The 54,017-nt window shown below is 30.9% G+C and carries 73 protein-coding genes (1 of these 73 running past the window's edge); 11 read left to right on the top strand and 62 right to left on the bottom strand.

Features of this window, described 5'->3' with window-relative positions:
- The 4 genes from K4G57_RS07355 to K4G57_RS07340 form a co-directional block, all read right to left on the bottom strand.
- Positions 1 to 724: the 5' portion of a hypothetical protein gene (locus tag K4G57_RS07355; protein WP_221532487.1), read on the bottom strand. The gene continues 113 nt to the left of window position 1, outside the view; the window shows 724 of its 837 coding nt (coding positions 1-724); the start codon lies at positions 722 to 724; its stop codon lies off the left edge, out of view.
- 71 nt (positions 725 to 795) lie between these two features.
- Positions 796 to 1,563, bottom strand: a complete 768-nt coding sequence (locus K4G57_RS07350) for a hypothetical protein (RefSeq protein WP_221532488.1) — start codon at positions 1,561 to 1,563, stop codon at positions 796 to 798.
- Between the two features lie 17 nt (positions 1,564 to 1,580).
- Complete coding sequence (locus K4G57_RS07345) at positions 1,581 to 2,189, bottom strand: hypothetical protein (protein WP_221532489.1); 609 nt, start codon at positions 2,187 to 2,189, stop codon at positions 1,581 to 1,583.
- Between the two features lie 223 nt (positions 2,190 to 2,412).
- Positions 2,413 to 3,192 (bottom strand): hypothetical protein, encoded by a 780-nt coding sequence (locus tag K4G57_RS07340; RefSeq protein WP_221532490.1) that lies wholly within the window; start codon positions 3,190 to 3,192, stop codon positions 2,413 to 2,415.
- Between the two features lie 211 nt (positions 3,193 to 3,403).
- Between K4G57_RS07340 and K4G57_RS07335 the strand changes: the two genes are divergently transcribed.
- The gene (locus K4G57_RS07335; protein ID WP_221532491.1) at positions 3,404 to 4,273 is read left to right on the top strand and encodes a hypothetical protein; all 870 of its coding nucleotides are present in this window, start codon (positions 3,404 to 3,406) and stop codon (positions 4,271 to 4,273) included.
- Positions 4,274 to 4,345: 72 nt separating this feature from the next.
- Here the strand turns inward: K4G57_RS07335 and K4G57_RS07330 are convergent, their stop codons facing one another.
- From K4G57_RS07330 to K4G57_RS09265, 3 genes are all read right to left on the bottom strand, one after another.
- A complete protein-coding gene (locus K4G57_RS07330) occupies positions 4,346 to 4,978 on the bottom strand; it encodes an RloB domain-containing protein (protein ID WP_221532492.1) in 633 nt (210 codons plus the stop codon).
- Complete coding sequence (locus tag K4G57_RS07325) at positions 4,971 to 6,119, bottom strand: AAA family ATPase (RefSeq protein ID WP_221532493.1); 1,149 nt, start codon at positions 6,117 to 6,119, stop codon at positions 4,971 to 4,973. Before K4G57_RS07325 ends, K4G57_RS07330 begins: the two co-directional genes overlap by 8 nt.
- A 141-nt stretch (positions 6,120 to 6,260) precedes the next feature.
- On the bottom strand, positions 6,261 to 6,386 hold the full coding sequence (locus K4G57_RS09265) for a hypothetical protein (RefSeq protein ID WP_283249683.1): 126 nt from the start codon (positions 6,384 to 6,386) through the stop codon (positions 6,261 to 6,263).
- 184 nt (positions 6,387 to 6,570) lie between these two features.
- Between K4G57_RS09265 and K4G57_RS07320 the strand changes: the two genes are divergently transcribed.
- From K4G57_RS07320 to K4G57_RS07300, 5 genes are all read left to right on the top strand, one after another.
- Positions 6,571 to 7,068 carry a Panacea domain-containing protein gene (locus tag K4G57_RS07320; RefSeq protein ID WP_221532494.1) on the top strand — a complete coding sequence of 166 codons (498 nt, stop codon included), beginning with the start codon at positions 6,571 to 6,573 and terminating at the stop codon, positions 7,066 to 7,068.
- The gene (locus K4G57_RS07315; protein WP_221532495.1) at positions 7,065 to 7,394 is read left to right on the top strand and encodes a hypothetical protein; all 330 of its coding nucleotides are present in this window, start codon (positions 7,065 to 7,067) and stop codon (positions 7,392 to 7,394) included. Before K4G57_RS07320 ends, K4G57_RS07315 begins: the two co-directional genes overlap by 4 nt.
- Before the next feature lie 4 nt (positions 7,395 to 7,398).
- Complete coding sequence (locus tag K4G57_RS07310) at positions 7,399 to 7,656, top strand: hypothetical protein (RefSeq protein ID WP_221532496.1); 258 nt, start codon at positions 7,399 to 7,401, stop codon at positions 7,654 to 7,656.
- Between the two features lie 339 nt (positions 7,657 to 7,995).
- Positions 7,996 to 8,526, top strand: coding sequence for a Panacea domain-containing protein (locus K4G57_RS07305; RefSeq protein WP_221532497.1), 531 nt, complete (start codon positions 7,996 to 7,998; stop codon positions 8,524 to 8,526).
- Positions 8,519 to 8,809 carry a hypothetical protein gene (locus K4G57_RS07300; RefSeq protein ID WP_221532498.1) on the top strand — a complete coding sequence of 97 codons (291 nt, stop codon included), beginning with the start codon at positions 8,519 to 8,521 and terminating at the stop codon, positions 8,807 to 8,809. Before K4G57_RS07305 ends, K4G57_RS07300 begins: the two co-directional genes overlap by 8 nt.
- A gap of 140 nt (positions 8,810 to 8,949) precedes the next feature.
- On the opposite strand, the gene K4G57_RS07295 is transcribed toward K4G57_RS07300, so the two are convergent.
- The 21 genes from K4G57_RS07295 to K4G57_RS07195 all read right to left on the bottom strand — a co-directional run bounded on the left by K4G57_RS07295 (position 8,950) and on the right by K4G57_RS07195 (position 24,369).
- A complete protein-coding gene (locus K4G57_RS07295) occupies positions 8,950 to 9,417 on the bottom strand; it encodes a hypothetical protein (RefSeq protein ID WP_221532499.1) in 468 nt (155 codons plus the stop codon).
- Complete coding sequence (locus K4G57_RS07290) at positions 9,410 to 9,640, bottom strand: hypothetical protein (protein WP_221532500.1); 231 nt, start codon at positions 9,638 to 9,640, stop codon at positions 9,410 to 9,412. The genes K4G57_RS07295 and K4G57_RS07290 overlap by 8 nt, the downstream gene beginning before the upstream one ends.
- A gap of 46 nt (positions 9,641 to 9,686) precedes the next feature.
- Positions 9,687 to 9,893: a hypothetical protein gene (locus tag K4G57_RS07285; protein ID WP_221532501.1), complete on the bottom strand. Its 207-nt coding sequence runs from the start codon at positions 9,891 to 9,893 to the stop codon at positions 9,687 to 9,689.
- Between the two features lie 187 nt (positions 9,894 to 10,080).
- On the bottom strand, positions 10,081 to 11,889 hold the full coding sequence (locus K4G57_RS07280) for a type IV secretory system conjugative DNA transfer family protein (protein WP_221532502.1): 1,809 nt from the start codon (positions 11,887 to 11,889) through the stop codon (positions 10,081 to 10,083).
- 18 nt (positions 11,890 to 11,907) lie between these two features.
- The gene (locus K4G57_RS07275; protein ID WP_221532503.1) at positions 11,908 to 13,170 is read right to left on the bottom strand and encodes a HipA domain-containing protein; all 1,263 of its coding nucleotides are present in this window, start codon (positions 13,168 to 13,170) and stop codon (positions 11,908 to 11,910) included.
- Between the two features lie 23 nt (positions 13,171 to 13,193).
- Positions 13,194 to 13,535, bottom strand: coding sequence for a hypothetical protein (locus tag K4G57_RS07270; protein WP_221532504.1), 342 nt, complete (start codon positions 13,533 to 13,535; stop codon positions 13,194 to 13,196).
- Positions 13,532 to 14,908: a type II toxin-antitoxin system HipA family toxin gene (locus tag K4G57_RS07265; protein ID WP_221532505.1), complete on the bottom strand. Its 1,377-nt coding sequence runs from the start codon at positions 14,906 to 14,908 to the stop codon at positions 13,532 to 13,534. The genes K4G57_RS07270 and K4G57_RS07265 overlap by 4 nt, the downstream gene beginning before the upstream one ends.
- Positions 14,908 to 15,804: a HipA domain-containing protein gene (locus tag K4G57_RS07260; RefSeq protein ID WP_221532506.1), complete on the bottom strand. Its 897-nt coding sequence runs from the start codon at positions 15,802 to 15,804 to the stop codon at positions 14,908 to 14,910. Before K4G57_RS07260 ends, K4G57_RS07265 begins: the two co-directional genes overlap by 1 nt.
- The gene (locus K4G57_RS07255; protein ID WP_221532507.1) at positions 15,801 to 16,685 is read right to left on the bottom strand and encodes a nucleotidyl transferase AbiEii/AbiGii toxin family protein; all 885 of its coding nucleotides are present in this window, start codon (positions 16,683 to 16,685) and stop codon (positions 15,801 to 15,803) included. Before K4G57_RS07255 ends, K4G57_RS07260 begins: the two co-directional genes overlap by 4 nt.
- Complete coding sequence (abiEi, locus tag K4G57_RS07250) at positions 16,672 to 17,217, bottom strand: type IV toxin-antitoxin system AbiEi family antitoxin (protein WP_429913087.1); 546 nt, start codon at positions 17,215 to 17,217, stop codon at positions 16,672 to 16,674. The genes K4G57_RS07255 and abiEi overlap by 14 nt, the downstream gene beginning before the upstream one ends.
- Positions 17,218 to 17,574: 357 nt before the next feature.
- Positions 17,575 to 17,829: a hypothetical protein gene (locus K4G57_RS07245; protein ID WP_221532509.1), complete on the bottom strand. Its 255-nt coding sequence runs from the start codon at positions 17,827 to 17,829 to the stop codon at positions 17,575 to 17,577.
- Positions 17,826 to 18,599 carry a Fic family protein gene (locus tag K4G57_RS07240; protein ID WP_221532510.1) on the bottom strand — a complete coding sequence of 258 codons (774 nt, stop codon included), beginning with the start codon at positions 18,597 to 18,599 and terminating at the stop codon, positions 17,826 to 17,828. Before K4G57_RS07240 ends, K4G57_RS07245 begins: the two co-directional genes overlap by 4 nt.
- Positions 18,587 to 18,850, bottom strand: a complete 264-nt coding sequence (locus K4G57_RS07235; RefSeq protein ID WP_221532511.1) for a hypothetical protein — start codon at positions 18,848 to 18,850, stop codon at positions 18,587 to 18,589. Before K4G57_RS07235 ends, K4G57_RS07240 begins: the two co-directional genes overlap by 13 nt.
- 127 nt (positions 18,851 to 18,977) lie before the next feature.
- A complete protein-coding gene (locus K4G57_RS07230) occupies positions 18,978 to 19,943 on the bottom strand; it encodes a hypothetical protein (protein ID WP_221532512.1) in 966 nt (321 codons plus the stop codon).
- A 21-nt stretch (positions 19,944 to 19,964) separates the two neighbouring features.
- A complete protein-coding gene (locus tag K4G57_RS07225; RefSeq protein ID WP_221532513.1) occupies positions 19,965 to 20,597 on the bottom strand; it encodes a hypothetical protein in 633 nt (210 codons plus the stop codon).
- Entirely contained in the window at positions 20,587 to 21,024 is a 438-nt protein-coding gene (locus tag K4G57_RS07220; protein WP_221532514.1) for a hypothetical protein, read from the bottom strand. The genes K4G57_RS07225 and K4G57_RS07220 overlap by 11 nt, the downstream gene beginning before the upstream one ends.
- Positions 21,021 to 21,293, bottom strand: coding sequence for a hypothetical protein (locus K4G57_RS07215; protein ID WP_221532515.1), 273 nt, complete (start codon positions 21,291 to 21,293; stop codon positions 21,021 to 21,023). Before K4G57_RS07215 ends, K4G57_RS07220 begins: the two co-directional genes overlap by 4 nt.
- A 32-nt stretch (positions 21,294 to 21,325) precedes the next feature.
- Positions 21,326 to 22,468 carry a hypothetical protein gene (locus K4G57_RS07210; protein WP_221532516.1) on the bottom strand — a complete coding sequence of 381 codons (1,143 nt, stop codon included), beginning with the start codon at positions 22,466 to 22,468 and terminating at the stop codon, positions 21,326 to 21,328.
- 365 nt (positions 22,469 to 22,833) lie between these two features.
- Complete coding sequence (locus K4G57_RS07205; protein WP_221532517.1) at positions 22,834 to 23,463, bottom strand: hypothetical protein; 630 nt, start codon at positions 23,461 to 23,463, stop codon at positions 22,834 to 22,836.
- 48 nt (positions 23,464 to 23,511) lie between these two features.
- Complete coding sequence (locus K4G57_RS07200; RefSeq protein WP_221532518.1) at positions 23,512 to 23,724, bottom strand: hypothetical protein; 213 nt, start codon at positions 23,722 to 23,724, stop codon at positions 23,512 to 23,514.
- Entirely contained in the window at positions 23,725 to 24,369 is a 645-nt protein-coding gene (locus K4G57_RS07195; protein WP_221532519.1) for a hypothetical protein, read from the bottom strand.
- A gap of 112 nt (positions 24,370 to 24,481) precedes the next feature.
- On the opposite strand from K4G57_RS07195, the gene K4G57_RS07190 reads away from it, so the two are divergent.
- Positions 24,482 to 24,790: a hypothetical protein gene (locus tag K4G57_RS07190; protein WP_221532520.1), complete on the top strand. Its 309-nt coding sequence runs from the start codon at positions 24,482 to 24,484 to the stop codon at positions 24,788 to 24,790.
- 1 nt (position 24,791) lies between these two features.
- On the opposite strand, the gene K4G57_RS07185 is transcribed toward K4G57_RS07190, so the two are convergent.
- The 8 genes from K4G57_RS07185 to K4G57_RS07150 all read right to left on the bottom strand — a co-directional run bounded on the left by K4G57_RS07185 (position 24,792) and on the right by K4G57_RS07150 (position 30,300).
- Positions 24,792 to 25,991, bottom strand: a complete 1,200-nt coding sequence (locus tag K4G57_RS07185; protein ID WP_221532521.1) for a hypothetical protein — start codon at positions 25,989 to 25,991, stop codon at positions 24,792 to 24,794.
- Complete coding sequence (locus K4G57_RS07180; protein ID WP_221532522.1) at positions 25,988 to 26,641, bottom strand: hypothetical protein; 654 nt, start codon at positions 26,639 to 26,641, stop codon at positions 25,988 to 25,990. Before K4G57_RS07180 ends, K4G57_RS07185 begins: the two co-directional genes overlap by 4 nt.
- Before the next feature lie 2 nt (positions 26,642 to 26,643).
- Complete coding sequence (locus tag K4G57_RS07175) at positions 26,644 to 27,393, bottom strand: hypothetical protein (protein WP_221532523.1); 750 nt, start codon at positions 27,391 to 27,393, stop codon at positions 26,644 to 26,646.
- The gene (locus K4G57_RS07170; RefSeq protein WP_221532524.1) at positions 27,390 to 27,611 is read right to left on the bottom strand and encodes a hypothetical protein; all 222 of its coding nucleotides are present in this window, start codon (positions 27,609 to 27,611) and stop codon (positions 27,390 to 27,392) included. Before K4G57_RS07170 ends, K4G57_RS07175 begins: the two co-directional genes overlap by 4 nt.
- A 3-nt stretch (positions 27,612 to 27,614) precedes the next feature.
- Positions 27,615 to 28,334 carry a hypothetical protein gene (locus K4G57_RS07165; protein WP_221532525.1) on the bottom strand — a complete coding sequence of 240 codons (720 nt, stop codon included), beginning with the start codon at positions 28,332 to 28,334 and terminating at the stop codon, positions 27,615 to 27,617.
- Positions 28,335 to 28,402: 68 nt separating this feature from the next.
- Positions 28,403 to 28,648 (bottom strand): hypothetical protein, encoded by a 246-nt coding sequence (locus K4G57_RS07160; protein WP_221532526.1) that lies wholly within the window; start codon positions 28,646 to 28,648, stop codon positions 28,403 to 28,405.
- 9 nt (positions 28,649 to 28,657) lie between these two features.
- Positions 28,658 to 29,173 carry a hypothetical protein gene (locus K4G57_RS07155; protein ID WP_221532527.1) on the bottom strand — a complete coding sequence of 172 codons (516 nt, stop codon included), beginning with the start codon at positions 29,171 to 29,173 and terminating at the stop codon, positions 28,658 to 28,660.
- A complete protein-coding gene (locus K4G57_RS07150; protein WP_221532528.1) occupies positions 29,170 to 30,300 on the bottom strand; it encodes a hypothetical protein in 1,131 nt (376 codons plus the stop codon). Before K4G57_RS07150 ends, K4G57_RS07155 begins: the two co-directional genes overlap by 4 nt.
- Positions 30,301 to 30,460: 160 nt before the next feature.
- On the opposite strand from K4G57_RS07150, the gene K4G57_RS07145 reads away from it, so the two are divergent.
- Positions 30,461 to 30,850, top strand: a complete 390-nt coding sequence (locus tag K4G57_RS07145; protein ID WP_221532529.1) for a hypothetical protein — start codon at positions 30,461 to 30,463, stop codon at positions 30,848 to 30,850.
- On the opposite strand, the gene K4G57_RS07140 is transcribed toward K4G57_RS07145, so the two are convergent.
- From K4G57_RS07140 to K4G57_RS07125, 4 genes are read right to left on the bottom strand one after another with little or no spacing between them, the layout of a single operon-like run.
- The gene (locus K4G57_RS07140) at positions 30,851 to 31,081 is read right to left on the bottom strand and encodes a hypothetical protein (protein WP_221532530.1); all 231 of its coding nucleotides are present in this window, start codon (positions 31,079 to 31,081) and stop codon (positions 30,851 to 30,853) included. It lies immediately after the preceding gene.
- A 2-nt stretch (positions 31,082 to 31,083) separates the two neighbouring features.
- The gene (locus K4G57_RS09130) at positions 31,084 to 31,716 is read right to left on the bottom strand and encodes a hypothetical protein (RefSeq protein WP_236033272.1); all 633 of its coding nucleotides are present in this window, start codon (positions 31,714 to 31,716) and stop codon (positions 31,084 to 31,086) included.
- On the bottom strand, positions 31,713 to 32,129 hold the full coding sequence (locus tag K4G57_RS07130) for a YopX family protein (RefSeq protein WP_221532531.1): 417 nt from the start codon (positions 32,127 to 32,129) through the stop codon (positions 31,713 to 31,715). Before K4G57_RS07130 ends, K4G57_RS09130 begins: the two co-directional genes overlap by 4 nt.
- A gap of 16 nt (positions 32,130 to 32,145) precedes the next feature.
- Complete coding sequence (locus K4G57_RS07125) at positions 32,146 to 33,450, bottom strand: AAA family ATPase (RefSeq protein WP_221532532.1); 1,305 nt, start codon at positions 33,448 to 33,450, stop codon at positions 32,146 to 32,148.
- Between the two features lie 101 nt (positions 33,451 to 33,551).
- Between K4G57_RS07125 and K4G57_RS07120 the strand changes: the two genes are divergently transcribed.
- The gene (locus K4G57_RS07120; RefSeq protein WP_221532533.1) at positions 33,552 to 34,154 is read left to right on the top strand and encodes a recombinase family protein; all 603 of its coding nucleotides are present in this window, start codon (positions 33,552 to 33,554) and stop codon (positions 34,152 to 34,154) included.
- Between the two features lie 227 nt (positions 34,155 to 34,381).
- Here the strand turns inward: K4G57_RS07120 and K4G57_RS07115 are convergent, their stop codons facing one another.
- The 19 genes from K4G57_RS07115 to K4G57_RS07030 all read right to left on the bottom strand — a co-directional run bounded on the left by K4G57_RS07115 (position 34,382) and on the right by K4G57_RS07030 (position 49,435).
- Entirely contained in the window at positions 34,382 to 36,727 is a 2,346-nt protein-coding gene (locus tag K4G57_RS07115; protein WP_221532534.1) for an ATP-binding protein, read from the bottom strand.
- Positions 36,724 to 37,572: a PBECR3 domain-containing polyvalent protein gene (locus K4G57_RS07110; protein ID WP_221532535.1), complete on the bottom strand. Its 849-nt coding sequence runs from the start codon at positions 37,570 to 37,572 to the stop codon at positions 36,724 to 36,726. The genes K4G57_RS07115 and K4G57_RS07110 overlap by 4 nt, the downstream gene beginning before the upstream one ends.
- 50 nt (positions 37,573 to 37,622) lie before the next feature.
- The gene (locus K4G57_RS09260) at positions 37,623 to 37,754 is read right to left on the bottom strand and encodes a hypothetical protein (protein ID WP_283249682.1); all 132 of its coding nucleotides are present in this window, start codon (positions 37,752 to 37,754) and stop codon (positions 37,623 to 37,625) included.
- Positions 37,751 to 38,332 (bottom strand): hypothetical protein, encoded by a 582-nt coding sequence (locus tag K4G57_RS07105; protein ID WP_221532536.1) that lies wholly within the window; start codon positions 38,330 to 38,332, stop codon positions 37,751 to 37,753. The genes K4G57_RS09260 and K4G57_RS07105 overlap by 4 nt, the downstream gene beginning before the upstream one ends.
- Before the next feature lie 90 nt (positions 38,333 to 38,422).
- On the bottom strand, positions 38,423 to 39,004 hold the full coding sequence (locus tag K4G57_RS07100; RefSeq protein ID WP_221532537.1) for a hypothetical protein: 582 nt from the start codon (positions 39,002 to 39,004) through the stop codon (positions 38,423 to 38,425).
- Positions 39,001 to 39,777, bottom strand: coding sequence for a transglycosylase SLT domain-containing protein (locus tag K4G57_RS07095; protein WP_221532538.1), 777 nt, complete (start codon positions 39,775 to 39,777; stop codon positions 39,001 to 39,003). Before K4G57_RS07095 ends, K4G57_RS07100 begins: the two co-directional genes overlap by 4 nt.
- Entirely contained in the window at positions 39,777 to 40,250 is a 474-nt protein-coding gene (locus K4G57_RS07090) for a hypothetical protein (protein ID WP_221532539.1), read from the bottom strand. The genes K4G57_RS07095 and K4G57_RS07090 overlap by 1 nt, the downstream gene beginning before the upstream one ends.
- Before the next feature lies 1 nt (position 40,251).
- Positions 40,252 to 41,106 (bottom strand): hypothetical protein, encoded by an 855-nt coding sequence (locus K4G57_RS07085; protein ID WP_236033273.1) that lies wholly within the window; start codon positions 41,104 to 41,106, stop codon positions 40,252 to 40,254.
- Entirely contained in the window at positions 41,103 to 41,654 is a 552-nt protein-coding gene (locus K4G57_RS07080) for a thermonuclease family protein (RefSeq protein ID WP_221532540.1), read from the bottom strand. The genes K4G57_RS07085 and K4G57_RS07080 overlap by 4 nt, the downstream gene beginning before the upstream one ends.
- 99 nt (positions 41,655 to 41,753) lie before the next feature.
- Entirely contained in the window at positions 41,754 to 44,009 is a 2,256-nt protein-coding gene (locus tag K4G57_RS07075) for a DNA topoisomerase 3 (RefSeq protein WP_221532541.1), read from the bottom strand.
- Positions 44,010 to 45,272 carry a PBECR2 nuclease fold domain-containing protein gene (locus K4G57_RS09125; RefSeq protein WP_236033274.1) on the bottom strand — a complete coding sequence of 421 codons (1,263 nt, stop codon included), beginning with the start codon at positions 45,270 to 45,272 and terminating at the stop codon, positions 44,010 to 44,012.
- 8 nt (positions 45,273 to 45,280) lie between these two features.
- Positions 45,281 to 46,219: a hypothetical protein gene (locus K4G57_RS07065; RefSeq protein WP_221532542.1), complete on the bottom strand. Its 939-nt coding sequence runs from the start codon at positions 46,217 to 46,219 to the stop codon at positions 45,281 to 45,283.
- On the bottom strand, positions 46,216 to 46,821 hold the full coding sequence (locus K4G57_RS07060; protein WP_221532543.1) for a hypothetical protein: 606 nt from the start codon (positions 46,819 to 46,821) through the stop codon (positions 46,216 to 46,218). Before K4G57_RS07060 ends, K4G57_RS07065 begins: the two co-directional genes overlap by 4 nt.
- A 1-nt stretch (position 46,822) precedes the next feature.
- Entirely contained in the window at positions 46,823 to 47,164 is a 342-nt protein-coding gene (locus tag K4G57_RS07055) for a hypothetical protein (RefSeq protein WP_221532544.1), read from the bottom strand.
- Positions 47,154 to 47,480, bottom strand: a complete 327-nt coding sequence (locus K4G57_RS07050; RefSeq protein ID WP_221532545.1) for a hypothetical protein — start codon at positions 47,478 to 47,480, stop codon at positions 47,154 to 47,156. The genes K4G57_RS07055 and K4G57_RS07050 overlap by 11 nt, the downstream gene beginning before the upstream one ends.
- A 16-nt stretch (positions 47,481 to 47,496) precedes the next feature.
- Entirely contained in the window at positions 47,497 to 47,781 is a 285-nt protein-coding gene (locus K4G57_RS07045; protein WP_221532546.1) for a hypothetical protein, read from the bottom strand.
- Positions 47,781 to 48,335, bottom strand: a complete 555-nt coding sequence (locus tag K4G57_RS07040; RefSeq protein ID WP_221532547.1) for a hypothetical protein — start codon at positions 48,333 to 48,335, stop codon at positions 47,781 to 47,783. Before K4G57_RS07040 ends, K4G57_RS07045 begins: the two co-directional genes overlap by 1 nt.
- Before the next feature lie 10 nt (positions 48,336 to 48,345).
- Complete coding sequence (locus K4G57_RS07035) at positions 48,346 to 48,966, bottom strand: hypothetical protein (RefSeq protein ID WP_221532548.1); 621 nt, start codon at positions 48,964 to 48,966, stop codon at positions 48,346 to 48,348.
- Between the two features lies 1 nt (position 48,967).
- Positions 48,968 to 49,435 carry a hypothetical protein gene (locus tag K4G57_RS07030; RefSeq protein ID WP_221532549.1) on the bottom strand — a complete coding sequence of 156 codons (468 nt, stop codon included), beginning with the start codon at positions 49,433 to 49,435 and terminating at the stop codon, positions 48,968 to 48,970.
- 171 nt (positions 49,436 to 49,606) lie between these two features.
- On the opposite strand from K4G57_RS07030, the gene K4G57_RS07025 reads away from it, so the two are divergent.
- Positions 49,607 to 50,119, top strand: coding sequence for a hypothetical protein (locus K4G57_RS07025; RefSeq protein WP_221532550.1), 513 nt, complete (start codon positions 49,607 to 49,609; stop codon positions 50,117 to 50,119).
- Complete coding sequence (locus K4G57_RS07020) at positions 50,120 to 52,528, top strand: hypothetical protein (protein WP_221532551.1); 2,409 nt, start codon at positions 50,120 to 50,122, stop codon at positions 52,526 to 52,528.
- A 26-nt stretch (positions 52,529 to 52,554) separates the two neighbouring features.
- Here K4G57_RS07020 and K4G57_RS07015 read toward each other — a convergent pair whose 3' ends face one another.
- From K4G57_RS07015 to K4G57_RS07005, 3 genes are all read right to left on the bottom strand, one after another.
- Positions 52,555 to 52,809 carry a plasmid mobilization protein gene (locus tag K4G57_RS07015; protein WP_221532552.1) on the bottom strand — a complete coding sequence of 85 codons (255 nt, stop codon included), beginning with the start codon at positions 52,807 to 52,809 and terminating at the stop codon, positions 52,555 to 52,557.
- Positions 52,806 to 53,471: an AAA family ATPase gene (locus tag K4G57_RS07010; protein ID WP_221532553.1), complete on the bottom strand. Its 666-nt coding sequence runs from the start codon at positions 53,469 to 53,471 to the stop codon at positions 52,806 to 52,808. Before K4G57_RS07010 ends, K4G57_RS07015 begins: the two co-directional genes overlap by 4 nt.
- A gap of 125 nt (positions 53,472 to 53,596) precedes the next feature.
- On the bottom strand, positions 53,597 to 53,971 hold the full coding sequence (locus K4G57_RS07005; RefSeq protein WP_221561822.1) for a hypothetical protein: 375 nt from the start codon (positions 53,969 to 53,971) through the stop codon (positions 53,597 to 53,599).
- Between the last annotated feature and the right edge of the window lie 46 nt (positions 53,972 to 54,017).

Genomic DNA, 54,017 nt, shown 5'->3' with positions numbered 1-54,017 from the left:
ATTCTTGGGATTTTGCATTCTGTGCTATTGCATTCTTTAATGCATCAAGTTTTAAAAACGCATCAATGCTTGTGTAATCACTCTCATAATCTGGATTCTCTAAAAGGTAGCATTTTAATTGTTCTTTGGAATAAGGAGATAGAGTTAGGGTATTTAAATCAATAATGTTATTGCTATCCAAAGAATAGCTTAATTCTAAATCAATGGGCAGGGATTCCTTTTGTTCCTCTAGTAATTCTATTAAAAAAGATATTTTTGCATAATCGCTATAATTTTCATTTAATAAATAATCTACATCGCTTTTATAATCTTTTAAAATGTTTGTAATTAGGTTTTGTGCTAGGGCTTCTTTTAGGGATTCTAAATTGCTTAAATCAATTTGGGATTTATCTATTAAATCCTCTGCATAAAGAGAGCAAAGCGCACTATAATCAAGATAGATTCCATTTAAGAGGTCGCATAATGGAAAATCCCCAAAGGGATTATGTGCATTAGGGTTTTGGTTGTATTTCTCTACTTCTAAGGCTAAATCATAGAGATTTTCATTTACATAATTTTCATCTTTAAAGAAATGTTCTACTAAGCCTAATTGCTCTTTTAAATAATTTAGAATCTCTAATTCTTGCTTATCTTTGCCATTGTTCTGCCATTGGCACCTTATGGCTAATTCGTTATTAAAAGAAATGTTGAATCTCTCTTTAAATTCCTCTAATGTGCTTTGCATTGTTTTTTCCTCCTAAAGTCTTTTATCGGCTATGCCTGTGGCTTCGTAAATTTCTATCATTTTCTTATGCTTTATCTGCGATTCTTTCTTGTGTGTGTTTGGGGTTCTGTGTTTTCCGCATTTTCTTGGTTTTTCAGTTTTAATTCTTTAGTCCTATCCGTTAATTCATAGCGTTTGCTTTCATTTAGGTAGTTGATTACTTCTTGTAAGTTTTGTGAATCTGTGGCATAAGTAAAAATGCAATAAGTATCGTATCTATCACTATGTGCTAAATCTTTAAATATTGCTACACAATAGCCTAGAGATTCTAGCTTTTCCTTTGCATTTAGAGCATATTCCTTTAAGAGTGGCTCATCAAAGAGTAGGGCTTTATCGCTAAAGGCTTGTTGAGGGTAAGCACAAGGTATTAAATCCCCATAGACTTCATTTGCGAAGAAGTCCTTAAAGTCCTCATTTAGTTCTGCTATGTCTTGGTTTTTATTTATTAGATGTGGATAGTCTAATAAGATAACTAAATGTTTGTTAATATTATTAATTAACTCTTGTTCGTTCGCATTTTTTGCCTCATGTATTTTAATTGCATCGTTTTCATAGGATTTGTTTTGCTGGGTGCTTAGAGCAAAAGCTAGGTTTTCATCTCTTAGGTTTTTAGGGTTTAAAACATTCCATTCACTCTTATCACTTGCAAAAATTGCATATTCTAATCCCAATCCTTTGGGCTGTAAGATAATGGCATTAAACAAAGCGAAATTCTCATTATTGTATCCACAATAACAATCAAAAAGTGTATATTTTACGCCCCTTTTTTCAAGCACTTCTCTTGCGTTCTGAATAGTCATTTTTTATCCTTATTGCTTTATCTGCGATTCTTTCTTGTGTGTGTTTGGGATTGAGATTCTTCACTGCATTCAGAATGATAAGTGGCGGAATCGCTTTGCTTTAATGCTTTCTCTTTTTCTTGCTCTAAATTAAATTGCGCTTTCTCTAAGAAATTCTTTGCCTCTAGGCTTATAGAATCTAAAAGTGTGTTATCCTTTTGCAGTGCTTCTCTTAGAATCTCTTGGGATTCCTTACTTAAATAACTACTTGTATCAAGAAAGTTTCCATCAACTTCAAAGTCTATTTCCTTATAGATTTCTGCTTCCTCTAAAAGCGCGTTTATTTCATCGCTAACCTCTTCTGCCATTTTGGATTCCACTAGGGCTACTAAATCTATTTGTGAGGAATCCTCAAATTCATTTGCTAAAGAGGCTAAATATTCTCCAGCAGCACAATCTACTTCTAATTTGTATTCGTGGATTCTTTCAAAGGCAGTGGCTATGTCTGCTACACCTCCATATTTCATATTTGAAGTTTCCATAAAGAAGTTTTGGATATTTTTTAAATAAAAATTATCATTTCTTAGTTTTTTAATTGTTTCTTGTAGTTCTTTGTTTTCTAGCTTTAAATCTTGTATTGTTTGCATTTGTTATCCTTTTTGGTTGTGTTTTAGAATTAAATGTCATTGCCATATTTGCTAGTAAGGGCGAATTGCTTATGCAATGCGTGAGCCTTTGGCGAAATATCTATTTTGTATTCTGCATTGCTTAATTTTCTCTAGTTTCTATATTTTTTAGCTTTGCAAGGCAGTAAAAACTGCCTTAATGCTGCTTAATTTTGAAATTAATTAGCATTAAGAATGCTTTAGATTATTGCTTTTTATGGATTTGCCTCTGTTGATTCTCTAGCGCATCACCTACATAATCAGGCTCTGGAGCTTTAGGGGATTCTTGATTAACTCTTGTTTCTTGTTCTGCTATGGCATTATCAATCTTGCTTGTTAAATTGCTTAGATGTTCTTGGTGTTTTTTCGCATCTTCTTGTGTTCCAGCGTGGATTACATTGCCCTCTTTATCTTTTTTGTCATAATAAGAATAATCGCCATTTTCTAGGATTTGATTTACCTTTTGGGCTTGAGAGGCATAGTAGTTCTGCCATTTTTCAAGCTGTTCTTTAGAAGCAAAAGCGATTTCAGGATTTTCTGCCATATGCTTTTTGAAAGATTTTTGTAGGACGCTTAATTGCTTCTCTAAATGCTCCATTTGTTTTTCTAAGATTGCATTGCTTCTATTTTCAAAGACTTCTCCTGTATTAAAGTCCATTTGTCTTTTAAAATAATTGTCTTTGTTAATGACAGAATTTGTCATTAATTCATTTTTTGTCTTTGTAATCCAATTTTGGAATCTTGTAGAAAGCACTACATCTTGTGGAATTGTCTCTTGAATCATCTTATCAAAGGATTCTGCAATGACCTTTGCGTATTTATTCTTTTCTACTAACTTGTAGGGATTCCACGCAACAACTTCTTGCTCACCAATCTCATTTGTTTTATAATGTTGTTTTGCAGATTCTGCTTTTTGCCTAGCTTCTACGAAAGCCTTTCCTAATTCTGTTTGCATTAATTCTGTTGTAGAAACGCCAATTGACATTTTTTCTCCTTGCATTTAATTTAAATTTGCAAGGAAAGTCTAGGATTTTTCAAAAATCCTTGTGTTAAATGGGGCTTAAAGTGTGTAAATTTACATAGATTAAGTTTATTTTTATATTATAATTATAATTTTGCGAAAATTTCACAAAAAAATTTTATATTAGTAATAAATTTTGCTATAATTTTGCGAAAATTTCACAAAAAGGATTTTTATGAATGACAATCAACTAAAAATGCTAAGAAATCAAGACATTACAGGAATTAAAGAGCTAAATTTACAAAACGATACTAGAAAAACATTAATCGCAAAAGAAAAGCAATACATAAATCATCTCACAGGCGAAGTCCTAAGCAGTGAGCAATATTCTGTGCAAGTTAAGACAAAAGATGAATTTGTTAAGTTATTTGTAGAGAACATAGAATATTTGGGCAAAAAATTAGATGGCTTTGAATTTAAGACTTTATTTTTTATTTTGCGCAAAATGGATTATCAAAATTCATTAGTGATTGATTCAACATTTAAAAAAAATCTTAGCATTGCATTTGATAATAAATCACCCTCTGTTATATCAAGGGCAATTAGTGGTTTAATTAGCAAAAATATTCTTTTAAAGATTGATACTATGGAATTGAAACAAAAATTCCAATCTTTTGTTGGTAATTCCTATTATGTCAATCCAAACATAATTGGTAAAGGAAGCTTTAGAGACATTAAAAAACTTCGTCAAACTATCGTTACAGATTTTGATTTTGATAATAATAGCATTACTAAAACAGCCTCTATTGAGACGACTTATAATGAGGGGCAAGATTTGCTAGATAATACCGAAAAATATAAAATTGATAATATCCAATATAGCAATGATAACGAAAAAAGAGAGCAAAGATTAGATGTGCTAGTGCAAAAACAAGAAGATGAAGACCTACATAACGATGATATAATAGAATGTGAAGTAAAAAATGATGAACCGCTAACAAACGCAGATATAGTCTATGAAATAGCTCAAATTGAGCTAAAAGAGGCGCAGTTAAAACTAAGAAAGGCTACATTGTCAAAGCAATATAATATTTCTGATTCTTGATAATTGTATAATATTGCGTTAAAGGAATCCTTTCATCGCTCATACCTTGATAGGTCGTCTTTTTACCCATTTCTAGCAATGAGGATTCTGCTTGAGCGATGATTTAGCAAATATTGATTTTATAATATTTCTAAAATTATATAAATTGCTTTGGATTTTATTTTTATTGTCTTCATTAATTACAAATGCTTCATCGCAAAATAAATCTTGCATTTTAAAATAATCTTCCGCATTGCATATATCGCCACCCTTTGATTTGATTTTTTCGTAAATATTTCTAGCATCACTCTTAAATTCACTAGAGCTTTGTTTGTTAAATTTTCTATACAAATTATCTTTGCTATTTTTTGTGTTATCATTAAAATGAAATCTTAACCAATCTTCAAAATCGTAATATGTTAAGAATAAAAATTTATTTTTAACATCTTTTTTAATTATTGCGATAAGCTTTTTTAGATTCCGCAATTCTTCATTATTATTGTTTGCTCTATCCAAATCAATAATTATCATTACTTTATCAATATAAACTTCTTTTTCAAGAGAAATACTAATATTTTTATATGATTTTTTAGGTAAAGATTTTATTTTAATTTTTATTTTTTTATTTGTTTCTGATTTTAATTCCTCAATCAATCCATCAAAGTAATGCTTTTCGCTTTCTCCCTCACACCATACTTCTAAAGAAATATTATTAGGCTTATTCATCATAATAGCCTTTCAAATAGTCAATATAGGCTCTTTTTTTCTCACTTCTAATGTCATATTCATAATAATTCTTAATGATAGTTTCTAAATTTTCATTTTTTTGAATTAAAAATATTTGTTGAGAATTTAAAAAACTCACATCAAAAAGCAAAACATTGTGAGAAGAAACGATTAATTGCCCATTTTTATTCTCATCACTATTAACTAGCTCATTAAAAATTTTAATCAGAGCCTTTGTGCTAATGGAAGAATCTAGCTCATCGACAATAATAATTTTACCACTTTTCATAATTTCAAGAAGACAATCCATAAGTTGAATGATTTTTTTCAACCCATCTGACTCTTCTTGATAGTTATATTTTTGATTTTTTCGGACAAATACGATTTTATAATTTTTTTCTTCTTTATCCTCATCTGTTTCAATGCTTTCAAAATCAAAATCATTAATGGAATCATCTATGATTTTAAAAATATTTAATGCCTTGCTTTTATTTTTTAAAAAATAATCTTTTTTAAATTCTTGAAAATCAAGCACATAAGATTTAGAGTAAGTGCTACTCATATAAATTAAAATATTATTGATTAAAGCTATGAAATCTTCAACTTCATTAAGTTCTAGATCTTTAATAGTATATAAAATATTATCGCTTAACTTTCTAGAGAAGAAATTAGACAACATCTCGGATTCGGATTTTTTGACACTAAAAGAAGCCTTGCCATCATCAAAGCTAAAAATTGTTTTATTGTTTTTTGTAAAATTTTCTTTTTTAATGCTTTCTTTGTCAAAAACAATACTATATTTAAATGACGCATTATGATTATCTGACAATTCCAGCTCTAATGTTATTTCTTTTGAATTTTTATTAAATGCACTATTTGGAATATCATACCTTTTTGTATAATTAAAGCCATATTTAATAATATTAAGCAAATTTTTTATACCTAAAAATAAATTTGTTTTTCCTGTGGCATTTTGACCGAAAAATATAGCTGATTTCATCGGTTTGCTATTTTGGCTTAAATCAAAATTAAATTCATACTTTGTGTTTTTTAATTTACTTTTGGGTTTAGCGGTGAAATTTATCTCTTGCAAAGTATTGCCAAACGAATACAATCCTGATATTCCAAACTTCTTTAACATAGCTACTCTTTCTTCTAAATTTCAATGGTATTTTATCTTATATAATCAAATAATTTGTTTATATCAATAAATTTTTCAAAACTTTCATAAAGCATTAAATACAGAAATATTTTCAAATTAAGAGGTTTTGCCATAAATTTGCTATCCCATATTCATTAAAGATTCACGAGCTTTCCTAAAAAACTCCCTCTTGCTCACATATTGTGTTAGGGGAATCTTTTCATCACTCATACCTTGATAGGTTGTTTTCTTGCCCATTTCTAGCAATGAGGATTCTGCTTGAGCGATTCGCGATGTAATTATTTTTTCAAATTTGCAACAAATTATATAAATATTTATTTATTAAAAGATTGCAAAAGAAAAATAGAGTATATTTGTATAATTTAAATTTTTGTATTTTATAGAGTTTAATGCAAGGAATAGATGAATAAAGCAGAGGGAGGTGCAATTAATGAAAGCGCGAGACATAGCTAATGCTTTTTTGAATAAAGTGCCAATAGGAGCAGTAGAAAATGGTGAGGGGCTACATAAGGTAAAATTGCAAAAGCTTCTTTTTTTTGCGCAAGAAGAATATTTATTTAGATATGAAAAGCCACTTTTTAGTGATAAAATAGAAGCTTGGCAACATGGACCTGTTGTAAGAGAAGTTTGGAATGAATATGCTAAACATTCAAACCATATAATAACTATTGTTCCAAAAATAGAATCTTTGCCAAAAGAAGCACAGAAGGTTGTTGATTTTATTTGGTCCAAATATGGCGAAAAGGACACTTGGTATCTTAGGGATTTGACTCATTCATATAAAATATGGAGTGATAAGAGGGATAGCAAATATAATGGAAGAGGCGAGATTACAACAGATGAGATTCTACAATACAAAAAAGAATGCGAAAAGAACAAGATAGTAGCTAGGGAATATATTGAGAATTTAGCAAAAGAATTCATATGATAAAAATTCTACAAAAGCACGAGCTAGACGCATTAGAAGAAGCTTTAAGGGTAAGCATAGAAAAAGCATATCAATGCCCAATAAGCAAATGTGAGCGAGTGTGCTTATGCTCTTGTCTTTTGGCAAACTATTTTTCAAATAAATTATCCAAAGCTTTATCTAATAATAAAATTTGTGAGACATTTTGGAATCTTATACAAGTAGAATTTGATTTTAAACACGATGATAATATTTTAGCGGTTATATTAAAAGAACAAAATATCAATAGAGGGGTTTTAGAAAAAATAAAGACAATTTATTGTTTTAATAAAAAATCAAACAATTAATCAAATGCTAAATTCCTCCAATGATGCAGAATCTCAAGCTTTCGCGATTCAATCTATTTCATCTGCTATCGTTGCTATGCTTAAAATCCTTAAAGCCGAGAATGTCAAAATAGAGGAAAGTTTTCACAAAAAAGCTTTAGAAATGGTGCTATCAGAAATCAAAGGAACTAAAACCAAAGATACGCAAGACTCGCAATTTGGTTTAGGAATGAATGGCTTTTATATGATGTTTCGCACTGCTTCAGTATGTGAAAAAATATAAATATTCTCACTAATTTAAAGTGCTACTTATTATAAAGCCTTTAAACTCCCTCTTGCTCACATATTGTGTTAGGGGAATCTTTTCATCACTCATACCTTGATAGGTTGTTTTCTTGCCCATTTCTAGCAATGAGGATTCTGCTTGAGCGATTCGCGATGTAATTATTTTTTCAAATTTGCAACAAATTATATAAATATTTATTTATTAAAAGATTGCAAAAGAAAAATAGGGTATATTACAACCAAAATAGCAAGGGGCTGAAGGGCTAGGGCTGAAACAGAAAGTCAAACGCAACACAAAATACAATCATACATTATGAAATATAGAAAGGTTTAGATAATGGCAATTATGGATAATGCTTCTGAAATCAAACTATCTCAGACAATTAGCTATCTAAGACATAAAAGCAATAATAAATTATGGGCTAGACTTTATCAAAAAATAATCTTTCTTATGGAGCTTGAATTTTATAAAAGACACCAACAATTATCAATAGGTGTTAATTTTCAAAGCTATAAATATGGTCCATTTAGCGTAGAAATAGCTCAAATGTTAGACAATCCAAATATCATTGAAGCTCCACAAAATGTTAAACAAGAAATAAATGAAATTTTAAGAAAATATGAATTAACAAAATTTGACAAAAAAAGCCTAGAAAAGTCATATAATAAGATGATTCATTATATACACTCTTTAAAAATTTATAATATGACACCATTTGGAGCTAATTTTAACTTTAATTCTTACTCTTTTGAAGATATATTTAAAACCATTGATTCTAAGTTAGATGGAACAAAACTAGAACAAGAAAAATATAAAAATATGCAAATTGAAAAAGAAGCAAAAAAATATGAAGCCTTATTTGAATGAAAATATTAATATGAGGATTGTTAGATATTTTGCTGATAAATATCCACATTTAAGCAATTTTATATATAAATGCTTTGCTGAAGAAATCAGAAAGCTTAATTTACAAGATTTTGTTTTTAAACAAGTAATCAATCAAGAAGAGATTAAAAATCGTCTTAAATGTTTTAATTTAGATACATTAAGCAAACTTCATCAATTGAGTAAAAGCGAAAAATCTCAAGCAGATTTTAAAAAAGAAACTTTAGCTATTATTTTTGCTTTTTGCATCAAGCAAGATTTTTAACATATCCATACTCCCTCTTGCTCACATATTGAGTTAGGGGAATCTTCTCATCACTCATACCTTGATAGGTTGTTTTCTTGCCTAAATTTAAGAGTGAGGATTCTGCTTGAGCGATTGTTTTGGGGTATTAAACAAATTCATTAAGCCTGATTAGCTAAAGATAATGCCCTAAATATCATATAAAAACCATTCATTCCGATTCCTAGTTGAGCTTTACCATTTAGTTCAGACTTAATCATTTTAATTGTTTTGATTTGAATTTCTTGATTAACCTTAACACCCTCTTTTTCAAGGAAAAATTCCATAGCTAAAATGGAAGCACTTAAAATTTTCACTGCATAATCTTTATTGTTTTCCCATAATTTTTGACATAAAATATAGCCCGACCAAGCTAAAATTTTATAAGGACACACTCCGCTTACTAAAACACCATACTCCATTGTGTGGTCATAATATTGACTAATAACTTTTTCTAAGACGAACTCTTCAGCCACTTCGCCCATTTCAAGCTCATAAAGACTCAAAAAATCATTTAAAATATTAATTAAATCAGACATTTCATCAAAATTAAACGAGGCTTCAGATATTTTTCTTTGAATATTATGCACGAGAAATATCCTTTAAAAGTTGCTCTGCTTTATCTTTCTTGTCTTTGATTTCTTTTAGGCAAGATTCTTTATTGTCATGATACTTTTTAAGGAAGCTTGAAACATTTTCATTAGTTCCATTATGCAATGCAACATTCTTTTCTTCGCCAATAGAAACTAAATTAATGCTTTCTTTTTCTTGGACAACTTTGTCAAATATTTCCTTAGCTTTATTTGGTGTCATAGCCGCTCCTTAACTATTTTTAATTGCTTTAATGCAATTTTTAGTCTTATTCATTAACAATCTTTATTATATTTGCCTCAATATTATCAATATTTAATGCTTCTAATTTATTAAAAACTTCCGCTTTTCTTTTAAGAGAATCTTCCTTTTCATCATAAAGTCCAGCAAAATATTTCAATGTTTCTTCGGTGCAATGATTGTCGGTTGAACCATCATTTGTCCTATTATTTCCGCTAAACACCTTCAAACGCATTATCCGCTTCTTTTTTTATTGCTTCAATATCCTTCAATGCCATAGTATCCCTCACAATCGCTACATTACCAAATGTTTAATGTTAAAATTGTCTCTATTTTTTGGTAAATTTAAGCTAAAAATTTACAAAATTTAAAGTTACAATAATTTTAATTGTAACTTTTTTTAAACTTTTGCTAACTATTTGCTATCCCATATTCATTAAAGATTCACGAGCTTTCCTAAAAAACTCCCTCTTGCTCACATATTGCGTTAAAGGAATCCTTTCATCGCTCATACCTTGATAGGTTGTTTTCTTGCCCATTTCTAGCAATGAGGATTCTGCTTGAGCGATTGCTCTGTGTAATTTACCATTAGCAAAGATTATCATTTCTCCATTATTCATATTAACCACTTCATTATGTTCTATGGCATCTTTTTCCTCTACCTTGTAAGTATCCTCTACTGCTCCAGCTCCTTTAACAAACTCTCTTCTTTTTACGAAGTCTCTATGCATTACCTTTATCTTTTCAACCATTTTTGCATAAAATTCAGTGGTCTCAGGATGCATATTTTTCATTAAGATATGCACTCCTGTTACATCTATAATCTCTTTTCTTTCATAATCATTTTTAGCTACGACATCAATTTGGGCTGGACTTTGAAAAAATGGAAAAATAGAAATACCAAGACTTCTACTTTTGGATTCTAATCTACCAAATCCCTCTATGACATAACTTCCTAATTCATCTAAGAAGCAAGTAAAAGGAATCTTAGGTTCTTTTGCGAACTTTGCCTTTTGAGCGGCTACTCCTTTAATTAGTCCTAAAATGAGTCTCCCCAATTCTTTAGGTGTAGTATCAGAATCCATTGTAGGCAAAGTAATAAAGATAATCTTATTTCTTTGTGTTGCTTCCCATAAACTAATATCAGGATTAGGCGCATTAAAGATTCTACCATAATCACTTGCTAGATTAGTTAATACATTCCTCCAAGCCCCAACACAGACAGAGACATCATAGATTCCTTGTCCCTCCCCGCTTGTTTTTTTAAACATCTCCTCAACCCATTTTTTATCCTCTTTATTACCATTTAAAAATTCTTGTATATCCACTTCAATCGTAGAGCTTACATACTTTATAAAATCCATAATGCCTACATTGCTTCTTGCTAAATGCTTATAAGCAATTGCCTCTTTTAGCAGTGTGGTTAAACTCATCATATTTGTTAAAGAAGAGAAATCAAAGATAAAATCTTTTTCATTATCTCTCTTATACACCATTAGCTTTAAGACACATTTCATAAACTCTTTTTGTTTTTCTCTCCATTCATTCTCTTCACCAATTAAAAGAGCAATTAAAATCTCATAAATACTCAAAGCTCCACCACTAAGCAAGGGATTAATTGTGTGGGTATTATCCATATCTAAGAAGTTTAGATAGACAAAGTCATCTTCTCTACCTAAACTTGCTACAAGCCCATAGATTTCTTTAGCAAATTCATCTGTTCCCTTGCCATCTACTATTAGCATTCCACCACCTAAAAGCGTGTATTGCTCTATTAATCCTTTCATTAATACCGATTTACCAGCCCCAATGGTTGCCATACAAAGAAAATGTCTTTTCATTGTTTCTGCATTGATTAAAAGAGGGCGGATTTTATTATTTAATGCTTTTGCACTTTTTACCGCATCGCCATAGAATTTCTTAACTTCAGTGCCTAAGCATAGAAGATAGTCTTTATCTCTCTCATTTGGAATTACTGCTTCTTTGGTATCTTTTTGTTCTTCATAGAGATAGAGTGCAAGAGAGACGCTAAAGGCTAGTATTGCGCTTACATAAAGATAGAGGCTAATATTTATCTCATTTACAATAAAGGAGGCAAGAAGTGAAAAAAGGATTCCAACATAACAAATTAAAAGCAGAAATTGCTTTGGAATCTCCTCTTTACTTAGATATTCACTCAAACACTCTTGTTTGGGTTTAAAATGCTTGACATCTGCTTGTATGGTTTGCATTGGGAATCCTTTGTGTGATTATCTGTGCTTTTTATGCTTTTTTATGTTTAAATTTATGGAATCTTGATTTTGTGATTCTTTTGATTTAGTGGAATCTTGGATTAATTGTTCTTGCTTTTCCTCTATAAATCTTAAAGCCATTTTGGCTCTTTGTTGTATATGAGATTCTATTGGAGCTAACCATTCCTCGCTTAAGTTATATTTTTCGTGTCTTTTAAAGTTAAAACTAGAGAGTTTTTGGAGGTTTGGGATATGTCTTTGTTGAGCGAAAAGTTGGAGCTGTTCTTTAAAGCTAAAACCAAAAAAAGATTTTCGTTCAGATATTATCTCTTCAATTTGCGATAATTCTTTGAAGCTTGGAATATTTATGATTCCCATTCCATTATCAAATATCGGTGCAGGGCGCAGAATCTTGCCTGTATCATTATCTACAATCATTCCAAAATTGCCTAAATGTCTGTCTTTATTGCAAATAAGTGCGTCAAAAAGCATAAGGTCAAAAAATTTATGTTCTGGATAAATTTTTATAATATTTTCTATAAGTTCTAACCCTCTTTTATCTCTATTATCCGATGAAATAAAGACGACAATGGGCATATAGCCCTCATTCTCACTTGTGAAAATAGGGCAGACACTTGCAAGTTCATTATGAAAAAGTTTTAAATCATAAGGGACGAAATCAAACTCCATTATTTCTGCAATTTGCGCCATATAATATTCACTATATGCCTCTTTGCCGCCTCTTAAAAATCCGTCTCCATTTCCCTTGTAGAGATAAATTTTATTATCCTCTCTATGCCAACATTTCTTTAACATACCATTAGTTGTGTATTCAGGAGAGCTAGTAAGACCACTAACTTTATGAGATAAACCAGAAAAAGCGACCAATTCTAATGCTTCGCTAAATTCATTCTCATAGAGATTAAAATCTTTCCATTTATAGTCTTTATCGCTTGGAATTATCCAAAAAGAATCATTAAGTGATAGCCCTAAAGAGATGTCAATATAATCCATAAAATCTTCTATTTTGTTTTTATTGAGAGTGGATAATATTTTCTCAATAAATGTTCTATTATTTGGTGCTTTGCGATTCATTATCCAAGAGGTTAGGGAGCTATTTAGATTTTCTTTATTAATTTGCAATGGGATATTATCTTCTCTTTGTATTTGAATAGCATTAATAACTTTTGCTTCTTTGTAGTTATCGCCAACAGAAAATCTCTTTAATATTACTTCAAACTCTAAAACCACTTTATCTTTGTTTTTAAGTAGATATTTCATTCTTTTCCTTTTGTGATTCTGTCCTATTCTCTTATAGCCTTAATGCTATTTATAATGCCTTGAAGTTCTATGTGTGATTTTAAATAGAAATTTAGGCTTTGTTCTTTTAGATTCGTATATTTTTGTAAATGCAACAGAATCTCTTTTTCTTTTAGTGCGGTTTGCTCAACTTTTATGATTTGTGTTTCTAAGATTGCATTTAGGGATTGTATTGCTTTAAAGATTTCAGATTCACCATTATTATAAGAATCCTTGCTAGTATTTGCTAAATTGCTTCCTAAGTAAGAATCCCTACAACCTCCACAAGCAAAAGATTTATTTAATAGCATAAGGGCTAAAAGGCTAAGAAGTAAGATTTGTTTCATTTGTGCTTCCTTTTTTGATTTAGCTTTTTTAAAGAATCTGCGCTTTGGGCGGAATCTCTTTTAGATTCTGCATTTTTCTCTATTTTAGAATCTTGCGTGAGATTCTTTTCTTGCGTTAAGTCTTTTGAACTCTGCATATTTTGAATGCTTTGTTGATTGGATTCTAAGATTTGCATTCTATCCTCTAAAGAATTGCTAGTAAAGTTTTGAATTTTAGGCTGAATGTTTTGTTTTCTAGCTAATTTTAAATTTTTGTCATAGCTTTGCAAAAAAGTATTTTGAAGTTTTTTAAGCCCACACAAATGTGGAATCTCACTTAGTTTTTCAATATATTTTGGATAAACATTTAAATAAGTTTCCAAAGTTTCGTTCAATGAATCTTTTAGCGCATTAAAATCAAACCCTAGAATCTGACTTGATTGCCTGAAATCACCTATTTGAATGCGATTTAATTTCCCATTAATATGTAAAACGCATTGGGTTTTATCAAGCTTTTTTAGAACGTAAATATTGATTACATCATAAGCTGGACTAAGCTTTAGTTCGCCATTATCAAACACAAAACTTATATTTTTTTTGTGTAAATCATTATTAAAAAGTAGAGCATTGGCATAAATGTATTGCAAAAATAGCTTTTTTTGCGCATTGCTTAATTTGTCTTTTAAAAACGAACAAATTTTTTCTATACTCCCCTCATACTTGTCCTTGCTATGCATTAAGGCATTAAGCGAAATTTGAGGCAAAAACATTTCGTCTCTATCAAATCGTTTAATAAGATAATGATATTGTCCTAAAATTTCATCATACACAATGGCATTTAGTGGCACTTCAAAACCAAATTCGCTCATAAAATTTACATTCAGATGCTCATTAATAGCCAAATTGTAAAAATCATCATTTGCAGGTTTTAAAATAAAATCAGCATAATTTTCCTCAATCACATTATCAATAATACTAACTTGAAGTTTATGTTGGTAACCACTTAAGGATAGGCGTTGATTTGGTTTATAAATTAAACTTTCTGGGTTTAAATTTTGTTGGTTAATGTTTAAAAAAGCGTTTAAAATATTTGGAAATTTCTGCTCTAAATTTATATTGGAATTTATGAATTTTTGAAAATTATTATCATCAATATTGCTTGAAAAAGAAAAATCGCCTATGCAGTTTCTTAAATATGGTAACAGCTGAATTGGAGTCTTGCAATTAAAGGCTTTAAGCATAATTTTTAAATCAATGCCCTCGGGCAATACATCAATAATCTCATAAAAAATGGCTTTGCTTGGAATAAAGTCGTTATTTTCTAATATGTAACAATCGTTGTTTTGCAATTTTCCATAAAGCATTCCTTGTTTAAAAATATAAATTTCTTGCATCAATGTTCCTTGTTTTGAGTGCGTCTAATATTCGCAACTCTCTTTAAAATTCTGCTTCTCTCTTGCAATACATTTTTATAAAATTTTTTCCTTAGAATGCTAATGATTTCTATTTCATCTATTAAAGCAAAGATTTTTGTCATATCAATATTGTTATGAACTTTTTGCAAAGCCTTAAACATATCCGAATCTTTATTGTTTTTCAAAAACATTTGAGGATTAATTTTTTTACCATTAAGGGTAATGGCTGAAGTTGTTTGATTTAGCATTAAATCATTAAAGCTACCATTATGCTCCATATAATGCACAATCTCATCATCACTAAGTTTAGGATATAAACTAGAGCCACAATCATAAATTGGTGCAATGCTAATATTTCTATTGTTGTCTGCTAAGAGTCCCCAATTACCATTGTGCCTATCAAAATTTGCTATGAAAGTATCTGCGATAAACATTTCTAAATAGAAATTTTTTAATACATTAGAATCTATGATATTTTGAGCGTTTATTATTTTTAGTGTATCATTAAAATCGGTATCTAAAAAGCCTTTTGTGCTATGATTAAGCGGAGAATTTTTAACTTTCCCAAAATTAATAAGCCTTTTATCAAAGCCCTCAAAATCTTTACACGCAACAACTACATCCTCTTTGTATATTCCTAATAGTGTATCTTGTGTATTAAATCCTAGAATCTTGAAAATGTTTGAAGCGATATATTCATTAATTGTGCTACTTGCATAGCTATCCTCTTTATGAGATTCTTTAGGGAATTTCAGCATATAAAGCTCATTTTCGTAATAAATTGCTAATTTATTGCCATTTAACCCATCATAAAATTTAGTTGGTTCTATCGCGCAATGTGTAAAATCAATCATTTTATTATCAGCTTGTTTCATTTATGCTTTCTTTTGGGTTTAGTTGAATAATACTTTTGCGATTCTAAGTTTTCTTTGTTTTCTAAGACTTTTGTGCTGTTATATAATACTGCTTTAAGTATATCATTTAAAAAATTATTATCCTTTGTTAAGTTAAAAAATTTGGGGTCTAAAAATCTATTCATTTCATTTTCAAAATCATTTGCTAAATTATTCTCTCGTAAAAGATTCATTTTATTTTCAAGCATTTGACTAAAATTTTCTATTTTATAGTCCTTAATTTTAGCCTTTATAAGCTCCATATTTAAAGGGGTGTTAGAATCGTTTAAAAATTTTATATCCCAAAAATCTCTAAATTTTAAATACTTTCTACAAGCTAAAGCAATCATTTTATCGGCAAAAATTTCCTCTTTGCTTTCAACTCTAACGAGGGTATTAACGCTAAATTCGCTAGAATATTGATTGTTAATTATTTTTAAATCATTATCATAACTTGGAATTTGAGCTATTTCTAAATTTATCTTTGTTTTTTGTCTATTTGGCATAGGAAGCAAGATTTTGACACTATATCTTTTTACGATATTATCATCATCTTTTGGCTCATCAAATTCTATTTCTAATCCATATTTTAAAGCTATTCTTTTTTGGAATCTTTCTTTAAAAAATGTCATATCGGATAATTTAAATTCAAATCCGCAATCTATCACAAAATCTAAATCTTCGCTATATCTGTTGTTGTTGTAAAAAAGTCTTAGGGCAGTGCCACCTTGAAATACTAGAAATTTTCCGATTTCATTTTCATAAAGTGTCTCTAAAATATCATAATGCAATATCTCTTTTGCTATGGTAAATTGTAAAGCATTGTTATTTGCATATTTTGCGGCAATTTCAAGCAAATCCATTTTTATCCTTTTTTAGCTGTTCTTCGTATAAATCAATACTTCTATTATGTTTATAAATATCTTTTATAGCCCTATTTTGCGAAGCTATATAAATCTTTCTCTTTTCATCAAAAAAGCAATCTCTTAAAAATTCTTTAGCATCTATTGCAGAATGCACAAACTCTATAATTCCATAAGGCGTATTAAACACTCCGCTTCTGCCTTGAGATATGAAAGTAAGGCGATTAGGAAATTGCGAAATAAGCCCCAATTCACTCAAAAGCGATTCCAGACTTAAATAAAAAGTCGCATTATCCCTTAAGATTCCAGCTAAAGACTCTAAACAAAACAATGGCTTTTTAGCTCTTTTGTTAATATAAACACCACGAGAACATTTTTGAATAATATCATTTTTAATATGGCGATTTAAGGCAACTTGCAGACTTTTTTCGTTTTCGTCTTTAAAATACATTCTAATATTATTTAATCTAAAAGCCCAAATGCCTAAACTATCAAAAAAATCTAACATTCTTAAAATTTCTCCTTGTGTCATTTTTACCTCTACATATAATTAACAATTTTATTAATTATATGTAGATTGTATAAAATCAAACTTAATTTTCTTACAAATAAACAGCAAAACCATTAACACTTCAAGCAATTTTAGCTTCACGCTCTATCCTTATCGCAGTTTTTTGTTTTAGTAAAATATTATGTTGTCATTTTTTAAAATATTCTCTTTTAGCAATGCGTTTATCTTTTGCATTTCTTATCCCTATCTTTACTCTCATTTCTATTAAGTTTGCCTATGATTTCGTATTTCTCACTTATTAGAAATGTAAAAATACATAAAAATTTCAAACCAAGTCATATTGCTAAACATTTGCATTAATTATCCTTTGGTGTGTTTTCAAGTTCTTTTAACTTTAAATCCATTTTTACTTCCCATACATACATCATAAATATTAAAACGCCCAAACAAATAAAGGATAAAATTAGCCTTAGGTTCAGCTTGAAAAGTTGTAAATAAATAACTTGTAACACCTATTGAGGCAGCCATAAGTATATTCTGCGTTCTCCTAATATTCGCAACTTCCTCTTTTAGCCTATCAATTTTCATTTTGCATTCCTCTTTTGAAAAATGCAATATTTTAGCTAAAGTCATTTGAGTTTCCTTTTTTGATTTAGCTTTTTTAAAGAATCTGCGCTTTGGGCGGAATCTCTTTTAGATTCTGCATTTCTTTCCATCTTGGAATCTTGCGTGAGATTCTTTTCTTGCGTTAAGTCTTTTGGAAAATTTATAGTTTCAATGCACTCTTTTTTGCAAAATAATTTTATGTCTCTTGCATCGTTGCTCTCATAAAAATAAATAAGCTTAGTAAAAAAATCATTCATATTTTTTTGGGCTACTGCTAGGATTCCAAGTCCATTTTCAATTAAAATTTTATTAGCAATTAGCATTGCTGTTCGCTTATTACCATCAAAGAAAAGCTGACTTCGCATTAAAAAAAGCATTAAATCAAGTGCTACATCTTGTTTGTTCTCTTTTTGTAAAATCACTTCAATGCTTTCTTTTACTTCGTATTCAATGGGTAATTTGGGCTTATAATCTGTGCCTCCAATTCTTACATCAGCAGTTCTTAAAAAGCCTGATTTATGAACCAAATCCCTGCCTATAAGCCTATTAAAGTCTTGTATAAGACTTAAATTGATTTCATCATTTATACTATCAAATAAAAACTGCCACGCCCTTTTTAGATTTAAAATGATAGTTAAATCCTCAATGCTTCTATTTGCAACACTAAAGCCATCTATTATCATTTGAGTTTCAGGGAAAGTTACACTCACTCCCTCTAAATTAGCCTGTTTCCATATCGTATCTACAAGATTGCGTTTGGCTAAAAAAATATTTTCTTCTAATGTCATCTTTTGCATTTCTTATCCCTATCTTTACTCTCGTTTCTATCAAGTTTGCCTATGATTTCGTATTTCTCACTTATCTTTATGCTTAAAAACCAAGCAGAAAAGATAAAGAATACCAATAAAATGGCGGCACAAATACTTAAAATCTCATCTTGTAATTTATCAACAAAAAGCCAAGAGATAAGCCCAACAACACCTAAAATGCAGTAGTTTTGATACCGCCTTAAATCCGCTAATCTCTCTTTTTCTTCATCTAGCCGCATTAGATTCCTAATAGTATTTTGCTTAAATTCTAAAATTTTATAAGAAAAATAATAAGAAAAAAGAGTGAAATAACAAAAGCTTATAAAAAAGCTAAGAAGCATATATCTTATAATTTCAAATTCTATCTCATGCATTCTTTTCCTCCATTCCTTTATAAGCAGTTCTATCACTATCATTCTCTAGTGCGTATTTTTCATCAAATCCCTCTTCTTTTGGGATAATATCTATGCCTTTGCTTTTGGAATCTTTGGAGGCTTTAGGGCTTTTATTGTCTTTAGAGTCTATGCTTTGAGATTCTGCATTTACTTCTAAAGGCACAAAGTCCTTAATCCTATCCTTAAACTCTATGTATTTATAATACAGCACTGCGCCTTTTCTTTTCACACAATTTAGATTTAATAAATCTAATGCTCCTAGTAGCTCAATCTCTTTTTTATTTGTGGCTAAAACCTCTAAATTTGCTAGAGAGATATTGAATTTATAAGTGTATCTCTCCCATAAGTCCATTAAGAAAAACTCTGCATAATTACCATTTTCTTTTAAGACTTTCTCATAATCCACCCTTGCTTCTAAATCTTTAATAAATCCTTGAATCTTTTTAAAGATTACACTAAAGATTTTAGACTTCTCTAACTCATTTGTGGATTCTATTTTGGTTAGTTCTAAATGCTTTAAATCCATAAAAAAGCTAGGGCGAATAAGCCCATTGATGATTAGCTTTTTGCTTTCTTTATTAACTAAGGCTTCTACTCTATTATTCTTAATATCTTTTCGCACAGAATAGAATCGCACAATATCACTTGCTTTAACTTCATTAAAATATCTTTGCTGATTTGCCTCTATGTTTAGAGGCTTTTGCTTGGTTTTGGATTTGATTAGATAAATGCATAAAGCATACAATGGAATGAGGCTTAAAAAATAAGGATTTACTTCATTTTCAAAGTCTCCCACAAACAAAAAGGCAAAGCATAAAGCAGCAGAGATTCCAACAATATAAGTCGCATTCTCTAATAATTCTTGAGCGTCAAAGAAGTTTTGAGAATTAAGATATAGCACAAAGGCAACAACGATAAAAAATGTGAGAATAAACATAATAATCCTCTGCCTCCTTATTTAAGATGCAATAATAATTTTATATCCCTCTATAATCTTGCTTATAATATCTCCATTTGGGATAAAGAGTGCAAGAGAGGCGATTTTCGCCCATAGATAAAAGATAAAAGCTCCAACAACATTTGCCACAAGCACCCATACAAAAATCTGCATAGTATTGCTCTGCATAACATCTTTTCTCGCTTCTCTTAATCCATAAGCACAAGCTACAACAAACACAGCCCAATACATAAGCAAAAATACCCAATCACACACCATTTGCACTAAATGCAGTTGCAAATACAATCCCTTATCTTCAAATCCTCCACTAGCTCCACTTAAAGAGAATATTTCACTCTCACTTCTAGCCCAAAAGATTCCAAAAACTTTATTTTGTAAATAATTGCTTTCATAAATTGCATTAAGCGCATCTAAGACTTTTATTAAAGTCATAAAGCCAATACAAGAGATAAAATGCACACAAAAAGCCATTGCAAAGACAGAGAGAATAGAGCTAGAATGTGCATTATTTCCGCTATTTGCCTTAAAGATTCCACGCAACAAGACAAACAAAAAGGGCAAAGTCGCAAAGACTAAAGCAGCAGTCCCAAAGGTAAAGGCAGAGGCAATGAGTTGTGAAGCACTAGTTCCCATTTAATGCTCCAATTTTAGATTCTAATAATAAAAGTGCATTGTATTGTTTAAGCAAGAATAGGGTGTTTGTTCTATCTGTAAGTGTATTTGTATAAACTTTTTGAAGTTTATTTAATGTGTTGTTTTGATTTGTGTTTAGGGATTCTAACTTTGTGATTTTATCTTGCATAGAATCTATGGGGTTAGATAAAGCTTGGTTAAATAACAAAAAGATTGAGATGAGAAGCAATTTGGGATATAATTTTATGGGGTGTTTGCCGCAGGTAGCACCCTGTGGCAAGTAATCTATGCCCCAAAAGGAGCTAAGATGAAAGCCTTTCGTTTCATCATAGTCGCAATTATACTTCTTTGTGTAATTGTTGTCAAGGCTTATTGAGCCTTGCCCCATTTGGGGCTTTGTTGAAACGTTATTAATTTTACTCTTCACTTTATCCCCCTTAGAATCCTAATAAATCTGCCCCAATGCTTAAAAAGAAAGATTGTATAAGGATTACTTAGCTTAGTCTCTTTAAAACAAAAACGATAGAGTAAAAAGGCAATGGGTGGATAAAACATTAAAAAGTTCTTTGAATCAAGCAATATAAAGCAAAGCACAATGGCAAATACATTTAATCTTGTAAGTGCAAAATACATGGGCTTTAGCTTTAGTGTGTATTGCTTTTTAGAAATGACTTCATCATTAGAGATTTTTTGCATTGGCGTCCTTTTGCGGTGGTTTTTGTGTTACTCTAATCTTTCCCACTTTCACTTCCTGCATTTGCCACTATCTTTTCTATCTCTGCTTTTGCGCTCTCCCTATCAAATTCTTGAGCCATTATCATTTCTTTATCTGCAATGAGCTTTGCTAATTCATATTTGCGATTCCACTTCTCCTCTATTTCAGCGATGATTGCACTCTCAAATGCTTGTTGCTTTCTAATTTGTGCAATTAGCTTTGGTCTTGTATCTATCCTAAAGGATTCTATGTATTCTTGTGTTGGGATTGGAATCTTTTTGTAATTTGCATTGGCTAATTTATAAGAGATTTCACTATTTTTAGCTAAATCAAACTCTTGTTTTAGTTTTTCAACCACTTCTTTTGCTTCTTTTGTGTTATTGCTTTGATTGAGTTTTGATTTAACTAGAGAGCCTACATTGTTTATATTTGTGCTTTCTATTAGCTTTCTTTGTGTCTCTATATTCTCTTTAATGCCTTTTTTGTATTCCTCAATGCTTTTTGGGGCTTTTAAATCTTCAATCTTAAATGCATTAATATCCTTATCCCCCTTAGCACTTCTAGCATATTCCATAAAGAGTGCCACGACTTCAAGGTCGCCACCTTTTAGATAGTTTCCTACGATATTAGTAGGGCTAGGATCTTTTAGGATAGAACTCACTTCCCAATTCTTATAAAATTCACTAAGGCTTTTGCCATTAGGAAGTTTCGCGCTAAAGGAATCTTTATCTTTACTTGTGTTTAAAATAGAGTTTTCAATCACATCTATTGCTCTTTTTGAGGCATAGTCTTCAAACTCTCTTGCCTTATCAAGACATAGCTTTCTTGCTCCACTTACGCTTATGTTCTTGCTTCCACTGCCTCCTATAATGCTACAAGCATTTATCTTTAGATTATCAAGTTTATCTGCAATGGCACAGAAATCTACATCATTTAGATTAATATCACTGCTTAAATCAAAGCAGGATTGTGTAAGCGATAATCCTTCCTCAAAAATTTTTTTATAATGCGCATCTAGGTTTTCAAAGACTTTATTTTTGATTCCACCTAAAACTTCATCTTTACCTTTATTTAGCATATCATCTAAGGAGATGGCATTTAAATTTAGGCTAAAAAGCATTGTAAGGGCGCAAATTATTGGGATTGTTTTAAACATAGAATCTCCTTGTAGAATAAATGTGATATAATAAATTTATGGATTTAGAAAAAACGAAAATAAAAATAGAATTTTTAAAGACATTTCTACTAGCGTTTTTAACTGCATTATTTGGTATGTTTGCGTATTTGGTTGTAAATTTTAGTCTTTTAGCAATTTGGCAAATATTCTTAACAATAATAGGCATAATAATCACGCTTTTGGTAATTATTGTTTTATTGAAATTCTTAAGCGTAGAATTTAAGACATTAAAGGATTTAAAATGACTTTTGATATAGCCCTTACGATATTTGGTGCTTTGTTGGCTTTGGGTGGCATATATTTTAGTATGCGTTATTTGCTTAAAAGTATGCACTAACTCTCCCTTACCTACATATCTCAAATTGCGCACAGAAGTTCTCTTTTTCTGTGTTTGTAAAGAAAAGCACATTATAAGTTTCTCCCTCATCAGAAAAAACTACATTAGCCCTCTTTAGAATCTCTAAATTCTTTGCACTCTTATTTATCAATAATGTGTGTTTGTTGGTGTTTTCATTTGGGTTTTGCGGGAGAGAGTTAATGTTAGAATCCCTATTTGAGAGATACACGCTATTTTTCTCGTTGAGTGATAATTCTAGCTTATCCTCTAATGTGCTTTGAATGCTTGGAATAGTAGCAAACTTAGCAAATAATTCCTCAACATTTAGTTCGCTTTGTATCTCACTTGGTAGGATTCTAAGTCTAAAGCCCCCTTTGCTATCTTTTTCCTGCCATACTTGTGGATAGGTTAGGTTTTGTGCTTTGATTAGATATTTGCCTATTTCATAAGATTTTAAATAATCATTGTATTTACTTAGCATTGCCTTTGCTTCTTTAAAGGCTTCTTTAACTCCAGCTTCAAATCCAGCATTATATCCACCCTCATAGCCTCTTTTATAGAAAAAGTCTTCAGTAGAATCAGCTAAAGCTAGTGTGTTTAGAGTAATTAGCAATAGAGTGATTTTTAAATATTTCATATTTTCTCCTTATGTTAAGTTTTTAAATTCTTGTATTATCGCTTCCATTTAATCCTCACTTTTTGTCTTTTCAAGCTCTTTTCTTTTTTCTTGCTCTTTTTGTTCTCTTATTTTTATACACCATTTGCTAACAGATTCTTCAAAAAATAAAAAATAAATAAGAGCTAAAAATAATTCTAATAAAATAAAGCACCAGCAAAATAATTGCAAAGAGCTAAGGCTTGAAAGTTCTTGTGTTAATTCTTGTATTATTGTTTCCATTTAATCCTCACTTTTTGCGTTTTCAAGTTCTTTTAATTTGCATTTCATATCAATACTTTTTGTGCTTAACAGAAATATTAAAACTCCGATAGTAAATGCTGATAGCACCATTCTTAAGTCGTGCGGCTCTTTAAATGCTGTAAATAAATAGCCTATTACACCCATTAAGGCGACTGCAATTACATTTTGAGTGCGTCTAATATTCGCCACTTCCTCTTTTAGCCTATCAATTTTCATTTTGCATTCCTCTTTTGAAAAATGCAATATTTTAACTAAACGCAAACTTTTACATAAGCCCTTTAGTATGGAATCGCAATGCAGTTGGTTTTTACGCTTTAAAAAGGAGGAGTGCGATTCCATATTAAAGGGCTTTAGAGTAGATTTAGCAAATTTAAGATAGAATAAAATAATGTGTGGCAAAAAACTAGAAAAATTAATTGACTTGTTTAAAACATTGCTTTTAGCCTTTTTAACGGCGCTGTTTAGTATGTTTGCATATTTGGTGGTTAATATGGAATCTTTAAATATACTACAAGTTACATTAACGATTCTTGGAATCGCCATTGTGTTGTTTGCTACATTGTTTGTTATAAAAAAACTATTCAGATATTTTAATGCATTTGGAGACTCGTAATGGATACTCAAACTTTTGCTTTTATTGGTGCACTTTTTGGGCTTGTATGCTTCGCTATTAGTGTATTTTATACGATTAAAATGCTTGGTTCTATTGAGCGATAGATAATTCAAAGAATTTATTATGCAAACTTCATTGAGATTAAGTAGTAACACCATTGTTTTAATTGATAATTTCATTAATAAGCATTTTAGTAATAAAAGCAATGAGCAAATCCAAGAGTTAAAGAAAGAGGCAATAGAGATTGTAAATTCCATAGCAGAGGAAAGTGCTAAGGATAAGGAATCCTTAAAAGAGCAGTTGGCTACAAAAGAGGATATTATTTTAACAAGAAAAGAGATTTCAGATTCCAAATACGACCTTTTAAAGTGGCTTGTAACCGCACAACTTGCCATTGCTGGATTATTACTAGCCTTAATTAAACTCATATAACTCATCTCACATACACTCCCCTCTTTTCTACTTGTAAATCAATCCATATTTTTGTATTAGGTAAGATTTGATAGAGATAGGGCAAGTCTTTCTTAAACACTTCTGCGGTAGATTTTGCAATATCTGCTAAGATATTTACTCCAGCAGTGTAGAAATAGTCGCTAACCTCTGGCTTTTGTGTGTTTGTTGTTTGAATGGGTTGCATATAGGCATTACCAGCTCCATCTGTGGTAGTAGCGTATTGCACTTCTTGCTTTTTCTTGGATTCTTGCAAGGCTTTTAAATATTCATTTGTAGCACTCTTTAGCTCATCGCTTGAATAGCTTAATGCTCCCCAGCCAATTTCAGCGACTTTTCTATCATTTACAAAGGTGGCTAGGTTGTAGCTAGTTTTCTCCTCATTTAGCACGACTGCGCTTTTAACATTAAATCTTACTTTATCTTTTTCAATGTATTTTGGGTCAGCCATTAAAGAGGCTTTTGCATTGACATTAACTAGATTTGCAAAGAGTGTAATGCTTCCTACATTGCTTTGACAATTAAGCCTAATAGAGCTAGGTTGTTTGCCTACATTAATTTCATCTTTTATAAAGCAATAGCCTTTAACTGCTACAAGCTCTTGTGTGGAATCTTGTTTATCCTCTTTTGTCTTTTCCTCTTGCTTGAGATTCTTAACAAATAGATTTTCACTTGTTGTGCCTATGACTTCCTTACTTCTAGGATTTTCTCTCTGAAGTGCATAATGCCAATTTAATATAGTCTCACTCTTAAAAGGTGTGCTACTATTTTTATTAATCTCTATGGGGTCAAGCTTAGATTCACTCACTACATTTCTACCCTCTGAAGCTGATTGAATGATATTATTTGAGATATTTGAGTTGTTAGCAAAAGCAAGATTAAAAAGCATTAAGCAAAAGAGGGGGATAGCAAAAGTTTTTTGTGTTTTAGAGTTTAAAATAATGCGGAAGAGTTTGGATATAATAACATTCCTAGTTGTTCGCGCAACTAGGAAATTCATACCTAAAGGATATACTATGAATAAGCATAGTAGAAAGCCTTTGTTTGGATTATACCTAAAATTTAAAGTTTTTGGTATAAATTTTAAAATAAAGGTGGCAAGGTAGGATTCCTTAGGGAATCCCCCTCCTTTTTGTATGATATTTAAGAGGTTATTTTGTGTAATGTTTAGAATCTTTTTCATTTAAAATGCCCTCTTTGTATGCCTACTTTATAGATATTAGATTCTAACTCTCCTTTTTCATTTGTCTTAAAGAATGCATTTAGGGTGTTTTCAAAGTCTCTCTTTGTGTTTTCATCTACACTACTTTTTAACGTTATGCTTGTGTTTGGTAAATGGTATTTAGTGCTTTGAGGAATCTTATTTGTCTGCACTTTGGAGCTACAAGCACTAAAGGTTAGAGATAGAGTGATAATTAGGGATAGTTTAAGTAGGGTTTTGAAATTAGATACAATAACATTCCTAGTTGTTCGCGCAACTAGGAAAATCACAGCTAAAGGAGTTACTATGTCTCTCCATAGTAATAAACCTTTGTTTGAATTATACCTAAAATTTAAAGTTTTTGGTATCTTGTTTATGTTCCAAAAAGGCTTTGCAGATTTGCAATGAAAGAAATTTTGATATAATTTTGATAGGGTGTTCACCGCAGGTTGCGCCCTGTGGTGAAAATTTATGCCCCAAAAGGAGCTAAGATGGACACCGTAAAATTCATCTTGGTTGCAATTATAATGCTTTGCGTTATAATTGTCAAGGCTTATTAAGTTCTGCGCCCTTGTGGCGTAGCCTTGATGTTTTTTTCCTGCGGTTAAAAATGCCTTACTAAATTTGCCCATCCTCACTCCTTAGCATTTCTTAATCTAACATCACTTACGCTAAAGTAGAGATTCTCGCCCTTAACCTTAACAAAATGTTCTCCACTAAGTGTGGTTACTTTAGATTCTAATAAATAGCCTCTTTGTTCCATTAATCCTAACTCTTTATAATCCTTGCTTTTGCCACTATCTCCTTTAAGAGTGTAAGCCATTGCTAAAGGATTTTTGAGAATTATCTCCACCGCAATGTTTTTTGGTTTGTTTTGCGTTTTTGTTTTCTGTGGCTTCTTATTTAAAATCTTAGTTTCAACAATTATTCCTAGCTCTCTTGCCTCATTTAAGATTTGGCTATAAGTCTCACTCCATAGATACGGATAAGTGATAAATTCTCTAGTTCGCGTTAGGATTCTAAAGTCTTTTGCATTGAGTTTAAATTTAGTGCTAAGTAGCTTTGCAATATCTTTTGCATCAATTTCCCTCTCATATTCCCCAAAGCTAATAGATTCTTTTGTAAGATGCGAATCTATGCCCTCTTTAAAGGCTAGAGTTTGTAAAAATAGTGCTTCATGAATTGGCATATTTGAAATATTAAAAACCAACAAATACGGCTTATTGACTTTAATTATTGTAGGCTTAACTCCATCAACTTTTCTTTGAAACTCTAATGCTTTAAGTCCAGCTTCAAATCCATCTCTTAGTGTCTTATCATTGGCTTCATAATAGCAAAAGCCTTGTGTTAGAAATATCAAGGTAATTAATAGAATCTTTCTCATACTCTCCCCTTTTTATGTTTGTTTGCAACTTTTATTTGTTGCATATTGCTATTTTTTACTTCCTCTTTTGCACTATTTTGTAGGTGCATTTTCTCATTTAGATTATTTTCAAGACAGAATATCTTAATGCTTTGGATTTTCTCACTTATAAAATCTATCTTTATTCTTAATGTCCTTATTTCACATTCAAGTTCTGCTAGAAGTTCTGCTATATGCATTCTCTATTCCTCTAAGAATCGTAAGTTATACGCATAATTTGTTGCGTTAAATCTTACATAGTTTTTTGTAATCTCTTCAATTGCATACCAATTATTGAGTTTATCCCCTACCTTTAGGATTCTGCCCTCATATTTAAAGATTAGATTGCTTTTATTAAGCTCACAATCCTTTTGAATCTCTTTTAAAAAGGCAATCATATTTTGTGGCTTCTGTGTCTTTAGGATTTTTTTAATATTATCTAATTGATTATCACTAATTCCGCCTTGCATTGTTGGGATTTTAGATTCGTGTTTGTCTTTTTCTAATCCAGCTAGATTATTTGGATTTAGGGATTTGTTTAAATTGGTGGAATCTTTGGAATCTTTAGCCTTCGTGTTCTGAACTTTAGTATTGTCGTATTGAGCCGAAATATCTCTTTTGGATTCTTGAGATTCTTCAGCTAACACTTCAGAATGACGAAGAGTAGCTTCAGTTTGAATAGTGGAATCTTTTTCTAAATTATCCATTACAAAGGGATTTTCCATTTTAGGAGGGGTATAGGGCTTAACTTGTTCTTGAGATTCAAAACTCTTTGTTAAATCTTGCTTTTCCTCACTACTAAGTAGCCAAAAAGTCAAAGGGATTAAAACAACTACCCCCACAATTCCAAAGTAAAGATTCTTATTTCCTATCTTGAAATTGCTTTGCAAGGCAAGGAATATGTTTTTTACTTTGTCGTTCATTTTATTTTTCCTTTAGTTGTGATTTTTAGAATTTCTATTTTTAAATCGCTCTTGCGCATTCTTAATCCTTAAAACAAGCTAGGATATTTTTGTGCTAGGCTTTTGTTTTTAGGATTCCATAAATACATTTCATCTTTGCCTAAATGTTTGATTTCATTATACGTTTCTGTCTTTAGCAAGACTTCTATAATGCCATCTCCTAAGAGTTTAGAATGCAGAATCTCTTTGACTTTATTTAGCATTATTTCCTTGCTATCTAGATAGGTCGTTTGACATTCTAAAATATGTTTAGTGCGTGAAATCTCTAAAGTCATTTCCTCTCCTTACATAGTGCTATTTTTAAAAATTGCTTCTTGCAGATGATATTCTGTTAGGATTTCTTTTGCTTCCTCTAAAAGCTCTATTTCGTTTTTATTTAAAGATTCTTGGTTTAATAAAAGCTCACTTGCACTCTCTAGTAAGAATCCTATTTGTTCTTTATTGATTTCTTGTAAGCTTGTTATTTCCTCTAGTTTGGCTAGGAAGCTTAGAAGTTTTGCTTTATGAGTTGTGTTGAAATCTTGGTTTAAAGGAGAATCGCTTTGTGTATTATTTAGAATCTTTTGTTCTAGCACATTTAGGCTCTCAAGCAAATGGGCTATCTTTTGATTGATTTGAGCCTTGTAGCTATCTTTATGTAATTTTGGATTGGGTTCAAAGTTCTCTAATCCATTAAGAAGTAAGCGAAAAGAGTTAAAATCTCTAAAGGATAATGCGGAATCCTTTATGAAAGCGATTTTTTCATTTATGCTTTTTGAAATGGGAAGTTCATTTAGAATCATTTTAGCTATTTGTGTCATTTGTGCTTCCTTAGACTTGTGCTTTGCTCTTCCTCATTCTCTTTTGCTTTCTCTCTTGTGATTTTGAATTTGTTTATTAATGCCCATTTGCCCTTTGTGTAGTTGTCCTTGCTTTTTTGTAAGTCTTTGTTTGCAATATCAAGCTTATTTATATTCTCTTGCAAAGAATCTTTTATAGGCTTTTGGGATTCTTGGGTTAGAGTAGAAGTTGTATCTTGTGGCTTTTGGGATTCTGCTTTGTTTTGGTTTGGGTTGATTTGGTTAAGAGTAGAATCTGCCTTTAAATCTCTTGTCTCTTGGCTTAAGATAGCATTTGCTTCTAACTCTTTGTTTAGTGTTTCTTGTAGATTGGATTTATTCTGTGCTTTTAGCTCCTCTAATTCCTTTCTTAAAGCCTCGTTTTTTGCTCTAACCTTAGCAATTAATGCCTCTAGCTCTTGATTACTTCTTGTATCTAAGTCTGCGTAAAAGGCAGTCATAAAGTCTTTATTATCTAGTGTGGAATCTTTAGAGAATGGGAAGCTAATGCGCTCTTTATCATTAATAAAAGCAATTAGGTCACTAGGCTTTACTTTTAAGTCTTTTTGATTTAAAGTAGAATCATTTAAGGGACTTTCTTGGGTTAAGGTGGAATTGTTTAGGGATTGTGTGTTATGCGTGCTTTCTAAAGAAACTTTGCTTTTAGATTCTTTAGCTAAGGTTTGGGTTTGGGTGGAATTTGATTTGAGGGCATTAAGATTTTTTAGATTTTCTTGGTCTTTTAGAGCTTGTGTTAGATTTGCATTGGAGATTAACTCGCTTAGTAGTTGAGATTTTTCATTTTCTAATGCGTCTTTTTTTGTGGAATCTTTGTAGATTTTATTAAAGGAGTGATGAAACTTCTCATAGTCAATGAAGCCTTGTTGCTCTAGGGTTGAGAGTAGGCTTAAAAGAGGTTCTTTGTAAGCTGATTTTTCGTTAAAGTTATCATTAATTAATTGCTTAAATTGTGCCTCATCGTTTATATTTGTTTGATTTTCTTGACTTTTTGCAAAGCATAAAATGCTATTTGTGAAGTCTTTAAAATCCTCATCTTGTGTTTCTTTGGAATATTCATATAGATTTCTAATATCTGCTGCTATACTCATTGTGCGCCTTTAATCTTTAATTTAGCGCATTGTAGAAAAAAAGAGAGGAGGAAAAATAAAAGGGAGCTTAAAGTGTGTAAATTTACATAGATTAAGTTTATTTTTATATAATTATGCTTTTTAGTTTGCGAGAATTAGAATGGGTGCTTTTCTTTTAATAATGCTTATTGTTGTTTTTTCTTTTAATGTAGCGCAATTTGTTTTTTTTATAAAATATTTTGCTAAATTAACAAAATTTGACGAATTTATGACTTCTAAAGTCTTTGTTGTTGTGCTTATTGTATTTTTTATAATTTTTGTTTTGGCTGGTTTTGCGGTTGATATTGATATTATTGCTGATGTTGGTGGAAGTTTTATGGATGGCATTGTATTTTATTATATAAATTTTTTATGTTTTTTTGCTCTTTCATACTATTATTGTTATGTTTTAAATGCTTTAAATATAAATAATAAAAAATTAATTTCTATGCTTGGGTTTTTACCAACATTCTTTGTATCTTGCTTTTATTTTGGACTAATTAATCAAATTCTAATATTGAGCGTTAAGTAACTAACAAACAAAGTGATCGTTGTTGTCAATTAATATTGCTTTTTTGCCAATTTTAATTTTTATTAAAGTTTTTCTTCCTTTGTGTTTTCTTTCAAATTTATCCTTGTATCTATTATAAAAAGTCTTTTGACAAATCCCCTTTAGCTCACAAAACTTCTTAATATCTACCCACACATAATCACTAGTTAGCTCTTCAATTCTTTCATCTTTTATTATTTCGTCCTTTTTCATTTTTAATCCTGACTTATTATGATTTTGCTTTTATATAATTCATATAGTTTTGCTACTTCATCGCTTGTAGTTTGTAAAATCTTAGCTATATACTCTAAGCTTATCTGCTCACTAAAATAAGCATAAAAGAGAGTAAAAAGGTAGTTATAGCCATAAGTATAGACATATTTTAGGATTCTATTCTCATTACTTATGTAATCGCTTAGGTTTAATCTAAAGGCATCATCATAATAGATTTTAAAGGTCAAATCAGAGAGGAAATCCCTAATATAAATGTTTAATCTACTATCATTTAAACTTTCTATTTGAAAGCTTTGATTGATTAAAACTCCAAAAGTGGCATAGATTGCAAGGAAGTTTTCATATTCATTTTGATTAGCAAAATTTAGTGGATAATGCTGACTTATGCTAGAATTAATATGAATGAAGTTTGCTTCCTCATTACTAAAGGCACTTAGCAAATATGGCTCACTACTCTTAAAGAATGCATAATTGATTTGCTTAATAATTAATGCTTTGTTCTCCTTTAGATATTTGATTAAAGATAGCTTTTTATCTAAAAAGCAAAATCTCCTTAATGCCTTGTTTTCTTTGTTAAAAGAAGCATAAGTATTAAAATGCTCACCTATCTTCATTTTATTTTTCTCCATTCCATTTCATTACCTGAAACATCACGCCATATTTCAAAATTTTTAGAATGTATATGTCCTACCACTGCAATGTTATTTTTATCACTATCTAAAAGATTATCATCATAAGTGTAATAACCCTCATCACTTTTTATAACTCTATGATATCTCTTGTATCCCTCACAATCTTTAGTGCAAACAATATCATTTTGGAATATTTCTTTACTATTTTTATCTTTATAGCCTGTGCCAAACTCAATTAGTGCGTCTTTATCATAATCTCTTGCATCAAATCTAAAAGATTTTCTAAAATTAAAATAATGGTATCTACCTGATTTAGAGTAGATTCTAAAATTCTCAAAATTACTTGCTTTATATTGATACTCTGCAAAATTCAAATCTTTAGTTGGTTGTTCCATTTTGTCTTTTCTCCTCCTATATCTCTATAAATAATTCTTTTTGAGCCACCATTTTATTTAATCCATCTTGGGCTGATTTTGTAAGTGGAATAATCATCTCTACACATTCTATAATGTCCTCTTTTTTAAAGTTTTCTCCCTCTGCTTTTTTAACAAAGTCCAATCTTTTACAGAAGTTTTCTATCTCTGCTGGAGTGTAAGGAAATCTATTAGCAATTGTGTTGTCTTTTTGGTATTTATTTTCTATCTCTGCAAAGATTTCATCTAGGCTCATAAGCTCTAGTGCAAAATCTAATTTATATTTCTTAATGTAGATTTCAAACATTTCTATTGCATATTCGTGTGTTGGGAGATTGATAAAGAAAAGCTCGTCCCATCTCCCTCGTCTTAAAAACTCTGGATTGTTTGCTAAAATTGAACCTAAATCATTTGCAGTAGCAAAGAAGATAGCATTAAATTTGTATTCACAAGCAGGAGTATTAATATCATTTAGAATCGTAAGCAATCGCCCTAGCATTTGTTTTTCTTTTGCAGTAGCATTGCCTATCATTTTTTCAATCTCATCAATTAAAATCACAAACTTTTCAGCTGGATAGTCTATTGCTCTTTGGTGGAGATAAGCAAAGATTGAGTTTAGCTTTTCTATGGGGGCATTAGATTCCATTATATAGGAGAGATTAAGAGCAATCAGCATTCTTTTTAACTCTCCTGCAAAGCATTTTGGAAAGAATGTCTTACCTGTGCCGGGAATCCCCACTAGAAAGATTCCTTTTGCTTTATAGCCTTTTTGTTCTGCCCTTAAGAATTGAGCGGTGTATTTCTTTAGTGCAGTTGCTCCTCCTATATCTTTTAGAGTGAAAGGAGAGTCAATAACACTAAGTCCTAGTTCAAACTCTAAAGCCTCTGCTTCGCTTATTCCGCTTTGCTTTTGTTGTGTGGTTAAGATTCCATATTTGTTGGGTAAATTCTTAATACTAAAGAAGCTTTGATACTCTTTTGGTGGAGGATTGTTTGAAATGATGATTAGGGTTTTATCAAAGGGATTTGTAAAGAAGTCTTGAATGTCTTTAAGAGTTGGGTTAAGCAGGAGGGTTATTTGGGATTTGGAATCTTGGCTTTTTAAAATGTTAGTAGAATTGTTGTTTAAAGAAGTCGAATCTTGCAAAGAAGCTATTGTCTTATTAGAATCTTTTGTTATTTGGGAATCTAAATTTATAAGATTTAAAGTAATATTTGTAAAATCTCTTATTGCTTGTTTTAAATTTGTCTTATTTTCATAATAGAAATTATCTTTTGCAATAAGGTAAAAATGGGGGTGCATAAAGCCTCCTAAGATGGATAAATACATAAATAAATTAAATCAAGGTATAATTTTGGTATAAATTTAACTCTAATTTTAGATTAGAATTATTAAGGGTTTAAATGGTTGTGGGATATGTTAGAGTTAGCACAAATCATCAGGATTTAAAGTCGCAAGTTATGGAGATAGAGCGGTATTGCAAGGAGAATAGCTTATTATTAGATAAGTTATTTAAAGTTAAGACTTCTAGTTCTCAATCACAGCAAAAAAGGCGAGTGAGTGAGCTAAAAGCTATGCTAAAGCAAGGAGACACACTCATAATAACCGAGCTTTCAAGACTAGGAAGAGATATGTTTGAAGTAGTGATTTTAATCTTAGAACTCATTAAAAATAAAGTAAATTTGGTCTTTACCAAGCAAAAAGAGTTAAATGATTTAAGCTATGTAACTACAAAACTGCTTCTAATCTTACACGCATTTTTTGCAGAAAATGAAAAAGAAATGATTAAAAAACGTTCTTATGCTGGACTATTAAAAGCTAGGGAAAATGGCAAGATTCTAGGGCGACCCTTTGGGACTAAAAATTCCTATTTTGACAGATATGAGGCAAAAATCATAAGAGAAATAAAGAAAGGTAATAGCCTAATGAGCATTTGGAAAAAGCATTTTAAAGAGAAAAGTTATAATTCTTTTCTTTATTATTGCAAAAATAGAAAATTAGCTTAAATTTTAAATTAAATTAATAAAAAAAGAGGTATAATTTATACCAAAATTATACCTTGATTTAATTTTGGTATAGCTTATGCTTTTTAAGCCTTTAAAATACGATATTTATAGCTTATTTTAATTTTACAAATTTTATCTTAAAATCTATCAATTTTTGCCCTAAATTTTACGATTTTACCTTTTTGCGTTATTTTCTTGCTATTTTATCCTATTTTTTAGCAGTGTATTCACACCTCATTTGGATTTGTGCTAAAGATTTTCATCTCATCTTGACTTATTTCAAACTTCATATTAAATACTCCACTACTATACCATACACATAATTCGTGTTTGTTTGTATTAAGTAGTCCAATTTCCACATTCTTTGGAATCTTTAATGCCTCTTGTGCTTCTTGTATCACCTCTAGTTTCTTATCTGGTCTAAGCAGAAAGATTCTAGTATCTAAATTCTTTAGAATCCCTAGTGGAATATGCTCTGCATTTTGCACCACAAAGCATAAATGCACATTATACTTTCTAGCCTCTAGGGCAACTTTCTCAAACATAGTAGTAAAATAGGGAATCCTAAAATAGTTTTTCGCCTCCTCAATGGCATAAAATAGCTTTGGAGCTGCCCTATTTTCATCTTTACACTTTAGGGCAAATTCTCTATCTTTAAGGTAAGTCTTTTGAAAAATACTTAAAAAGATTGGCGTAAAAAGGCTAGATTCTTTAAAGTTATTTAAATCCATTGAAAGCACATCAACATCTGCAATATCAATCTTATCAAAGTTAGAGAATAGATTTAACTTTTCTATGGAATCTAATTTTCTAGCTAGAGATTCTATATCTTTTCGCTCCTCTTCTTTAAGCTGCATATTAGCACTCTCTTTTCTAGCAAATTTGACTATATCAATAAGCAATGGCTTTTTTAAATAATCAAACTCGCCCTCTTTAATAGAATCTAAGAATGCCACATCCTCATAACCTAGATCTATTAGCTTCTCATAAGCCTCTTTTGTATTAGCTTTTAAGTCTCTAATCCTATATCTTTGATATTCTTTATTCTCATACACTCTTTTAATAATGCTTTTAAAATGTGCTACTTCATTAATATTTAGAGGTTTTTCATTTTGGGATTCTAAGATTATAGAGGCTAAGTCAAGGTTAAATTGCAAATCTGCTTCATAGAGTTCTTTATTCTCTACATTTGGGAGATTAACTAAATTATAAGAGAATCCATAAAAGCTAGATTCTATGTGTGCTACACTATTGTTTGGATTGCTTTTAATTAAATCTATAAATCTCTTATCTGAAAAGCCTATATCATAACTTCTAATCCTAACATTAAAAGGATTCTTGCCTAAATTAGAACATTCCCCATTATTAAAGTTAAGCCCTATCATTTGAGCCATTATTTTTTGCTTACTTACACTCTTGCCAGAGCCGGGCTTTGCAATAATTGCAATATGAGGATTATCATTCTCGCTGCTAAAGGAATAATTTATAAATCCCCCTTGCTTATCTATGCCATAAATATCTGCTATCTGTGTATCTCTCTTATGGATTGAAGCAATGCAGTTAAATAAAAAATCCTCTTTAACTAAAAAATCAAATTCGCTATCTCTAAATTTAATAGGATTTTTCTGTAAATGCTTACTTCGCATTAATTCCTTTGCTAAAAAGCTAACCTTTAGGCTACTTCCTAATTGTCCTATGATTTCCTCATCATATTCTTTCAAATACGCAATGGCATTAATAAGTGCTAAATCATATTCTTTATTATGATAGCTTTGTTCTAATTCTATAAAGGGCTTCTTATCTCCAACAAGCTTTGCATAATTTAGAAGCCTAGAAATATGATTTTTAATATGTGATTCAGAAAGGTCAATAAAGAACCAAATACAACCTTGAAAGTTTAGATTAAAAAGCCCTAGAATATCACTCTCTTTAATCTCTAAATGCTTATAGGCTTGAAAAATATCTACACTCTTATAATTATTTGCTATTGCCTCTTTGGCAAGTCTTTTAAAGCTTAAAAACTCTGGTTCAGATTCTAGGGAATCTTTTTTGATATGCAGGGATTGTACTAACTGCTTATTTTCAATATAAAAGCTATTTTGCAAGAAGCAATTATAAAGGACATTAACTAGCTCTATCCCACTTAAGAGATTAACATCAAAGTAGTTTGCAAGAGATTTAATGATGATTTTATTATGAGAGAAAATATATTGCTTTTGGAACTTATGTTGTTTTAGTAAAACATAATAAAAGAATCCCTCTTCGCTATTTTTGGAATCTCTAATTAGCTCTTTAATCTTTTCTGCTCTTATGTGCTTTTGAATATTCTCATGACTTAGAATTTCTATGCCATAAAGTTTGGGATAAGGAGTATTACAAATAATATGGTCTTCTTTAATATAATCTACTAAAAAGAGTGCGTTAGAATGGTATTCTATAAAGAGATTATATAAAGGCTTAGCTAGTTTATCTAAAAAACAATTACTAATACTCACACTTGGGTCTTTTTTCTTATATCCAAAGTATAATCCAGCTAGGGCTGAACCAACTAATGCGCTTCCTGCTAGTGTCATTTTATGTCCTTTTTGTTAGATTTTACTTTTTTTAGTTGGTGTGATTTATGGGTTTGTGTATCTACTTTAGAATCTTGTAATCCTTGCGTATTCTCAAGTTTCTCTCTGTCTTTTGTTAAATTCTCACCAATGTTTTTTAACTGATTTTTAAATCTTGAATAAGAAGAGTTAGGGTTTTGTGGTATAATTTCAGCAGTAAAGAGATGGGAGCTATCTAAGTTGATACTCGTTCCTTGCAACGAGGGATTTGACGACTTTTCTTTAAAGTTTAGCAGTCTCTCTACTTTATCAAAGGCTTTGCTGTTTTCTAATTTTCCGATTTCTTTATACATCGTTTTTAAGCTTAATTCATTATTTTTCTTACTTATCGTTTCAACTATGACATAATATCCATTGATTTGTTTTCCACTAATTAAAACTTTTTGATTATCTTTGCTGATTCCTATTGCTTGTTTGTCTGCACTATTGATAAAATCAGCGTGATTTTTAATATCCTCAAAACTTAAGGCTTCTTGTTTGCTTTTTTGCACTAAATTTGATTGCATTCCATGCCTTTTTAGTGTGTGATTTATCGCATTTCCTGACATTGTGATTTTTGCATTTTGCAGTCCCAAAGCATCATTTAAATATACACTCGCATTATCAATCCATATTTTATTATTGTTTTTAATTACTTGATTTAAAAGCTCATTGCTTAACTCTTCAGCTCTAGCCATTCTCAAAGGCTTGGATTTATCTAGTAAATCAGATTTTAGGGTTTCACTTTTTTCTTTTTTGTTATTCCAAAGAATATTTTTAATGGACTGAATGGATTGTTTTATATAATTTGTTAATTTCTTATTCATTTAAAGATTCCTAGTCTCTCAATCTTAATTGTCCTACTTTCTCTCTCCATTTAGATTTCCTTATTAGATTCTTTTCTTTTGCACTCTTTTTCTTGCCAACTCGCAATTTTTGGATTAATCCAAAAGATAAAAACAATTTTGCATTCCTTGTCTGTTAAATGCAATATTCTAGCTACACTCATTTTTGCTTCCTTTTGTGTGCTTGGTTTAGAATGCTTGTTTGGGATTGTGTGTTTTCATAATAAGCTTTAACTTTAGGATTCTTAAATTCCATTCTTTGACTAAGATTCCTATCAGAGTAAAAGGATATAATTTGCTCATCAGAGGGGGAAAGTGGCGGGATGAGACCCTCCCCTTTGATTTTATCAGTTGCTATCCTAAAACGCACACCCTCATCGTTTTCCCATTCATATACTTTTCCGCCTCTTCCGTCATCAAAAGGTTCTTTAAACACTTTTAAATATTCCCTTAGAGAGTTTCCAAGATTTAAAAGCTCTTCTATCGTGATTTCTCCCTCACTTCCTTTTTCTAAATGCAGTTTGATATGTTCTGCACCTCTGCCTTTATCTCTTTTTGTGTTATGCCAACCTTTAACATAATGCACCACATAATCTATAATTGCATTTTCAATGACTTCTAAATCTGTCTTAATAGGAGTTGCCCTTTTTGCATTAAAGGTTACATTTACGATTCCACGTTTTTCTTTTTGTAGGCTTCTCTCTATGTCTTGAAATTTTTGCAAAAAGTCTTTGAAGTTCATTTTGTTACCAACTCGCAATTTTTGGATTAATCCAAAAGATAAAAACAATTTTGCATTCCTTGTCTGTTAAATGCAATATTCTAGCTACACTCATTTTTGCTTCCTTTTGTGTGCTTGGTTTAGAATGCTTGTTTGGGATTGTGTGTTTTCATAATAAGCTTTAACTTTAGGATTCTTAAATTCCATTCTTTGACTAAGATTCCTATCAGAGTAAAAGGATATAATTATTTCATTAGATGAGTGAAAGGTGGTAGATGTGTGCCCCTGCTCATCTATATCAGTTATCACTCTAAATCTTACCTCGTCATCATTTTCCCACTCATAAATTTTAGCTCCGTTTTTATCTATAAAAGCCTCATTAAAGTTTTTTAAATATACCCTTAGAGAGTTTCCAAGATTTAAAAGCTCTTCTAGTGTTATCTCGCCCTCACTTCCTTTTTCTAAATGTAGCTTTATATGTTCTGCGCCTTTACCTTTATTTCGTCTTTTAAGATGAAACCCTCTTACATACATTGCAATATATGTAATCACAGCATTTTCTACTGCTTCAATATCTTTTTGAATAGGAGTTGCCCTTTTTGCATTAAAGCTAACATTATAGATTCCTCTTGTTTCTTTTTGTAGGCTTCTCTCTATGTCTTGAAATTTTTGCAAAAAGTCTTTGAAGTTCATTTTGTTACCCTTGCAAAATCCCTTAAAAAGCTAGTATAAAATCTCTTATAATAATCATAGCTTTTATAATTTCTCTTTGTGCCTTTGTTGTAGCATTCTATGGAATCTTTTAGATTTTGTTTTGCTTTAATGCAGTCTTTTAAGATTAAGGTAGATTTAGAGATATTATAAGAGGGATTAAAGATATATGGAATCTCTCTAGCTTTAAAATTAGCAGAGTTTATTTGCATAAGCCCTACATCTACTCTAATGCCACTATTAATTAGAGATTCTAAAGCCTCTTGTAAATCCCTCTCTTTGCCCTTAAAGTTAATTAGATATTTATCCTTATATTTTCTAACTTCTTTTGTAAGATTCTTAAAATTATGATTTCTATCCTTGCTAGTAAAGCTAATGACTAAAGGATTAAAATTACTCTCAATCTTAGCTAGAGTATATAGAATCTTTTTATCAATCTCACTATTTCTTGCGATTCTTTTTAGTGCATTAGCTATGGTTAAGTTATCATAAGAGTAGCAGAAAATGGGGAATAGTAGGGATAAAAGGGATAAAACCTTTTTACAATAGAAGTAATTTTGATATAATCTTGATAGGGTGTTCGCCACAGGTAGCACCCTGTGGTGAAAATTTATGCCCCAAAAGGAGCTATAATGATTGCTACCAAAATCATTGTCGTAATTATACTGCTTTGTATAATTGCAGTCAAGGCTTATTAGCTTTGACTCTCCCTTTAGGGAGGCGCAATGGTTTTTATCTGTGGCTAAATCTCTCATTAAAACAGCATTCCAAATATTTTAAACTTCACACAAATTAACATAAGCAAAGAAAAGCTAATAAGCGAGAGTATAGGGCTTAGGAATCCTAAAAATGAAAGCAATATATTTTCTTTTTGTTTTGCTTTTGCTCCACCTTTTGCATTTAGAATCTCTCTTTTACTATCCTCTATCATCTCCTTTTGTAAGGCTAGGAAGTCCTCTTTTAAAAGGGATTTTAGAAACTCTGTGTAATTATCTCCACTCTTTTTATTAAATTCCTTTTCAACCCCACTTACAAATTCGCTTGTAGCGTTGTTTAGCTCACTTAAATTGGTATTTAAATCCTCTATATGTTCCTTATTAGAGTTTTTCAGCAATGCAATATGTGAGGCATTTACAAGCGTATCCTCTTTTAGCTCTGCAACCTCTTTTTGAAGTTTTAATGCTAAGTCTGTAATTTTGTCAAAGAAATCTTTGTTTGTGCTATCCATTTTACCCCCCACTCTTCACTATCGGATTTAGCTTGATGCGTTCAATCCTAAGTCCATAAGGATTAATATCACTAGATTTCTTTAAATCAAAGCTACCCTCACTTAGTATTTTAAAGATTCCTTGTTGTGCTACATAGGAATTTTGACTTAGAATATAGCTTTGGGCTATGACTTTTATGCTAAGTTCTATATTAAATTTATTGCCCTCATATTCGTATTTATCAATAGAATAATCCTTAATCGCAATGTATTCAGGCAGCTTATCTTGCGCTACTGCGCTAATTAGCCATTGCACATAAGCCCTTAAATCTCCAACAGCAACAGCATTAACCTCTATTCCCTCCTTTTCATTTGCCTTAGAATCTATGAAGTTTAAGAGGATATTTTTAAGATTAGGCACATTATCTAGCACCTCGCCATAGTCTTTGAAGTTTGGTTTCTCAAAGTTATTTGTTAATTGCGACCTTGAGACAATGAAATTATTAACAAATGTTGAAGTTGCAAACTGCTTTAGATACTCTGCCTTTAGAGGTTCTTTTGTAACCTTAATTGCTCGTCCATCGCTTGTGGTTAGCACGACTTTTGCATTATTTTCTCTTACGATTTCCTCTAGGGATTCCATTTTAGAGCTTATATTAGAGATTTCATAAGCACAAACTAAAAGGGCAAAGGCAATAAATCCTCCTACAAATTTCCAATTTTTTCCAAAGAATTGTTCGCATTTGAAGTTTAGGGATTCCACTTTTCTATGCTTTATTGTGGAATCTTTAGGCTTTTCTTTAGATTCTTGATTATGAGTAGAATCGCTATTTTCTAAAGAATCTGCACTTTTAGATTCTTGCTTGTTCTTATTCATTGTGTATCCTTTGCATTGGTATTTTTATTTTTTCTAAAGTCTTTTGGTAAGATTACATTCTTTTCTTGCCAAAGCCCTAGTTTGTTTGCCTTAGCATAATGTTCGCTACTTAAATATCTCAAAGAAAAATCCTTATAGGAATGTGCCAATCCAACTCTTACTAACTCTTTATTTATGTCTTTATTCCTTAAAAAGATGATTCCAACCAATCTTTGATATTTATCTTTATCTTTAAGCAGAATCCTTACTTCTTTATCTTGGACTAAATGTTCCAAATATTCCTTGCTTTCCCTGCCATAGCTTTGTTTAGATTCTGGGGCATCTATTCCAAATAGTCTTAATTTGTAAATTTTATTTTCTTGTTTGTTTAAAAATTCAATCGTATCGCCATCTATTACCCTTGATACTTTTGCGCTAATTTGCTTATCTCCAAAATCATTTTTATAAAAATGCACGATTGCAAATAAGATAAACACACAAAGCAAAATAGCATTCAATCTTTTAGCTTTAAAATTTCTCATAAGCGTAAATGCCCTATTAAATCTCATTTGCGATTCCTTTTATACGCATACACTTTTGCCTTGCAAAAGTTTCTATTTCTAAACGCATCTCTTTTTATGCATTTTTCTTTGCTTTTTCCTATAAGTTCAACCATCATTTCCCTCTAAATTAGGCTTACCCTCTTTCTCAAAGCAGGAGAATTTACAACCATTCTTAAACTCGCTACAACCATACCAAGTATAAGGCTTGTTTGTTTTCTTAGAAATTCCCTCTTTTTTAATTAGGAATCCTTTTTTGCATTGTGGGCATTGATACTCGCTTGTTTGGGATTCTTGTTTTGGTTCTAAATCGGGTTTGCCATTAATGCTTTTAGCTTTAAAATCGCAGCCATTTTGGTAATTAGAACAGCTAAAAAACTTGCCATATTTGCCGCTTATCTCTCTTAGGATTCCATTTTCACACTTAGGGCATTTGATTTGCTCTTTTACTTCTGCTTGATTGAAACTCATATTACTCTCCTTGTTTGTATTGATTAAATCAGCAATAAAGGTATGGATTCCTTTTATAAATTCCTCTTTGCTTAAAAGCCCTTTTTGAATTTCTTTTTGTTGCTCATACCAAAGGGCTGTCATATCTACTCCACTTAGCATTTGGGGTAGGGACTCTATGAGTTTGAATCCTTTTTGTAAGACTTTAATGTTTTGCTTCTTATCCTTGCTTACAGAAATATATTCTCTCTCAATTAGTGTTTTAATATGATTGCTTCTTGTAGCTGGTGTGCCTATGCCTCCACTCTCGCCTTTTTTGTCTTTATCTTTTTCTAAAAGTAGTTTTTTAATTCTCTCATCTTTTACATACTTGCTAACTTGATTTAAATCTTTTAAGAGAGTAGTCATTGTATAAAGTGGTCTTGGCTTGGTCTTTTCTTTGCTTAAAATTATGGCTTTACAAATTGCCTTATCCTCTTTAGAATCTAAAAGGGTGTTGAAGTCTAGGGATTCTTCGTTGGATTGGTTGTTGTTGTCATATTGAACTTTATTATTGTCATACTTGGGCAAAGCCGAAGTATCTCTATGGGATTCTGCATTTTCAAACGTCCCTTTGAATCCTAAATCTAAATCTTGCCTCTTTGTCGTTTCAAATACATAATCTTTTACTTTAAACCTAAGTTTGAAACTCTCATAAAGACAAGGGGGATAGAATTGCATTAAGAATCTTTGTGCAATTAATGTGTAAATCTTCCTTTCATTCTCGCTTAAGTCCTCTAAATTTAGCTTAGTTTGCAAAGGAATAATTCCATAATGGGCTGAGAGTTTAGAATCATCAAAGGCTTTTCCTTTAATGCTAGTATTTGCATTTAGCTGTCCTATGTCCTCTTTGAAATTTGTCTTTAAACACTCTATAATCTGTGGGGATTCTGCATAGAGATTTTCAGGTAAATATTGGCAATCGCTTCGGTTATAAGAGATAGCCTTGTGCTTCTCTCTTAGTGTTTGTGTAATATCTAGCACACTATCTGGTGAGTAGCCAAAAAGCTTAGAGCATTCTGCTTGAAGTTCTAAGAGATTAAAAGGGAGTGGGGGATATTCTTTTTTATTTTCTTTTGATATAGTTAGTTTTGCTGCATTATTCTCACAAAGATTTTTAATGTTTGTAGCTTCTAATTCCTCTGTGATTTTCTCCTCTTGTTTTAGAGGTGCTTTAATCATAGAATCTTTTATGCAAAACTCTCCATTAATAGAAAAATACTCTAAACTCTTATGGTTTTTATTCTCTAATTCACGATTCACGATTAAGGCTAAAATAGGAGTTTGCACTCTACCCACACTTACAACACCTTGCCCACCATTTCTTTTGTTTAGAAGTGTGTAGAATCTTGTAGCATTAAGTCCTACAATAAAATCTGCCTCACTCCTTGCAAAGCCACTTTGGCTTAAGCCTTTAAAGTTAGAATTAGGTTGCATTTGGGTTAGGGCTTTTTGTATTGCCTTAGGGGTAATATCATTTATTAGACATCGCAAAATTGGCTTGTTTGTCTTAGAATATTCTAATATTTCATCAATTAGAATCTGTCCCTCTTCATCAGCATCACCACAATGGATAATCTCTTTTACTTCGCTTTTATTGATTAGATTTGTGATTGTTTTTAGCTGCTCTTTTGCATTTGGGATTGGGATTCTCTTAAATGGATATGGCAAGGCAAGAGGCAAAGAGTTAAGATTCCATTTCTCATAAGCTTGATTGTAGCTTTCAGGTTCTGCGAGTTTTAAAATATGTCCAAAAGCCCAAGTAATTATGGAATCGCCCTTTATAATATGCCCTTGTTTGCTCTCTTGTGTTCCTTGCATTGCTTCTGCAATGGCTCTGCCTAATTCTGGTTTTTCTGCGATGAATAAACGCATTTAGTGTCCTTTGTGTTTAAATGTATTAATCTTAGATTCTTGGTTGGAATCTTTAGAGGCTTTTAGTTGCTTTGAATCTTTCGTGCTTTCTTGGATTATCTCTTTTGGGCTTTTAGCTTCTGCTATTGCTTTTTGATTTGCAGCTAATAACTCTAATTTTTGTTTGGTTGATAAGTCTTTGAAGTTAGAATCCTCTTGTAGTGGGATTTTGTAAGTTTTTAAAGAATCTTGTGTTTGTGGTATAATGTCGTTAGTAGGCGAACATACTTTCGTATCAGTCGCCCAAACCCGCTCTTTGTCAGTGGGGTGTGGGGAGTGGGCGTCCCCACCGCCTACCAAATTTACCAAATTATCTTTCTCGTCTAAGTGTTTTTTAAAACGATTTAGTTCGCTAATTTTCTTTTTATTGGCGTGAAAAATTTCATTTATACCACCATCGTCCTTGACAACAACATCTCCCATTTTTTCATCATTGATTGCTTTAATGGCCTTATAAACATTATAAGATTCATTTCTTTGAGCATCAATTACAATTTCTGGGTTAGCAATGACTTGTTCTATAAGGTTTTTAACATCTTCTTCATCTTTAAACATTTCTTTGTGTCGTTTATAAATTCTATTTAAATCCGCAATGGCTTCACTATCCCCATTTAATGCTTGTGTCAATGCTACACCTAATTGAAATATTTCTAGTTTTTCTTCATTGCTCATCTGCGATTCCTTTATTATATGGGATTGTTGGGTTAAAGTGGAATCCTCTTGTAAGGTGATTTTGTAAGTTTTTAAATGGGCTTTAGATTGTGATATAATTTCGCTAGGATTTTTGCCAAAGTCTTGGTTAGCAGTGTATTTAATCTGCAAGTGGGAGGGCTTAGAGACTTCACCGCCCGATTCTAATATATCACACGCGCTGGCAACTTCACTGCCCTGAAATCCTTTATTATAAATAATCTTAGAATTTTGGATTTTATTTTTAATATTATTAAATTCTCTCTTTGTATGACTAGAACAAATCCATTCTCCATCATAGTTTTTTGCAACACTCATAAAATAGCGATTCTTATCAATGTCAATAAATTCTTTGATAAATAAAATGCCTTTATTATCATCTAATACAAAGTTTGGCTCTTCTAAAGTAGGCTTGATTTTATCAATAATATCTATTCTATCTTTTTTAATAATCTTTAAAAGGCTTCCGATTTTTAAATGAATATCACTTTTTAGATACTCTTTTACTTCATCTTTGGCTTCTCTCTCACTCATCTTTATTCCTATTTGTAAATAGTTCCATTATCTACTCTATATTTCTTGCCATTAATGAATATAGAGCCATAGGATGCATCCTCTATGATTCTATAACTTACATCGTTTATTTGGATATAGGAGTATTTGTGTTTTGGTAGAGAATTGTTTGCTTTGATATAGGCATTAATTACTTCTAAATCCTCTAGCTTTTTATCCTCTACATAAGAATAAACAAGATTTAGCTTATCTAATTCTTTGTTTCTCTCATAGAAATGTGCTAGGATATTTAAAATGTGATTTTTTTCATTGAGTTTATAGAGTATGGTTAGATTTGCGATTTTAAAATCACTATTTGGACGCAATAAGATTGCATTGTTTTCAAACTTTAGCACTGCTAGAGGTGTGCTTGAATCAATATGAGAAATCATGCTTCCACTAGGCAGAAGTAGGCTAAAGGTAAAATAAGGGTGTAAGGATATGGAATCCATACTTGATAAGGGTCTAATGATAGGCTTATAATTAATCTCTTTTTGAGAAAATCTATCAAAAGCCTCTTTGACTTGTGCTTCTTTTTCTTGCACTGCTTTAATCTCTTGAGGATTAAGATTAAGCAAAAACTCATTTGCCTTTAAATCCTCTAGGCTTTGATTATTGTTTTGTTGTAATTCTTGATGACTTTTTGCTGTGAAGTTTTTAGGTTCTAGGGGGTTGGCAAAAAGTGTGTTAGTAAATAAAAAGCTTAAGATAAGGAATGAATTGAGATATAATTTTATGGGGTGTTTGCCACAGACTGACCCCTGTGGCATAAATCTTGCCCCTGAAATGAGGTGATTTTTATGACCATTAAAAAAATCATCGTTATAATTATACTTATTTGTATAATTATAGTCAAGGCTTATTAGCTTTGATTCTCCCTTTAGGGAGGCGCAATGGTTTTTATCTGTGGCTATATTTCTCTCTTTCATTTCTCCACCTCCACTTTATAGGCTATGCTTTCTTTTTGTTCTTGATTTTCTTTTAAATTTGTCTTTGAATCTTTTGGGATTCCGCTTTGTTTTAATAGTTCTTTAGGAATTAAGAAGTTTGAGACTATTCTGCCCTTATCCATTAGGTAAAAGGGCATTAGTTTAGAATCCAAATAAAGCAGGATTAAAACGCTAAATAATAAAAAATACTTAAACACATAAGCAATCAAAAAGACATCAGAGATTAAATAGCTAAGAAGTAAGCTAAAAGCGATGAGTAAAGCCACTCCAATCTTTCTTGCAAGATTCTCTAGTGTGTTAATCATTAATGCTAAGAAAAGTGCTAGGATATAAGCACTTAATGTGTGTTTGTTAAAAGCAAAGTCATATCTACTAAAGCTAAAATAAAAGGCAAAAAGCACAGGAATATACTTTAAGCCCAAAAAGACATAGAAATTCATTTCTTTAAAAGCATATTTGGTGTTTGCCTCTGTGTTTATGTAGCTTTGCCTTATGAAGTCTAGCTCACAAGGATAAGCCTTATTAAATCCCCAAAAGAAATAGGGAAACTTGCTTGTTTTAATTGGTGTTTTAATTGTCATTTTATTCCTTTAGGGATTCTTGATTGATTGCATTTGACTTTAGCGCATTTGCCCCTTTTAGCAAGAATAGAATCTCTTTTATATGCCTTAGGGATTCTTTGCTTAGGGCTATTTGTTTGCTTAGAATCTCATTTTGTTCTTTAAGCGCATCTAATCTCTCTTGATAGCTTTGCTTTAATGCTTCTAGCTTTAAATCCACTGCATCAAAGCTAGATTCTATTTTGCTTCTTGCTGCATTTTCTGCGCTAGTTATTTGTGGGTTACAAGGAATATAGTAGCATTTAGCTAAAGCTAGATTTGAGATAAAACAAAGAGAGATAAAGGCAAGAATCTTATAGCGCATTGACATTTGCCTTTAAATTTAATAATTCTTGGTATTGTTTTAGCAAGAAATTTAGCTCCTCTTTATCTAGGCTTAATTCTTTGTTTAATGCTTCTAGCTTCTTTAGATTCTCTTCTTTAATTTGTGTTTGTTTTAAAATCTCATCAATTAGGGCTTTAATCTCTCCCTCCCAAATGCTTTTGATTTTGCTATTTCTAGTCTTTACAAGGGAATTTAGAGAGTTATATGCTCTATTTATGCCAGATTGATTAAGAGAACTCCACACTCCAGCAAGAGATAAACTACAAGAGATTAAAAGCATAAAAAGTATTTTCATAAGCCACCTAAGCTACCTATTCTAAGAGATTTCTTTGCTTTAGCAAGAATAGTAATTCTTGATTGTGCAAAGATTCCTTTTGTAAAAGGGCTAGATTCTGCTTTTGAAATGTGTTTTGTTCTTTTAGAGTTTTTATATTTTCTTGAATGCTTTTATTTAGAATCTCTAAAGAATTGCTTTGTTCTTTTAGTTTCCTTGAGATATGAGAGCTAAAGTCATTAAAAGAGCTGCTAATAATTCCACTACAAACACAAGCAAGGCTAAGAGTGCTAAGGAATAATAAAAGAATTAAGGCTTTCATTATCCAACTAACCCTTTAATCAACTCCTTTAAAGCTTCTAGCTCTGCATTATCTTTTGGTTCTTTAATCTCATAGCCCTCTTTGCTTAGCGCATCATTTAAATGTAATTTATACTCCTCTTTTAAAAGTGCGCTAAGGGCATCTAAGACTTCTTTAGAAAGAAGTGTGGAATCTTTAAAAGATTCTTTGATAAATGCGGCATTTTCATTTAGGGATTCTGTGCTACTTAAGAAATTTGTAATGCAATCTTTATTGATTTTATTCCTACTTATTGCCTCTTTATAAGTTTCATAAAGGCTTATCTCTTCCTCTTTTTTATTTGGCTTTTCTTTATAAAGCTCATCTAAGATAGCATTAATTAGAGGCATTTTTACTCTTTTTGCATCTGTTTCGCCTTGCTTGTTTTTTATCTCGCACACAGAGGCGATTTCCTCTTTTAGAGATTCCTCTCTATTCTTTTTTAATACTTCTAGTTTTGCTCTCTCTTTATAGAGATTATTTAGCTTTTTATAGAGTTCTTTTAATTCTTGTTTCTCGTTTGTGTTTAGTTCCATTTACCCTCCTTTAATCATTTAGTTTGAATCTTGATTTTTCTAAGGCTTCTTTTATGCCCTCTTGCATTAGGGATTCCTCTTTAAGCGACTTAAACTTAAACTTACCAAATCTAAAGTTATCGCTAAATCTCTTGCTTCTTTGCTCTAAAATAGAAATATGCCTACTAAAGACTTCCATACAAGAAGTAAGGAATGAGAGCTGATTTTTGTTGTTTTTTAATGCTGCATCTATGTTTTTATAAACATTCTCTATTTGTGTGCTTGAAAGCTCTTTTTGTGCTAAATCCTCCCTTAAGTCTTTTATCTCTTGCTTAGCGGAGCAAATAGCATAAGAGTTAGCTAAAATATCCTCTTTTGCTTCTTTTAGATTTGTTTGAATGCTTAGGATAATCTCACATAATCTCTTAATGCTTAAAGTGGAATCCTCGTTTTGTAAATGCTTAATGGATTCTTTTATGGCTACAATCTCCTCTTTGGTATTTAGTTTTTCTTTCCTTAGGGCATTGATTTGCTCTTTTAAGAGATTAAGAATGTGCATAAACTTTTCATTAATTTCTCTTTGGATAGAGATTCTCTCTTCTTCCTCTAAGATAGAAAGTTCGTAGCCATTTTTATTTGAATCTTTTTGCATTTTAATTAACGGCTCCCCTATAAAAGTCATTAATCACACCAAAGATATAGTTTGAATCTCCAAAAAGAATCCTTGAGATAATCATAGAGACAATGACAAAAACAAAGAATCCCACGATTCCACTAATGAGAGTTACGACATAGATTTTTGTAGTGTTTTGCTCTTGCTCACTCTTTTTCTTTTGTTGTGAATATCCCATAATCGCGCCACTAGCGACACAAACAATAGGCAATGCAAGTCCAAATAGCCATACAATAATTGTCCCTAATGCTTTCTTTCCAGCCTTATCGCCACTGCTTAAAATATCATTGACTGCACCAAACTCATCTGCGCTTAAATGCGTGCTAAAGAGCATACACACAGCACAAAGCAGTAAAAGACTAAATAGGGAATTATAATTTTTAGCCTTTGTTCCTAAATCTGTTGGTTTTACTCCAAAACCAACTCTCAAATTCAAAATTCTTGACATCACTTTTCCTTTTTAAAATAGAATGCAAAAATTGTAAGAAAAAAGAAAAGATGAAAAATAAAAGGGAGCTTAAAGTGTGTAAATTTACATAGATTAAGTTTATTTTTATGTTTAACAACATTGGTCGTTGTATGATTCAAAAAATTTTAATAAAGACATTGGATACGGCAAATGAATAAAACAAACATATTCTCAACGACAAAAAACATCTGTAATAACATAAATAAAAAACTGCAAGAAAACAAAACAAAAGTAGGAAACGATGATATTCTTGTAGAAAATAATTTTTTACTCTTTCTGCAAGAATGGATAAAAGATTTACTCAAAAGCAAAAACAACAAAAAGCAAGAATTGCTTGATGCGTTAAAGACAAATAATGCCCTTAGTAAAGAAAAGCTATTTACAGAGCTTACAAATTCGCTAGAAGAAAATCAAAGTTTAAGTAAAGAAACAAAAGAGCAAATAAGCAAGAATCTCTCAAACAAACACATTCAAAATTTCACATTTAGTCTAATCAATCACAAGCTAAAACAAAACGAAAACGCAAATACTAAACTAGAAATAAACACAAAAGATGTAATAGAAGCAGGAATAGATATAGCAAAGAATCCAACACCACAAGGAATTGCAATAGCAGTCGGTAAAAAAGCAGCAAAGAAACTAATGCACAAAGTAGCCCAATAAATGAAAAAGATTCTAACATTAATCCTTTTATCTCTCAATCTACTTCTAGCAAATACACAACAAAGCACACAAGGTTCATATTCTGCTACTACTCAAGCCGAACTTGCTAAGATATTTCCTAGAGATGATGCTATCGTAGAGAATGAGGCTTGTTCGTGGAAATGTAGAGACACAAATGCAGGATATTATACGCAAATTAGTGGTTTTGACTTCAAAAATGGAATCACATATTGTAGAGTATATGAGCAGACAAATCTTGATGAAGCATTAATCTATAATGCAAATAAGCAGAATATGCAATGCACAAAAGACATATATAAAAGCTTAGATTATTCTAAAATAAACAATATTATATCCTTAGCAAACTCTAAGCAAAAATTAAGCTCACAAATCAAATATGAGCCAAAAGAAAATGAGATTACTCTAAGCCAATTTCTAAGCTCTCTTGTAACATTAAATCCAAATATCATTGATAGAGAAAAAACAAATCAACTAGGGCAATTAACCCTAAAAGACAATATGAAATTAACAACTACAAAAACAATTTTAGAAGAAGCGGAATTAAAGCTTTCAGGTTTAATTGGCAATGGAACAGAATCGCAAACAAATTTCATAAGAAGACTCGCTGGAAAAACTTGGCAAAGCATTACCGATTTAAGCCTTGATGGCTTTTATGACAATGATAATAATTTGTTTGAAGATAAATATCAAGAAACTTCCGCAGTCGATGGCTTTAATAAAAACAATATGGCTTATTTTTCTGATTTATTTATGAATATGGAAAAAGTTTATCAACATTTACAGATTCTACTTTTTGTAGTGGTTGGAGGATTTTATATCTCAAGCATTGGAGCAAACAAACTTCAAATTTATTTAGAAAATAGGGGCGAGAGTGCTAGTAATCAACCCTATTTGCACAAATTTTACATTCCTCTTATAATGGTAGGAACTTTCTTTATGCCTATTCCTGAAGCAAATGGAACAGCACATTCTACAATGGTGCAAAACACTATTAGATACTTTACCACAGAATCAACCAAAATAGCCGATATGGCAAGCGCAATAGGTGGTAAAACTTATATGGATAAGATTTATAAGAGTATAGGCGGAATTAATGAAAGTGGAATTAGAGCATTAGCACAAGATATTAGTGTCGCAAACTATAAAGCCACTCAAGCAGAAATCATTTATAAAAATACTTGCTCAAGACGATATGAAAAGCCAAAATCCACAAGCGAAACAATAGGATATTTAAAGCTAACCGATAAACAAAAAGAGGAGCTTTTAGAAGCAAGTAAGCAAGATAGACAAAATATTGCTGGAAGTGAGTATGACATTACGCTAGAGGCTTGTATCTATTTAGAGCAAGAGATAAATGGTGCAAAAAAATTAATCAAACAAAAAGAGCAATTTTTAATAGATATTCAAAAATATTTTCAAAACAACAAATTGCAAAATACAATAAATTCTATGGACGCCTATTTTGCCATTAGAGAAAATCAGCTAGGCTGGATAAACTCTCTAATTACTCCAAGCTCGGCGATTCTAGCAGAAATGATAACTTTTGCGGATGCAAGTATTAGTAAAACAGATATGGAAACAGCAACAAAGAAAAATATAGAAAACAATAAAAGAGCGATAGAAAATAAGGATTTAGAAATAACAGATAATGAAATCCCAAACGGTATAACAGGATTTATTGCTGGTAGAGCTGTGTGGCTTCTAATGCCCGGTGCATCAACATTAAAAGATTTAATATACAATTCTTTAGAAAGCATACAAGAGGGACTATCAACTATTAATAAAACATCACATATAGCTTTTCTATCATCTTCTATCATCAACAAAATATTAGACATTGCAAAAGCTCCATTGTCATATTATTTCACTTCTGTTTTAATTGAAAACGCAACGCAAAAAATCCCTCTACTTGTCTGCGCTACCGCTTCCATTGTAGCTTTCGTATCGTATCTTGTGAGCCTTTGTAAATATTTTTATATCTCGCCTTTTGTTGTTTGTTTTTCAATGGCGACAAAGCGAATGAATAAAATTGTGGATTTCTTAGTGAGTGGAATCTCAATTTTCTTTAAACCAATTCTAATAGTGCTTTTTATCTATTTGGCGTTATTTGTGCATACTCTAATTAGTGAAATCTTTGTATTTATCAGTATAGAGCAATTTACAGCAATTGATACAAATTTTTATAACTTTTTGATTAACTTTACTGCTAATGCTATTGTAGGAATGCTTAAAATCTTTGGCATACTTGCCTCATCTTATATTATGTGGAAACTAATAGTGTCGGGTCCCAGCTGGGCATTAAACCTAGTTGGAATTGATGGAAAGCAAGACGATATGATTTCTCAAGGAATAGAGGCAAATCTAGCTAGGAGAGCTTTTGTAGTTTAAAATGAACAGACATCCCAATCATAGCTTTAGCTTTCAGAATAGAACGCTTTAAATATCAAATATTGACTTATTGTCATTCTGTATTTGTGTGCCAATTCTTTAAGCTTTATTTTATCATCTTGTGTTACATAAACGCTAATTAGACAATCTTTTTTATTGCTAATTCCGCTACCTTTAGGGCGTCCGACCTTTTTATATTCCTTATTTTCAGAAGTCTCTCCTGTCGCATCTTCTATAAAAGCTTTTGCTTGATTTGTCTTGACTTTATCAAATGGATTCATAGTATTCCTTTATTTTTTATTATGTCATCTAGCTCAACAAAGAATTTCAAAAAATCATCTTTTGCTTTGGAATTTTCTATCTCAACTATTCCTTTTCCCTCAAAAATAGCGTTTTTAAACGCCTCTCTTTCAAAAAGTATATTCTTTGAAACAACAAAATCTTCAATGTCTTTATTGTTTAAATATTCTTTTAAATCATTGATTTTTTTCTCTAAAAAAGGATTGGGAGAGGCTTTAGATATTATGATTAGCGGAATCAAATTTTCGTTAATAATTTTAGCCTCCGCAATAATGCCGACCATTTTCTCAAATACAGATATATCAAGCCCACTTGGAATTATAGGAACAATAACTATATCACTAACTATTAGAGCTTGTCTCATCTCTTTAGAATCCCTACCCCCTGTGTCAATGATTATAATTTTATATTTTTCTTGTAAATTTTTAATTTCTTTTGCTAGAGTTTCTCCTAATTTTGAAACAGAATTAAATGGTAAATCTAAATTTTCATCTCTAAAATTTAAAAAATGCTCTATACTTCTTTGAGGGTCTGCATCTACAAGAATTATATCATTGCCATCACAATGAAATTTAGTGGCTAAATTGATGGCTAAAGTGCTTTTGCCACTTCCACCTTTTTCATTCACAATAGAAATTATCATAATTTATCCTTATAAAATAATATTTTATTATATTATAAATATTATTAAAAATTATTTTATTTATATAAATTTTGTTTTAATTATTTTAAAATAATTTTTTAATATTTAAATAATTTTAAATAACATTATTTAATTTTTTTAAAAAATGTAAAAACTATTAAAAAACTACTAAATAAATTTCTATAATTAGTATTAGATTTACAATATTCTGCAAACAAATAAACTAAAAATAATGGACACAAAATAGGTATTAAAAAAACAACAATAGCTCCAATAGTAATTAAAATTTGCTCAAATAAAGATTGTTTTTCATTTTTAATATTTTCCTTAAAATCATATTTATTTTCTAAATATTTCTTTGCCTGTAGGTTTCTTTCTTCTTTAGTATGATATTCTTTAGAGTTTATTTGCTCTTGCACATTTCCCCCAAAAGCCCAAGTGGAAAAAGACAATAAAATCAATATAAAAATCTTTCCAAAATTAAAATATTCTGTTCTCAATAAAATCTCCTACAACGCTTTTAAACAAATTATAACAAAAGGTAAC

The sequence above is a fragment of the Helicobacter turcicus genome (genome assembly GCF_019711685.1).
Classification (GTDB): Bacteria; Campylobacterota; Campylobacteria; order Campylobacterales; family Helicobacteraceae; genus Helicobacter_D; species Helicobacter_D turcicus.
This window is presented reverse-complemented; position numbering and strand designations above follow the sequence as displayed.

Bases quoted from the DNA above. Each gene is read 5' to 3' on its own strand.
- K4G57_RS07120 (WP_221532533.1), top strand. From the start codon at position 33,552: ATGGTTGTGGGATATGTTAGAGTTAGCACAAATCATCAGGATTTAAAG.
- K4G57_RS07305 (WP_221532497.1), top strand. From the start codon at position 7,996: ATGGCAATTATGGATAATGCTTCTGAAATCAAACTATCTCAGACAATT.
- K4G57_RS07310 (WP_221532496.1), top strand. From the start codon at position 7,399: ATGCTAAATTCCTCCAATGATGCAGAATCTCAAGCTTTCGCGATTCAA.
- K4G57_RS07105 (WP_221532536.1), bottom strand. From the start codon at position 38,332: ATGAACTTCAAAGACTTTTTGCAAAAATTTCAAGACATAGAGAGAAGC.
- K4G57_RS07125 (WP_221532532.1), bottom strand. From the start codon at position 33,450: ATGCACCCCCATTTTTACCTTATTGCAAAAGATAATTTCTATTATGAA.
- K4G57_RS07040 (WP_221532547.1), bottom strand. From the start codon at position 48,335: ATGGAACTAAACACAAACGAGAAACAAGAATTAAAAGAACTCTATAAA.
- K4G57_RS07240 (WP_221532510.1), bottom strand. From the start codon at position 18,599: ATGCAAAAGATGACATTAGAAGAAAATATTTTTTTAGCCAAACGCAAT.
- K4G57_RS07185 (WP_221532521.1), bottom strand. From the start codon at position 25,991: ATGAAAAAGATTCTAAACATTACACAAAATAACCTCTTAAATATCATA.
- K4G57_RS07235 (WP_221532511.1), bottom strand. From the start codon at position 18,850: ATGCGGCTAGATGAAGAAAAAGAGAGATTAGCGGATTTAAGGCGGTAT.
- K4G57_RS07180 (WP_221532522.1), bottom strand. From the start codon at position 26,641: ATGGGCAAATTTAGTAAGGCATTTTTAACCGCAGGAAAAAAACATCAA.
- K4G57_RS07320 (WP_221532494.1), top strand. From the start codon at position 6,571: ATGAAAGCGCGAGACATAGCTAATGCTTTTTTGAATAAAGTGCCAATA.
- K4G57_RS07215 (WP_221532515.1), bottom strand. From the start codon at position 21,293: ATGCAAAAAATCTCTAATGATGAAGTCATTTCTAAAAAGCAATACACA.
- K4G57_RS07190 (WP_221532520.1), top strand. From the start codon at position 24,482: ATGCAAACTTCATTGAGATTAAGTAGTAACACCATTGTTTTAATTGAT.
- K4G57_RS07285 (WP_221532501.1), bottom strand. From the start codon at position 9,893: ATGCGTTTGAAGGTGTTTAGCGGAAATAATAGGACAAATGATGGTTCA.
- K4G57_RS07340 (WP_221532490.1), bottom strand. From the start codon at position 3,192: ATGTCAATTGGCGTTTCTACAACAGAATTAATGCAAACAGAATTAGGA.
- K4G57_RS07170 (WP_221532524.1), bottom strand. From the start codon at position 27,611: ATGCATATAGCAGAACTTCTAGCAGAACTTGAATGTGAAATAAGGACA.
- K4G57_RS07345 (WP_221532489.1), bottom strand. From the start codon at position 2,189: ATGCAAACAATACAAGATTTAAAGCTAGAAAACAAAGAACTACAAGAA.
- K4G57_RS07060 (WP_221532543.1), bottom strand. From the start codon at position 46,821: ATGACAATTAAAACACCAATTAAAACAAGCAAGTTTCCCTATTTCTTT.
- K4G57_RS07210 (WP_221532516.1), bottom strand. From the start codon at position 22,468: ATGTTTAAAACAATCCCAATAATTTGCGCCCTTACAATGCTTTTTAGC.
- K4G57_RS07200 (WP_221532518.1), bottom strand. From the start codon at position 23,724: ATGGAAACAATAATACAAGAATTAACACAAGAACTTTCAAGCCTTAGC.
- K4G57_RS07145 (WP_221532529.1), top strand. From the start codon at position 30,461: ATGCTTATTGTTGTTTTTTCTTTTAATGTAGCGCAATTTGTTTTTTTT.
- K4G57_RS07100 (WP_221532537.1), bottom strand. From the start codon at position 39,004: ATGAACTTCAAAGACTTTTTGCAAAAATTTCAAGACATAGAGAGAAGC.
- K4G57_RS07155 (WP_221532527.1), bottom strand. From the start codon at position 29,173: ATGACACAAATAGCTAAAATGATTCTAAATGAACTTCCCATTTCAAAA.
- K4G57_RS07090 (WP_221532539.1), bottom strand. From the start codon at position 40,250: ATGGATAGCACAAACAAAGATTTCTTTGACAAAATTACAGACTTAGCA.
- K4G57_RS07130 (WP_221532531.1), bottom strand. From the start codon at position 32,129: ATGGAACAACCAACTAAAGATTTGAATTTTGCAGAGTATCAATATAAA.
- K4G57_RS07025 (WP_221532550.1), top strand. From the start codon at position 49,607: ATGAATAAAACAAACATATTCTCAACGACAAAAAACATCTGTAATAAC.
- K4G57_RS07085 (WP_236033273.1), bottom strand. From the start codon at position 41,106: ATGAATAAGAACAAGCAAGAATCTAAAAGTGCAGATTCTTTAGAAAAT.
- K4G57_RS07315 (WP_221532495.1), top strand. From the start codon at position 7,065: ATGATAAAAATTCTACAAAAGCACGAGCTAGACGCATTAGAAGAAGCT.
- K4G57_RS07010 (WP_221532553.1), bottom strand. From the start codon at position 53,471: ATGATAATTTCTATTGTGAATGAAAAAGGTGGAAGTGGCAAAAGCACT.
- K4G57_RS09260 (WP_283249682.1), bottom strand. From the start codon at position 37,754: ATGAGTGTAGCTAGAATATTGCATTTAACAGACAAGGAATGCAAAATT.
- K4G57_RS07325 (WP_221532493.1), bottom strand. From the start codon at position 6,119: ATGTTAAAGAAGTTTGGAATATCAGGATTGTATTCGTTTGGCAATACT.
- K4G57_RS07065 (WP_221532542.1), bottom strand. From the start codon at position 46,219: ATGAAAGAGAGAAATATAGCCACAGATAAAAACCATTGCGCCTCCCTA.
- abiEi (WP_429913087.1), bottom strand. From the start codon at position 17,217: ATGACACAAGGAGAAATTTTAAGAATGTTAGATTTTTTTGATAGTTTA.
- K4G57_RS07150 (WP_221532528.1), bottom strand. From the start codon at position 30,300: ATGAGTATAGCAGCAGATATTAGAAATCTATATGAATATTCCAAAGAA.
- K4G57_RS07020 (WP_221532551.1), top strand. From the start codon at position 50,120: ATGAAAAAGATTCTAACATTAATCCTTTTATCTCTCAATCTACTTCTA.
- K4G57_RS07290 (WP_221532500.1), bottom strand. From the start codon at position 9,640: ATGACACCAAATAAAGCTAAGGAAATATTTGACAAAGTTGTCCAAGAA.
- K4G57_RS07075 (WP_221532541.1), bottom strand. From the start codon at position 44,009: ATGCGTTTATTCATCGCAGAAAAACCAGAATTAGGCAGAGCCATTGCA.
- K4G57_RS07045 (WP_221532546.1), bottom strand. From the start codon at position 47,781: ATGAAAGCCTTAATTCTTTTATTATTCCTTAGCACTCTTAGCCTTGCT.
- K4G57_RS07275 (WP_221532503.1), bottom strand. From the start codon at position 13,170: ATGAAATATCTACTTAAAAACAAAGATAAAGTGGTTTTAGAGTTTGAA.
- K4G57_RS07205 (WP_221532517.1), bottom strand. From the start codon at position 23,463: ATGAAATATTTAAAAATCACTCTATTGCTAATTACTCTAAACACACTA.
- K4G57_RS09125 (WP_236033274.1), bottom strand. From the start codon at position 45,272: ATGAGTGAGAGAGAAGCCAAAGATGAAGTAAAAGAGTATCTAAAAAGT.
- K4G57_RS07055 (WP_221532544.1), bottom strand. From the start codon at position 47,164: ATGCGCTATAAGATTCTTGCCTTTATCTCTCTTTGTTTTATCTCAAAT.
- K4G57_RS07030 (WP_221532549.1), bottom strand. From the start codon at position 49,435: ATGTCAAGAATTTTGAATTTGAGAGTTGGTTTTGGAGTAAAACCAACA.
- K4G57_RS07165 (WP_221532525.1), bottom strand. From the start codon at position 28,334: ATGAACGACAAAGTAAAAAACATATTCCTTGCCTTGCAAAGCAATTTC.
- K4G57_RS07230 (WP_221532512.1), bottom strand. From the start codon at position 19,943: ATGTTTATTCTCACATTTTTTATCGTTGTTGCCTTTGTGCTATATCTT.
- K4G57_RS07095 (WP_221532538.1), bottom strand. From the start codon at position 39,777: ATGAGAGATTTAGCCACAGATAAAAACCATTGCGCCTCCCTAAAGGGA.
- K4G57_RS07260 (WP_221532506.1), bottom strand. From the start codon at position 15,804: ATGAAACAAGCTGATAATAAAATGATTGATTTTACACATTGCGCGATA.
- K4G57_RS07175 (WP_221532523.1), bottom strand. From the start codon at position 27,393: ATGAGAAAGATTCTATTAATTACCTTGATATTTCTAACACAAGGCTTT.
- K4G57_RS07225 (WP_221532513.1), bottom strand. From the start codon at position 20,597: ATGGGAACTAGTGCTTCACAACTCATTGCCTCTGCCTTTACCTTTGGG.
- K4G57_RS07255 (WP_221532507.1), bottom strand. From the start codon at position 16,685: ATGGATTTGCTTGAAATTGCCGCAAAATATGCAAATAACAATGCTTTA.
- K4G57_RS07015 (WP_221532552.1), bottom strand. From the start codon at position 52,809: ATGAATCCATTTGATAAAGTCAAGACAAATCAAGCAAAAGCTTTTATA.
- K4G57_RS07115 (WP_221532534.1), bottom strand. From the start codon at position 36,727: ATGACACTAGCAGGAAGCGCATTAGTTGGTTCAGCCCTAGCTGGATTA.
- K4G57_RS07035 (WP_221532548.1), bottom strand. From the start codon at position 48,966: ATGCAAAAAGATTCAAATAAAAATGGCTACGAACTTTCTATCTTAGAG.
- K4G57_RS09130 (WP_236033272.1), bottom strand. From the start codon at position 31,716: ATGAAGATAGGTGAGCATTTTAATACTTATGCTTCTTTTAACAAAGAA.
- K4G57_RS07140 (WP_221532530.1), bottom strand. From the start codon at position 31,081: ATGAAAAAGGACGAAATAATAAAAGATGAAAGAATTGAAGAGCTAACT.
- K4G57_RS07280 (WP_221532502.1), bottom strand. From the start codon at position 11,889: ATGCAAACCATACAAGCAGATGTCAAGCATTTTAAACCCAAACAAGAG.
- K4G57_RS07335 (WP_221532491.1), top strand. From the start codon at position 3,404: ATGAATGACAATCAACTAAAAATGCTAAGAAATCAAGACATTACAGGA.
- K4G57_RS07265 (WP_221532505.1), bottom strand. From the start codon at position 14,908: ATGCAAGAAATTTATATTTTTAAACAAGGAATGCTTTATGGAAAATTG.
- K4G57_RS07270 (WP_221532504.1), bottom strand. From the start codon at position 13,535: ATGAAACAAATCTTACTTCTTAGCCTTTTAGCCCTTATGCTATTAAAT.
- K4G57_RS07330 (WP_221532492.1), bottom strand. From the start codon at position 4,978: ATGAATAAGCCTAATAATATTTCTTTAGAAGTATGGTGTGAGGGAGAA.
- K4G57_RS07350 (WP_221532488.1), bottom strand. From the start codon at position 1,563: ATGACTATTCAGAACGCAAGAGAAGTGCTTGAAAAAAGGGGCGTAAAA.
- K4G57_RS07160 (WP_221532526.1), bottom strand. From the start codon at position 28,648: ATGACTTTAGAGATTTCACGCACTAAACATATTTTAGAATGTCAAACG.
- K4G57_RS07245 (WP_221532509.1), bottom strand. From the start codon at position 17,829: ATGACTTTAGCTAAAATATTGCATTTTTCAAAAGAGGAATGCAAAATG.
- K4G57_RS07080 (WP_221532540.1), bottom strand. From the start codon at position 41,654: ATGAGATTTAATAGGGCATTTACGCTTATGAGAAATTTTAAAGCTAAA.
- K4G57_RS07050 (WP_221532545.1), bottom strand. From the start codon at position 47,480: ATGAAAATACTTTTTATGCTTTTAATCTCTTGTAGTTTATCTCTTGCT.
- K4G57_RS07110 (WP_221532535.1), bottom strand. From the start codon at position 37,572: ATGAATAAGAAATTAACAAATTATATAAAACAATCCATTCAGTCCATT.